The sequence below is a fragment of the Erwinia amylovora genome, assembly GCF_017161565.1.
GTDB classification, from domain to species: domain Bacteria; phylum Pseudomonadota; class Gammaproteobacteria; order Enterobacterales; family Enterobacteriaceae; genus Erwinia; species Erwinia amylovora.
The window spans coordinates 287,392-342,759 of the sequence record NZ_CP066796.1 but is presented as its reverse complement, the minus strand read 5'-3'; the positions used below and the strand labels follow the sequence as shown (position 1 = coordinate 342,759).

66 protein-coding genes, 2 tRNA genes, 4 rRNA genes and 1 pseudogene (1 of these 73 only partly in view) are annotated in these 55,368 nt (G+C 52.7%); 23 read left to right on the top strand and 50 right to left on the bottom strand.

Features of this window, described 5'->3' with window-relative positions; genetic code table 11:
- The 6 genes from rng to csrD form a co-directional block, all read right to left on the bottom strand.
- Window positions 1–246, bottom strand: the start of a protein-coding gene (gene rng, locus JGC47_RS01615; protein WP_004155048.1) for a ribonuclease G. Its footprint begins 1,224 nt before the window's first position; the window shows 246 of its 1,470 coding nt (coding positions 1–246); its start codon is at window positions 244–246; its stop codon lies off the left edge, out of view.
- A 1-nt stretch (window position 247) separates the two neighbouring features.
- On the bottom strand, window positions 248–829 hold the full coding sequence (locus tag JGC47_RS01610; protein WP_004155047.1) for a Maf family protein: 582 nt from the start codon (window positions 827–829) through the stop codon (window positions 248–250).
- 9 nt (window positions 830–838) lie between these two features.
- Entirely contained in the window at window positions 839–1,327 is a 489-nt protein-coding gene (gene mreD / locus JGC47_RS01605) for a rod shape-determining protein MreD (RefSeq protein ID WP_004155046.1), read from the bottom strand.
- Window positions 1,324–2,346, bottom strand: coding sequence for a rod shape-determining protein MreC (gene mreC / locus JGC47_RS01600; protein WP_004155045.1), 1,023 nt, complete (start codon window positions 2,344–2,346; stop codon window positions 1,324–1,326). The genes mreD and mreC overlap by 4 nt, the downstream gene beginning before the upstream one ends.
- Before the next feature lie 69 nt (window positions 2,347–2,415).
- A complete protein-coding gene (mreB, locus tag JGC47_RS01595; RefSeq protein WP_004155044.1) occupies window positions 2,416–3,459 on the bottom strand; it encodes a rod shape-determining protein MreB in 1,044 nt (347 codons plus the stop codon).
- Between the two features lie 314 nt (window positions 3,460–3,773).
- Window positions 3,774–5,723 (bottom strand): RNase E specificity factor CsrD, encoded by a 1,950-nt coding sequence (gene csrD, locus JGC47_RS01590; RefSeq protein ID WP_013036278.1) that lies wholly within the window; start codon window positions 5,721–5,723, stop codon window positions 3,774–3,776.
- Window positions 5,724–5,945: 222 nt separating this feature from the next.
- On the opposite strand from csrD, the gene acuI reads away from it, so the two are divergent.
- The 11 genes from acuI (at window position 5,946) to fis (ending at window position 15,371) form a co-directional block, all read left to right on the top strand.
- A complete protein-coding gene (gene acuI, locus JGC47_RS01585) occupies window positions 5,946–6,923 on the top strand; it encodes an acrylyl-CoA reductase (NADPH) (RefSeq protein WP_004155042.1) in 978 nt (325 codons plus the stop codon).
- Window positions 6,924–6,974: 51 nt separating this feature from the next.
- Window positions 6,975–7,979, top strand: coding sequence for a protein-methionine-sulfoxide reductase catalytic subunit MsrP (gene msrP, locus JGC47_RS01580; RefSeq protein WP_004155041.1), 1,005 nt, complete (start codon window positions 6,975–6,977; stop codon window positions 7,977–7,979).
- A 4-nt stretch (window positions 7,980–7,983) separates the two neighbouring features.
- Window positions 7,984–8,586 (top strand): protein-methionine-sulfoxide reductase heme-binding subunit MsrQ, encoded by a 603-nt coding sequence (gene msrQ / locus JGC47_RS01575; RefSeq protein WP_033477543.1) that lies wholly within the window; start codon window positions 7,984–7,986, stop codon window positions 8,584–8,586.
- A gap of 223 nt (window positions 8,587–8,809) precedes the next feature.
- Window positions 8,810–9,262: a type II 3-dehydroquinate dehydratase gene (gene aroQ, locus JGC47_RS01570; protein ID WP_004155039.1), complete on the top strand. Its 453-nt coding sequence runs from the start codon at window positions 8,810–8,812 to the stop codon at window positions 9,260–9,262.
- A 21-nt stretch (window positions 9,263–9,283) separates the two neighbouring features.
- On the top strand, window positions 9,284–9,754 hold the full coding sequence (gene accB / locus JGC47_RS01565; RefSeq protein WP_004155038.1) for an acetyl-CoA carboxylase biotin carboxyl carrier protein: 471 nt from the start codon (window positions 9,284–9,286) through the stop codon (window positions 9,752–9,754).
- Between the two features lie 11 nt (window positions 9,755–9,765).
- The gene (gene accC / locus JGC47_RS01560; RefSeq protein ID WP_004155036.1) at window positions 9,766–11,115 is read left to right on the top strand and encodes an acetyl-CoA carboxylase biotin carboxylase subunit; all 1,350 of its coding nucleotides are present in this window, start codon (window positions 9,766–9,768) and stop codon (window positions 11,113–11,115) included.
- An 82-nt stretch (window positions 11,116–11,197) separates the two neighbouring features.
- Entirely contained in the window at window positions 11,198–11,440 is a 243-nt protein-coding gene (locus JGC47_RS01555; protein WP_004155035.1) for a YhdT family protein, read from the top strand.
- A complete protein-coding gene (gene panF / locus JGC47_RS01550) occupies window positions 11,430–12,884 on the top strand; it encodes a sodium/pantothenate symporter (protein ID WP_004155032.1) in 1,455 nt (484 codons plus the stop codon). Before JGC47_RS01555 ends, panF begins: the two co-directional genes overlap by 11 nt.
- 11 nt (window positions 12,885–12,895) lie before the next feature.
- The gene (gene prmA / locus JGC47_RS01545; protein ID WP_004155031.1) at window positions 12,896–13,777 is read left to right on the top strand and encodes a 50S ribosomal protein L11 methyltransferase; all 882 of its coding nucleotides are present in this window, start codon (window positions 12,896–12,898) and stop codon (window positions 13,775–13,777) included.
- Window positions 13,778–14,083: 306 nt separating this feature from the next.
- Entirely contained in the window at window positions 14,084–15,049 is a 966-nt protein-coding gene (gene dusB, locus JGC47_RS01540; protein WP_004163801.1) for a tRNA dihydrouridine synthase DusB, read from the top strand.
- 25 nt (window positions 15,050–15,074) lie between these two features.
- The gene (fis, locus tag JGC47_RS01535; protein WP_000462905.1) at window positions 15,075–15,371 is read left to right on the top strand and encodes a DNA-binding transcriptional regulator Fis; all 297 of its coding nucleotides are present in this window, start codon (window positions 15,075–15,077) and stop codon (window positions 15,369–15,371) included.
- Window positions 15,372–15,830: 459 nt separating this feature from the next.
- Here the strand turns inward: fis and JGC47_RS01530 are convergent.
- Window positions 15,831–16,208 (bottom strand): annotated as a pseudogene (locus tag JGC47_RS01530) (STM2901 family protein); the annotation flags it as partial.
- A gap of 678 nt (window positions 16,209–16,886) precedes the next feature.
- Here JGC47_RS01530 and lpxP point away from each other — a divergent pair.
- The 5 genes from lpxP to JGC47_RS01505 all read left to right on the top strand — a co-directional run bounded on the left by lpxP (window position 16,887) and on the right by JGC47_RS01505 (window position 22,297).
- Complete coding sequence (gene lpxP, locus JGC47_RS01525; protein ID WP_004155025.1) at window positions 16,887–17,807, top strand: kdo(2)-lipid IV(A) palmitoleoyltransferase; 921 nt, start codon at window positions 16,887–16,889, stop codon at window positions 17,805–17,807.
- Between the two features lie 332 nt (window positions 17,808–18,139).
- A complete protein-coding gene (locus JGC47_RS01520; protein ID WP_004155024.1) occupies window positions 18,140–19,165 on the top strand; it encodes an amino acid ABC transporter substrate-binding protein in 1,026 nt (341 codons plus the stop codon).
- A 66-nt stretch (window positions 19,166–19,231) separates the two neighbouring features.
- Complete coding sequence (locus tag JGC47_RS01515; protein ID WP_004155023.1) at window positions 19,232–20,410, top strand: amino acid ABC transporter permease; 1,179 nt, start codon at window positions 19,232–19,234, stop codon at window positions 20,408–20,410.
- Between the two features lie 13 nt (window positions 20,411–20,423).
- Window positions 20,424–21,524 (top strand): amino acid ABC transporter permease, encoded by a 1,101-nt coding sequence (locus tag JGC47_RS01510; RefSeq protein WP_033477542.1) that lies wholly within the window; start codon window positions 20,424–20,426, stop codon window positions 21,522–21,524.
- Between the two features lie 11 nt (window positions 21,525–21,535).
- Window positions 21,536–22,297, top strand: a complete 762-nt coding sequence (locus JGC47_RS01505; protein ID WP_004155021.1) for an amino acid ABC transporter ATP-binding protein — start codon at window positions 21,536–21,538, stop codon at window positions 22,295–22,297.
- A 151-nt stretch (window positions 22,298–22,448) separates the two neighbouring features.
- On the opposite strand, the gene rrf (JGC47_RS01500) is transcribed toward JGC47_RS01505, so the two are convergent.
- From rrf (JGC47_RS01500) to JGC47_RS01475, 6 genes are all read right to left on the bottom strand, one after another.
- Window positions 22,449–22,564 (bottom strand): 5S ribosomal RNA (gene rrf, locus JGC47_RS01500).
- Between the two features lie 35 nt (window positions 22,565–22,599).
- Window positions 22,600–22,675, bottom strand: a tRNA-Thr gene (locus JGC47_RS01495).
- A gap of 48 nt (window positions 22,676–22,723) precedes the next feature.
- Window positions 22,724–22,839 (bottom strand): 5S ribosomal RNA (gene rrf, locus JGC47_RS01490).
- 209 nt (window positions 22,840–23,048) lie between these two features.
- Window positions 23,049–26,042: ribosomal RNA gene (locus tag JGC47_RS01485) — 23S ribosomal RNA — on the bottom strand.
- Window positions 26,043–26,402: 360 nt separating this feature from the next.
- A tRNA-Glu gene (locus tag JGC47_RS01480) sits at window positions 26,403–26,478 on the bottom strand.
- Window positions 26,479–26,550: 72 nt separating this feature from the next.
- Window positions 26,551–28,090 (bottom strand): 16S ribosomal RNA (locus JGC47_RS01475).
- Together the 16S, 23S and 5S rRNA genes with 2 tRNA genes alongside form the textbook arrangement of a ribosomal RNA operon.
- Window positions 28,091–28,607: 517 nt before the next feature.
- On the opposite strand from JGC47_RS01475, the gene JGC47_RS01470 reads away from it, so the two are divergent.
- Window positions 28,608–29,162, top strand: a complete 555-nt coding sequence (locus JGC47_RS01470) for a gamma carbonic anhydrase family protein (protein ID WP_004160528.1) — start codon at window positions 28,608–28,610, stop codon at window positions 29,160–29,162.
- Here JGC47_RS01470 and JGC47_RS01465 read toward each other — a convergent pair.
- Genes JGC47_RS01465 through dprA form a run of 6 tightly spaced genes read right to left on the bottom strand, consistent with a single transcriptional unit; the run spans window position 29,129 to window position 32,930 of the window.
- Window positions 29,129–29,389, bottom strand: coding sequence for a DUF1488 family protein (locus tag JGC47_RS01465; protein ID WP_004160531.1), 261 nt, complete (start codon window positions 29,387–29,389; stop codon window positions 29,129–29,131). The two genes, JGC47_RS01470 and JGC47_RS01465, sit on opposite strands and share 34 nt — an antisense overlap.
- A complete protein-coding gene (aroE, locus tag JGC47_RS01460) occupies window positions 29,386–30,204 on the bottom strand; it encodes a shikimate dehydrogenase (RefSeq protein WP_004160534.1) in 819 nt (272 codons plus the stop codon). The genes JGC47_RS01465 and aroE overlap by 4 nt, the downstream gene beginning before the upstream one ends.
- Window positions 30,205–30,215: 11 nt before the next feature.
- Window positions 30,216–30,788 carry an L-threonylcarbamoyladenylate synthase type 1 TsaC gene (tsaC, locus tag JGC47_RS01455; protein ID WP_004163400.1) on the bottom strand — a complete coding sequence of 191 codons (573 nt, stop codon included), beginning with the start codon at window positions 30,786–30,788 and terminating at the stop codon, window positions 30,216–30,218.
- Entirely contained in the window at window positions 30,772–31,380 is a 609-nt protein-coding gene (locus tag JGC47_RS01450) for a DNA topoisomerase family protein (RefSeq protein ID WP_004160544.1), read from the bottom strand. The genes tsaC and JGC47_RS01450 overlap by 17 nt, the downstream gene beginning before the upstream one ends.
- Window positions 31,361–31,834, bottom strand: a complete 474-nt coding sequence (gene smg, locus JGC47_RS01445; RefSeq protein WP_004160547.1) for a DUF494 family protein Smg — start codon at window positions 31,832–31,834, stop codon at window positions 31,361–31,363. Before smg ends, JGC47_RS01450 begins: the two co-directional genes overlap by 20 nt.
- Complete coding sequence (gene dprA, locus JGC47_RS01440; protein WP_004160548.1) at window positions 31,806–32,930, bottom strand: DNA-protecting protein DprA; 1,125 nt, start codon at window positions 32,928–32,930, stop codon at window positions 31,806–31,808. The genes smg and dprA overlap by 29 nt, the downstream gene beginning before the upstream one ends.
- Window positions 32,931–33,055: 125 nt before the next feature.
- Between dprA and def the strand changes: the two genes are divergently transcribed.
- From def to JGC47_RS01410, 6 genes are all read left to right on the top strand, one after another.
- A complete protein-coding gene (gene def, locus JGC47_RS01435) occupies window positions 33,056–33,565 on the top strand; it encodes a peptide deformylase (RefSeq protein ID WP_004160549.1) in 510 nt (169 codons plus the stop codon).
- A gap of 23 nt (window positions 33,566–33,588) precedes the next feature.
- Window positions 33,589–34,536, top strand: coding sequence for a methionyl-tRNA formyltransferase (gene fmt / locus JGC47_RS01430; RefSeq protein ID WP_004160550.1), 948 nt, complete (start codon window positions 33,589–33,591; stop codon window positions 34,534–34,536).
- Between the two features lie 50 nt (window positions 34,537–34,586).
- Entirely contained in the window at window positions 34,587–35,876 is a 1,290-nt protein-coding gene (gene rsmB / locus JGC47_RS01425; RefSeq protein ID WP_004163401.1) for a 16S rRNA (cytosine(967)-C(5))-methyltransferase RsmB, read from the top strand.
- Window positions 35,877–35,934: 58 nt separating this feature from the next.
- The gene (trkA, locus tag JGC47_RS01420; protein WP_004160552.1) at window positions 35,935–37,311 is read left to right on the top strand and encodes a Trk system potassium transporter TrkA; all 1,377 of its coding nucleotides are present in this window, start codon (window positions 35,935–35,937) and stop codon (window positions 37,309–37,311) included.
- 143 nt (window positions 37,312–37,454) lie between these two features.
- Window positions 37,455–37,868 carry a large-conductance mechanosensitive channel protein MscL gene (mscL, locus tag JGC47_RS01415; protein ID WP_004160553.1) on the top strand — a complete coding sequence of 138 codons (414 nt, stop codon included), beginning with the start codon at window positions 37,455–37,457 and terminating at the stop codon, window positions 37,866–37,868.
- Between the two features lie 476 nt (window positions 37,869–38,344).
- Entirely contained in the window at window positions 38,345–40,075 is a 1,731-nt protein-coding gene (locus JGC47_RS01410; RefSeq protein WP_004160555.1) for a hypothetical protein, read from the top strand.
- Between the two features lie 180 nt (window positions 40,076–40,255).
- Here JGC47_RS01410 and JGC47_RS01405 read toward each other — a convergent pair whose 3' ends face one another.
- From JGC47_RS01405 to rpsJ, 31 genes are all read right to left on the bottom strand, one after another.
- Window positions 40,256–40,480, bottom strand: a complete 225-nt coding sequence (locus JGC47_RS01405) for an alternative ribosome-rescue factor A (protein ID WP_004160556.1) — start codon at window positions 40,478–40,480, stop codon at window positions 40,256–40,258.
- A 74-nt stretch (window positions 40,481–40,554) separates the two neighbouring features.
- Window positions 40,555–40,968, bottom strand: coding sequence for a Zn(2+)-responsive transcriptional regulator (gene zntR / locus JGC47_RS01400; RefSeq protein WP_004160557.1), 414 nt, complete (start codon window positions 40,966–40,968; stop codon window positions 40,555–40,557).
- Complete coding sequence (locus tag JGC47_RS01395; protein WP_004160559.1) at window positions 40,968–41,339, bottom strand: DnaJ family domain-containing protein; 372 nt, start codon at window positions 41,337–41,339, stop codon at window positions 40,968–40,970. The genes zntR and JGC47_RS01395 overlap by 1 nt, the downstream gene beginning before the upstream one ends.
- A 118-nt stretch (window positions 41,340–41,457) precedes the next feature.
- A complete protein-coding gene (gene rplQ, locus JGC47_RS01390) occupies window positions 41,458–41,844 on the bottom strand; it encodes a 50S ribosomal protein L17 (protein ID WP_004160560.1) in 387 nt (128 codons plus the stop codon).
- 40 nt (window positions 41,845–41,884) lie between these two features.
- Window positions 41,885–42,874 carry a DNA-directed RNA polymerase subunit alpha gene (locus JGC47_RS01385; protein WP_002919219.1) on the bottom strand — a complete coding sequence of 330 codons (990 nt, stop codon included), beginning with the start codon at window positions 42,872–42,874 and terminating at the stop codon, window positions 41,885–41,887.
- Window positions 42,875–42,899: 25 nt separating this feature from the next.
- The gene (rpsD, locus tag JGC47_RS01380) at window positions 42,900–43,520 is read right to left on the bottom strand and encodes a 30S ribosomal protein S4 (RefSeq protein ID WP_004160561.1); all 621 of its coding nucleotides are present in this window, start codon (window positions 43,518–43,520) and stop codon (window positions 42,900–42,902) included.
- 33 nt (window positions 43,521–43,553) lie between these two features.
- Window positions 43,554–43,943, bottom strand: a complete 390-nt coding sequence (rpsK, locus tag JGC47_RS01375) for a 30S ribosomal protein S11 (protein ID WP_004160563.1) — start codon at window positions 43,941–43,943, stop codon at window positions 43,554–43,556.
- 16 nt (window positions 43,944–43,959) lie between these two features.
- The gene (gene rpsM, locus JGC47_RS01370) at window positions 43,960–44,316 is read right to left on the bottom strand and encodes a 30S ribosomal protein S13 (RefSeq protein ID WP_004160565.1); all 357 of its coding nucleotides are present in this window, start codon (window positions 44,314–44,316) and stop codon (window positions 43,960–43,962) included.
- A gap of 146 nt (window positions 44,317–44,462) precedes the next feature.
- Window positions 44,463–44,579, bottom strand: a complete 117-nt coding sequence (rpmJ, locus tag JGC47_RS01365) for a 50S ribosomal protein L36 (RefSeq protein WP_004160566.1) — start codon at window positions 44,577–44,579, stop codon at window positions 44,463–44,465.
- 32 nt (window positions 44,580–44,611) lie between these two features.
- Window positions 44,612–45,943 (bottom strand): preprotein translocase subunit SecY, encoded by a 1,332-nt coding sequence (gene secY / locus JGC47_RS01360; protein WP_004160567.1) that lies wholly within the window; start codon window positions 45,941–45,943, stop codon window positions 44,612–44,614.
- Window positions 45,944–45,950: 7 nt separating this feature from the next.
- Window positions 45,951–46,385, bottom strand: a complete 435-nt coding sequence (gene rplO, locus JGC47_RS01355; RefSeq protein WP_004160568.1) for a 50S ribosomal protein L15 — start codon at window positions 46,383–46,385, stop codon at window positions 45,951–45,953.
- 3 nt (window positions 46,386–46,388) lie between these two features.
- The gene (rpmD, locus tag JGC47_RS01350) at window positions 46,389–46,568 is read right to left on the bottom strand and encodes a 50S ribosomal protein L30 (RefSeq protein WP_004160569.1); all 180 of its coding nucleotides are present in this window, start codon (window positions 46,566–46,568) and stop codon (window positions 46,389–46,391) included.
- Between the two features lie 5 nt (window positions 46,569–46,573).
- Complete coding sequence (gene rpsE / locus JGC47_RS01345; RefSeq protein WP_004160571.1) at window positions 46,574–47,074, bottom strand: 30S ribosomal protein S5; 501 nt, start codon at window positions 47,072–47,074, stop codon at window positions 46,574–46,576.
- A 14-nt stretch (window positions 47,075–47,088) separates the two neighbouring features.
- On the bottom strand, window positions 47,089–47,442 hold the full coding sequence (gene rplR, locus JGC47_RS01340; RefSeq protein ID WP_004160572.1) for a 50S ribosomal protein L18: 354 nt from the start codon (window positions 47,440–47,442) through the stop codon (window positions 47,089–47,091).
- A 9-nt stretch (window positions 47,443–47,451) separates the two neighbouring features.
- Entirely contained in the window at window positions 47,452–47,985 is a 534-nt protein-coding gene (gene rplF, locus JGC47_RS01335; protein WP_004160574.1) for a 50S ribosomal protein L6, read from the bottom strand.
- 11 nt (window positions 47,986–47,996) lie between these two features.
- Window positions 47,997–48,389, bottom strand: coding sequence for a 30S ribosomal protein S8 (gene rpsH, locus JGC47_RS01330; RefSeq protein ID WP_004160576.1), 393 nt, complete (start codon window positions 48,387–48,389; stop codon window positions 47,997–47,999).
- 30 nt (window positions 48,390–48,419) lie between these two features.
- Complete coding sequence (rpsN, locus tag JGC47_RS01325; protein WP_004160578.1) at window positions 48,420–48,725, bottom strand: 30S ribosomal protein S14; 306 nt, start codon at window positions 48,723–48,725, stop codon at window positions 48,420–48,422.
- Between the two features lie 13 nt (window positions 48,726–48,738).
- On the bottom strand, window positions 48,739–49,278 hold the full coding sequence (rplE, locus tag JGC47_RS01320; RefSeq protein ID WP_004160580.1) for a 50S ribosomal protein L5: 540 nt from the start codon (window positions 49,276–49,278) through the stop codon (window positions 48,739–48,741).
- A gap of 14 nt (window positions 49,279–49,292) precedes the next feature.
- Window positions 49,293–49,607 (bottom strand): 50S ribosomal protein L24, encoded by a 315-nt coding sequence (gene rplX, locus JGC47_RS01315; RefSeq protein WP_004160582.1) that lies wholly within the window; start codon window positions 49,605–49,607, stop codon window positions 49,293–49,295.
- Between the two features lie 10 nt (window positions 49,608–49,617).
- Entirely contained in the window at window positions 49,618–49,989 is a 372-nt protein-coding gene (gene rplN, locus JGC47_RS01310) for a 50S ribosomal protein L14 (protein ID WP_004164855.1), read from the bottom strand.
- 166 nt (window positions 49,990–50,155) lie between these two features.
- The gene (gene rpsQ / locus JGC47_RS01305; RefSeq protein ID WP_004160584.1) at window positions 50,156–50,410 is read right to left on the bottom strand and encodes a 30S ribosomal protein S17; all 255 of its coding nucleotides are present in this window, start codon (window positions 50,408–50,410) and stop codon (window positions 50,156–50,158) included.
- On the bottom strand, window positions 50,410–50,601 hold the full coding sequence (rpmC, locus tag JGC47_RS01300) for a 50S ribosomal protein L29 (protein WP_004160585.1): 192 nt from the start codon (window positions 50,599–50,601) through the stop codon (window positions 50,410–50,412). The genes rpsQ and rpmC overlap by 1 nt, the downstream gene beginning before the upstream one ends.
- A complete protein-coding gene (gene rplP, locus JGC47_RS01295) occupies window positions 50,601–51,011 on the bottom strand; it encodes a 50S ribosomal protein L16 (protein ID WP_004160587.1) in 411 nt (136 codons plus the stop codon). The genes rpmC and rplP overlap by 1 nt, the downstream gene beginning before the upstream one ends.
- Window positions 51,012–51,023: 12 nt before the next feature.
- A complete protein-coding gene (gene rpsC, locus JGC47_RS01290) occupies window positions 51,024–51,722 on the bottom strand; it encodes a 30S ribosomal protein S3 (protein WP_002919766.1) in 699 nt (232 codons plus the stop codon).
- Window positions 51,723–51,739: 17 nt separating this feature from the next.
- Window positions 51,740–52,072, bottom strand: a complete 333-nt coding sequence (gene rplV, locus JGC47_RS01285; protein WP_000447532.1) for a 50S ribosomal protein L22 — start codon at window positions 52,070–52,072, stop codon at window positions 51,740–51,742.
- 14 nt (window positions 52,073–52,086) lie between these two features.
- Window positions 52,087–52,365: a 30S ribosomal protein S19 gene (gene rpsS, locus JGC47_RS01280; protein ID WP_004160590.1), complete on the bottom strand. Its 279-nt coding sequence runs from the start codon at window positions 52,363–52,365 to the stop codon at window positions 52,087–52,089.
- 16 nt (window positions 52,366–52,381) lie between these two features.
- Window positions 52,382–53,203: a 50S ribosomal protein L2 gene (gene rplB, locus JGC47_RS01275; protein WP_004160592.1), complete on the bottom strand. Its 822-nt coding sequence runs from the start codon at window positions 53,201–53,203 to the stop codon at window positions 52,382–52,384.
- A 17-nt stretch (window positions 53,204–53,220) separates the two neighbouring features.
- Window positions 53,221–53,523 carry a 50S ribosomal protein L23 gene (rplW, locus tag JGC47_RS01270; RefSeq protein WP_004160593.1) on the bottom strand — a complete coding sequence of 101 codons (303 nt, stop codon included), beginning with the start codon at window positions 53,521–53,523 and terminating at the stop codon, window positions 53,221–53,223.
- Window positions 53,520–54,125: a 50S ribosomal protein L4 gene (gene rplD / locus JGC47_RS01265; protein ID WP_004160594.1), complete on the bottom strand. Its 606-nt coding sequence runs from the start codon at window positions 54,123–54,125 to the stop codon at window positions 53,520–53,522. The genes rplW and rplD overlap by 4 nt, the downstream gene beginning before the upstream one ends.
- Window positions 54,126–54,135: 10 nt before the next feature.
- Window positions 54,136–54,765, bottom strand: coding sequence for a 50S ribosomal protein L3 (gene rplC / locus JGC47_RS01260; protein WP_004160595.1), 630 nt, complete (start codon window positions 54,763–54,765; stop codon window positions 54,136–54,138).
- Window positions 54,766–54,797: 32 nt separating this feature from the next.
- Window positions 54,798–55,109, bottom strand: a complete 312-nt coding sequence (gene rpsJ, locus JGC47_RS01255; protein ID WP_001181005.1) for a 30S ribosomal protein S10 — start codon at window positions 55,107–55,109, stop codon at window positions 54,798–54,800.
- Between the last annotated feature and the right edge of the window lie 259 nt (window positions 55,110–55,368).

The window sequence follows — 55,368 nt, the reverse complement described above, 5'->3', positions numbered from 1 at the left end:
ACCGGCCACGCACTCGGTATGCGGCATAATATCAGAGGCGTGCAGGAACGCGGCCTTTTCAAGACCGATATCCACAAACGCCGCCTGCATTCCCGGTAAAACGCGGCTGACACGCCCTTTATAAATATTACCGACGATGCCGCGACGCGCTTCGCGCTCAATATGAATTTCCTGCAGAATGCCACCGTCGATGTAGGCAACTCGCGTTTCCGACGGCGTAATATTGACCAGTAGCTCAGCTGTCATATCAACCCCTCACTTCACGCAACGCCTGAAAATGACGCCACAGCTCGGCCGTTTCCACTAAAGGCAACCCAACCACCGCGTGATAGCTGCCGTTGATTTTTCTGACAAAGTTGCCGCCAAAACCCTGAATACCGTAGCTGCCCGCTTTGTCCATCGGCTCTCCGCTGGCGATATAGTTGTCGATATCTTCAGCAGTGAGCAGGCGAAAAGTCACCTCGGTAACGACCAGACAATCCAGCATCTGGTGACGGTCGGCCAGCGCCACGGCCGTCATCACCTGGTGGGTCTGCCCGGATAGCTTTGCCAGCATGGCGGCGGCATCGGCAGCATCAGTGGGTTTCTCCAACACCTCATGATTCAGTACGACGAGGGTATCGGCTCCTAATACCGGTAAGTCGGTGGGGGCAACGGCTACGCCGGCCTGTGCCTTATCACGCGCCAGGCGCTTAACGTAGTGTTCTGCGGTTTCGCCTTCACATCGTAGTTCTGCAACGTCCAAAGTGAGACGTTCGAATGACAGGCCCAGTTGAGTCAGCAACTCGCGGCGGCGCGGAGAAGCAGAAGCCAGATACAGGGATAGCATATAAGTCCTTTATTGTACGGCGAACTGACGACGGATCTTTCTCATCAGCAAGAATAGCCACGGCCAGAGAACACCGTCGATAACGCTACTCCAGAAAATTTCCGGGCGGAAAGAAACGTTGATCACCAAGAATTCTGACCAGAAGACAATGACGTCCATCGCCAGCGACAGCACCATCACCAGCAACGCCTGTTGCCAGAGCGCCAGATTACGGAACAGCTGAAACTTAAAGGCGACCAGGTAGGCGATAATACTTAAAGCCAGCGCACGTACCCCGAGGGTTGAACCGGAGATGAGATCCATTATAGATCCCATCACAAACCCGGTCCCGACATTCACCCGATGCGGCAGCGCCAGCACCCAGTAAATGATGATCAGCAATAGCCACGATGGCCGAAACAACAGCAGCTGTTCTGGCCACGGCATGATTTGCAGCATCAGTGCGACGAGAAAAGAGAGCCAGATAACCCAGCGCCCGTGACTGCGGTAACGGCTCAAGGCTGGGCTCCTTGCACGGCTGGCGCACGCACCGTATTGGCCTCTGTTCCGTTGACTGCCGGTGAGTTGCCGATGGCATCAGGTGCCGGAGGTCCGGCCACTTCGCTGGCCTGAGGCAGCACCTGCGGCATCATCTGCATCAGGCGTTCATTCGCCACGCGATGCACTTCATTCGGCGCCATAGGCATGGTGCCGTTACGATCCGCTCCCCACAGCAGCAGCAGGTAGCGCAAACGTTGCAGGCCCGCCGTTGGGCGCGCCTGGATCACCGTATAGGCGCGCTGGGCATCGACTTTAACGGACGAAACGACCGCAACCGGATAGCCTTCAGGGAAGCGCCCACCCAAACCGGATGTCACCAGCACATCGCCCGCGCGAATATCGGTGTTACCCGGCAAATGCTCAAGCTGCAGCTCTTCAGTACAGCCATTCCCGGCGGCAATCACGCGGATATCATTACGTAAAACCTGGATCGGCAAGGCGTGGGACGCATCACAAATCAGCAGCACGCGGCTGGTTACTTTGCCCACCCCGACCACCTGGCCGACCACGCCTTTATCGCTGATCACCGGCTGTCCTTCATAAACGCCGTTCACGCTGCCTTTATCGATCACCACCTGGTCGGTGTAAGGATCGGTGCCGGTGGAGATCACCTGCGTCACCATTTTATGTTCGTCCTGACGCAGCGGTGAGCCCAGCAGCTCTCGCAGCCGGGCGTTTTCCTGCCTGAACTGGCCCATCAGCAGCAGTTCGCTGTTTTTCAGCATCAGTTCTCGTTGTAAGGCTTTGTTTTCCAGCGCAAGCTGCTGGCGGGAGGCCAATGTTTCAGAAACATTGTCTAAAATCTGACGGGGGCCGTTGGCCAGGAAATAGAACGGACTCACTGCCGTGTCCATGTAGGTGCGGATTTGGGAGAAAGCTCCCATGCGACTGTCGGCAATGATCACGCCCATTGCCACAATAATCGCTAAAAATAAGCGTAACTGCAGGGAAGGTCTCCTGCTGAACATCGGCTTCATAAAATCGGCGTTTTCCTCGACAACATGAAAAAGGAGCGCGGGCAGCGACCCGCTACTCCTTCAGGCAGATTATTCTTCGCTGAACAAATCGCCGCCGTGCATGTCGATCATTTCCAACGCTTTGCCGCCACCGCGTGCCACACAGGTCAGCGGATCTTCTGCCACGACGACGGGAATACCGGTCTCTTCCATCAGCAGGCGGTCAAGGTTGCGCAACAGTGCGCCGCCACCGGTGAGCACCATGCCACGTTCGGAGATATCAGACGCCAGTTCAGGAGGACACTGCTCAAGTGCAACCATTACGGCACTCACGATACCGGTTAATGGCTCCTGTAATGCTTCCAGAATCTCGTTAGAGTTCAGGGTGAAGCCACGCGGCACCCCTTCAGCCAGGTTACGACCGCGCACTTCGATCTCGCGCACTTCATCGCCCGGATAGGCGGAGCCAATGCCGTGTTTAATGCGTTCAGCGGTGGCTTCACCAATCAGAGAGCCATAATTACGGCGCACGTAGTTAATGATCGCTTCGTCGAAGCGGTCGCCACCGATACGCACAGAAGAAGAATAGACCACGCCGTTCAGCGAGATCACCGCCACTTCGGTGGTCCCCCCACCGATATCAACCACCATCGAACCGGTTGCCTCAGAAACCGGCAAACCCGCACCAATGGCCGCCGCCATGGGTTCTTCAATCAGGAACACTTCGCGTGCACCCGCGCCCTGGGCGGACTCACGGATGGCCCGGCGCTCTACCTGGGTGGCACCTACCGGCACACAGACCAGTACGCGTGGGCTTGGACGCATAAAGCTGTTGCTGTGCACCTGTTTAATGAAGTGCTGCAACATCTTCTCGGTCACAAAGAAATCGGCGATCACGCCGTCTTTCATCGGGCGAATCGCAGCGATGTTGCCAGGGGTGCGCCCCAGCATCTGCTTCGCATCATGGCCGACAGCCGCCACGCTCTTGGGAGAACCAGCACGATCCTGACGGATAGCAACGACGGAAGGCTCGTTAAGCACGATGCCCTGCCCTTTCACGTAAATCAGGGTATTGGCAGTACCCAAGTCGATGGACAAGTCGTTGGAAAACATGCCTCGGAATTTTTTAAACATACTAAAGGATAATCCTGCAAGCTGGGGGCGAAAAATAAAATCCGCTTACTCTACCAACCACGCGAAGCAGCGACAAGGCGCAAAAACGTCCTGCTCCGGTGAAAAATTGTGCTATTTCGTGCCGACAATACAACCTGTACGCTCTTTTGCGCAAATGAGGCCGTCATTACGGCATTCAGCCCTGGTTTCAAGACGGATTGACGGACACAACATACATAAAATTTAACATTTTAAGTTTTGTCTCGGCCGGCGATAACGCCGCTCTTGACCACGACCGCGCAAGTATTCTACGTGAAAACCGGGCGAACGTGAGACTAAACTCGATATCTTTGCGAATATTTTTTTACGCTGGTGTTAACCGATTGGGACGCGGCGAAAAAGTCCCCCTGCCCCCCGGTCACGCCCAGCTCTACCAGCGTTTGCCACTCTTCTTTCGAATGTACACCTGTAGCAAAAACCTGGGCGGCCGTTTGCTTACAACTCTCAAGAAGACTTTGTACGAACAGCTGATTTTCGGTTCGCCTGGCGATATTACGCACCAGTCCCGGATGCAGCTTAATCAGCCGAATCTGGCACTGCCTGATATAGGCGGTGCTCACTACCGTCAGGCCCGCCTGAGTCACCGCGACGCTACAGCCAAAACCGTAGAGTAACTTACAGACAGGTGCCAGCCGGGTGATGTGTTGACACACATCTGCTTCTGCAAGTTCAAACAAAATCCGTTTTCTTTGCGATTGCGTGCATTGCAACAGGGTATCCCGCAGCCAGCGTAAGAAAGATCGTTGCAACAGGGAGTCAAGAGTCAGTGGAATGGCCAACGTTTCTTCGGGCCACCATTCAGTCAGCGTAATGACTCGCTTTACCAGCAGGCGGTCATAACGTTCTGCCAGACCGAGTTGCTGCACCACAGGCAGATATTCAGCCGCCAGCAGCTCTTTTTCTCCGTCATAGATACGCGGCAAAATTTCACGATGATGGACTTCACCCAGGCCGTTAACGGCAGGCTTCTGGTACAGGCGCGGGCCGCCCTGATTGACGGTATTCTCCAGCAGAGTGCGCCATTTGACGCTACCGCGCGCCAGATCCTGCTGCCCGCCTTCACCGACTGACCAGTTATTCCCGCCCTGTAGCATGGCCTGGCGCGTTGCCAGTTCGGCGTTTTCCATCACCTGCTGCGTGGTTTGCCCGCTGTGCCAGCCGCTGATACCAATATGGATAATGTCATCACGGTCCACCATCCGCGTCGACGGCAGGCTGTCTACTGCGGTGATCAACTGTGAGGCGATGCTATCCGCGTCTTTTACGCTGCTATGCGGCAGCAGGACGGCGAAGTCGCTGCGGAAATAGCGCGCCAGTAACGCGCCAGGATAACGTAAAACGAATGTCGACAGCATATTGACCAGGGCAAACAGATATTCCTGTGCCTCGGCATGGCCCCAGCGTTCACGCAGAGTGTCAAAGTCCGGCAGGCGGATCATCATGACCATACCGTGCGTGCCTACCGCTTCCGGGTCTTCCAGCAGGGTGGTCAGTTGATTATCAAAAAACAGGCGGTTATTCAGGCCGGTACGCGCATCCTGCGCGGCGAAAGCACGGATTAGCGTGTCGATGCGGTTATGCTGTTCTCCCGCCTCTTTTAAATCTGACAGCAGCAAATCGATGGCGCTACTGGCCTTGGGCGGCCATTCATGTACCGAACCCGGCCTGACGTTAGCCCTGTCACCGTTGATCACCGCCCCGGCGCGCGCTTCCAGACGCTCCATTCCCTGTAACTGCCGGTAAAGCCAGCGATGTGCCTGCAACAGCAGCAACGTCATGATCACCACCACGCCAATAATCGCCGACAGACTGGAGGCGCCAATTAAAGAGGTAAACCAGGTACGGGTGGAATCGACCCACTGAACACGCAACGTCATATTCGCATGCCGGGTCAGCGCCAGCACGGTTTGCCGGTAACGATTAGGCTCATGCACTAACAGCGGTTGCTGGTGGCGTGTCACCTTAAGCAGCGACCTGTTATCCTGGGATAGCTCGATATGTTCAATCCGCAACGGATTCATCACCCGGTGCAGCCAGGATTCGATCTGTTCGGGCGTCTGAGCAAATAATGCGCTATCAACTTCATCAGCCATCAGCTGCACCCGATACTCTGCCCGCTGGTTGCTAAGATAGAAGAAGCTCAATACGCAGCCGATTAACATCAGCAGCATCGCCAGTGAACTTAGCAGGGTAATCATTGCAGAAAGCTTGGTGGTTAATCGCATTCTTATGCCAGTTAAATACCGTAGTGGTAATGTCATTAACTCAGCATCTTGAGCTGGTTGTTAACGATCGGAAACAACGGGATGCCAGACTGCAGCGTCAGAGGAAAATAACACATCGTGTTCTACGCATGCTGACCTGCAATCAGAAAATGTCCATTTTTTCGAGTATAGGCATGCACGACCGCTTTCCGATAATGAATATTCACTTTTCAGGAGATCCTCATGCAGGCACTGGTGCTTGAACAGTCAGCAGGTAAAACCACCGCAGCAATCAAACATCTGCCTGACGACACGCTGCCCCAGGGCGATGTCACGGTCGACATTGACTGGTCGGGCATTAATTATAAGGACGCGCTGGCGATAACCGGTCAGGGCAAAATTATTCGCCGGTTCCCGATGGTGCCCGGCATCGATTTCGCCGGTAAGGTGCGGCACAGCAGCGATGCGCGCTTTCACCACGGCCAGCCAGTGCTGCTGACCGGCTGGGGCGTTGGCGAAAACCATTGGGGAGGGCTGGCTGAACAGGCACGGGTTAACGCGGACTGGCTGGTGCCAATGCCGCAAGGCATGAATGGCCGTCAGGCCATGATCATCGGCACGGCAGGTTTCACCGCCATGCTGTGCGTGATGGCGCTGGAGGAAGGCGGCGTCATGCCAGACGGCGGTGACGTTCTGGTCACCGGTGCCAGCGGCGGGGTCGGCAGTACCGCCGTGGCGCTGCTTAGCGCGCTCGGCTATCGGGTGGTCGCCGTCAGCGGGCGCGAATCAACCCATGATTATCTGCATCAGCTGGGAGCCAGCGAGGTGCTGCCGCGCAGCGCATTCAGCGAACGATCTCGTCCGCTGGAGAAACAGCGCTGGGCCGGAGTAATAGATACCGCTGGCGGAGAGGTGCTGGCCAGCGTGCTGGCGCAAACCCACTATAATGGCGTGGTCGCCGCCTGCGGGCTGGCAGGGGGAACCGCTGTGCCCACCAGCGTCATGCCGTTTATTTTGCGCAACGTGCGCCTGCAGGGCATCGATTCGGTGATGACCCCGGCAGCATGCCGTCATCAGGCCTGGCAGCGCTTGCAGCAGGTGCTGCCCGCAGCGTTTTATCAACAGGCCGCTACCGAAGTGCCGTTGGCTCAGGCGGTCGATGCGGCGGAAAAACTGCTCAATAATCAGACAACCGGGCGCACGCTGGTGCGTATTCGTTAACCGTTTGCCGACGCAAAACACAATAATTCATTACCAGAGGCAGAGCCACAAATGAAAGCCGTTAACCAACTGACAGAAAATGACGTCACGCCGGAGAGCATATTTCATGCTCGTCGCCGCACCGTGTTGAAAATGCTCGGTTTGAGCGCTGCGGCGCTGTCCCAGCCCGGCGCGGCGCATGCCGATCTGCTTTCATGGTTCAAAGGCAGCGAGCGTCCGCGTGCCGCACCAGGCCGCCCCCTTGATTTCAGTAAGCCGCCACAGTTCCAGCCCAGCCTTCCACTGACGCCGGAAGATAAGGTGACGGGTTACAATAACTTCTATGAGTTCGGGTTGGATAAAGCTGACCCGGCTGCCCATGCCGGCACATTGAAAACGGCCGACTGGAAGATTGAAATAGAGGGTGAAGTGGCGAAACCGCTAACGCTAAGCATGGATGACATTTTTAAACGCTTTGCGCTTGAGCAACGGATTTACCGCATGCGCTGTGTGGAAGGCTGGTCGATGGTCGTTCCCTGGGTTGGCTTCGAGCTGGGCAAACTGCTGCAAGCCGCTGAACCGACCAGCAGCGCCCGCTTTGTTGCTTTCCATACGCTGTACGCGCCGGACCAGATGCCGGGCCAGCAGGACCGCTTTATTGGCGGCGGGTTGGATTACCCTTACGTGGAAGGTTTGCGGCTGGATGAAGCCATGCATCCTCTGACGATGTTGACCACCGGCGTTTATGGTAAAGCCCTGCCGCCGCAGAACGGCGCGCCGATCCGGCTGACCGTGCCGTGGAAATACGGTTTTAAGGGCATCAAATCCATCGTGAAAATCCGCCTGGTCAGGGAGATGCCGCCCACCACCTGGAACCTGTCAGCGCCGAATGAGTATGGCTTCTACGCTAACGTTAATCCCCATGTCGACCACCCGCGCTGGTCACAGGCGACAGAACGCTTTATCGGCTCCGGCGGTATTCTTGATGTGCAGCGCCAGCCGACGCTGCTGTTTAACGGTTACGCCGACCAGGTAGCTACCCTGTATCGCGGTCTCGACCTGCGGGAGCACTTCTGAGATGGTGCGCCTGACCTTAACCCAGATAACCCGGCTGAAGGTGCTGTTGCATCTGGCGGGTTTTCTGCCGCTGCTGTGGCTGTTGATCACTATCAATCAGGGCGGTTTCAGCGCCGATCCGGCGAAAGATATCCAGCATTTTACCGGCAGAATGGCGCTAAAGTTCCTGCTGGCCACGCTGGCGGTTACGCCGCTGGCGCGTTACGCCAAACAGCCGTTGCTGATCCGCGTGCGGCGTCTGCTTGGGCTTTGGTGTTTTGCCTGGGCTACGCTGCATCTGGTGAGCTATTCTCTGCTCGAACTCGGCATCAGTCATCTTGGCCTGCTGGGATCGGAACTGGTTTCGCGCCCTTATCTGACGCTGGGCATCATCAGCTGGGTGATATTGCTGTCACTGGCGGCGACCTCGTTTCAGCGGGCGCAGCGCAAACTTGGTCAACGCTGGCAAACGCTGCATAACGCTATCTACCTGGTAGCGATACTCGCTCCGGTTCACTTTCTGTGGTCGGTAAAAACGTATTCGCCCCAGCCGTGGATTTACGCGTTAATCGCGGCGATCCTGCTGGCATGGCGCTATAAAAAGCTGCGTCAATGGCTGGCGCGGTAGCAGTGAATCGGGCCTTATGCCAGGCTGCTGCCTGTCTGTTGCGGGTCATTGATAATCATCTTCGCTGATACGGCCGCGACTTACCGGCTAAATGCATTGATATGGTGACAATGCCCGCCTTTAACGTCCCCCCTTACGCCAATTTTCATATGAAAAGGTGACAAACTGGCTTCAGCCATGTATTTTGTGCGATGCCTAAATTATCGCGGGAGATGGCAGCAAAATGAGCGGCAAGTTGCATGTACTGCTTTTGAACGGCCCCAATCTGAATCTGCTGGGTACGCGTGAGCCGGAAAAGTACGGCCATACCTCGCTGGAAGAGATTGTCAGTGAGCTGACATTGCAGGCCAATGCGCTGGGCGTCACGCTCAGTCATCTCCAGTCCAATGCGGAACATGTGTTGATCGACCGCATTCATCAGGCGAAAGGCAACGTCGATTATATCGTCATTAATCCGGCGGCGTTCACGCATACCAGCGTGGCGCTGCGTGATGCGCTACTGGCCGTCAGCATTCCGTTTATCGAAGTTCATCTGTCAAATGTGCATGCTCGCGAGCCTTTCCGCCATCATTCGTATCTTTCTGATATTTCTACCGGCGTGATCTGTGGACTTGGCGTCGACGGTTATTCCTGGGCTTTACAGACGGCAGTTAAACGCCTGTCACCATCTAATTAAACAGAGTACGGAACCACACTCATGGATATTCGTAAGATTAAAAAACTGATCGAACTGGTTGAAGAATCAGGTATTGCTGAACTGGAAATCTCTGAAGGCGAAGAGTCCGTTCGTATCAGCCGTGCACCGGTCAATACCGGCTACCCAATGATGCAGCAGGCTTATGCCGCACCAATGATGCAGCAGCCTGCTCTGGCAACGGCCGTGGCTCCGGCTACCGCTCCGGCGATGGAAGCACCCGCAGCTGCTGAGATCGGTGGTCATATCGTGCGTTCTCCTATGGTCGGTACTTTTTACCGCACCCCAAGCCCTGACGCGAAGGCGTTTGTGGAAATCGGTCAGAAAGTCAACGCCGGTGACACTCTGTGCATCGTTGAAGCCATGAAAATGATGAACCAGATCGAAGCCGATAAGTCCGGCGTCGTGAAAGCGATTTTGGTCGAAAGCGGTCAGCCCGTTGAGTTTGACGAGCCGCTGGTCGTCATCGAATAACGAGGCCCACCATGCTGGATAAAATTGTAATTGCTAACCGTGGTGAAATTGCGCTGCGTATTCTGCGTGCCTGTAAAGAACTGGGCATTAAAACGGTTGCGGTGCACTCCACGGCGGACCGCGACCTGAAGCATGTGCTGCTGGCGGACGAAACCGTCTGCATTGGCCCACCGCCGTCAGTGAAAAGCTACCTGAATATCCCGGCGCTGATCTCTGCAGCCGAGATCACCGGCGCGGTGGCTATCCACCCGGGTTACGGCTTCCTCTCCGAAAATGCTGACTTCGCCGAGCAGGTTGAGCGCTCAGGCTTTATCTTTATCGGTCCGAAAGCGGACACCATCCGCCTGATGGGCGATAAAGTGTCGGCGATCACCGCGATGAAGAAAGCGGGCGTTCCTACGGTGCCAGGCTCAGACGGCCCACTGACCGAGGATATGGACAAGAACCGTGCCTTTGCGAAACGCATCGGCTACCCGGTGATTATCAAAGCCTCCGGCGGCGGCGGCGGTCGCGGCATGCGCGTGGTACGCAGCGACAAAGATCTGGAGCAGTCGATAAACATGACGAAAGCGGAAGCCAAAGCGGCTTTCAACAACGACATGGTTTATATGGAAAAGTACCTGGAAAACCCGCGCCATATCGAAATTCAGGTATTGGCAGACGGCCAGGGCAACGCCATTTATCTGGCCGAACGCGACTGCTCCATGCAGCGCCGTCACCAGAAAGTGGTGGAAGAAGCGCCAGCACCGGGCATCACTGAAGAGATGCGTCGCTACATCGGCGATCGCTGCTCAAAAGCCTGTATTGATATCGGCTATCGCGGCGCAGGCACCTTCGAGTTCCTGTATGAAAACGGCGAGTTCTACTTTATTGAAATGAATACCCGTATTCAGGTTGAGCATCCGGTTACCGAGATGATTACCGGCGTTGACCTGATCAAAGAGCAGCTGCGCATCGCTGCCGGTCAGCCGCTGTCGATCAAACAGGAAGAAGTCGTTATTCGTGGTCACGCGGTGGAATGCCGTATCAACGCCGAAGATGCGAATACCTTCCTGCCAAGCCCGGGCAAAATCACCCGCTTCCACGCGCCAGGGGGTTTTGGCGTGCGTTGGGAATCGCATATCTACGCCGGTTACAGCGTGCCGCCGTATTATGACTCGATGATTGGTAAACTGATTACCTTTGGCGAAAACCGTGATGTGGCGATTTCACGCATGAAAAATGCGCTGGCTGAGCTGATCATTGACGGCATCAAGACCAACGTCGAACTGCAGATGAAAATCATGTCGGACGAGAACTTCCAGCACGGTGGGACTAACATCCACTATCTGGAGAAAAAACTCGGTCTGCAAGAGAAGTAAATGCGCCAGATGCCCGCTTTAGCAGGCTGAAGTCGACAGTTGCAGGGGCCGATTAATCGGCCCCTTCTTATTGGGGAAGCGCATGGATAACCGTTTTTTACAGGCCCACCGTGAAGCGCGCTGGTCATTGGTGCTGGCGGTGGCTTATCTGGCCTGCTGGGCGCTGTCAGCCTGGCTATTGGATGACCAACAGGGGCTGACCGGTTTACCTCACTGGTTTGAAATGGCCTGCCTGCTGGTACCGCTGCTATTTATTTTTCTTTGCTGGTTAATGGTGCGCGTTATCTTCCGCAATATTCCTCTGGAGGATAAGGGTGAAGCTTGACATTATTCTGCCGCTGGCCGGCTACCTGCTGCTGGTCGCCGGCCTGTCAGTCTGGGCTATGCGCAAACGGCGCGAAGGGAATTTCCTCACTGAATACTTCCTCGGCAGCCGCTCAATGGGCGGCTTCGTGCTGGCGATGACCCTGACGACCACCTATATCAGCGCCAGTTCGTTTATCGGCGGCCCCGGTGCGGCTTATAAATACGGGCTGGGTTGGGTTTTGCTGTCGATGGTACAGGTGCCGGCGGTATGGCTTTCGCTGGGGGTACTCGGCAAGAAGTTCGCCATTCTGGCGCGGCGTTACAACGCCGTCACGCTCAACGATATGCTGTATGCCCGCTATCGCAGTACGCTGCTGGTGTGGCTGGCCAGCCTGAGTCTGCTGATCGCCTTTGTTGGCGCAATGACCGTGCAATTCGTTGGCGGCGCACGGCTGCTGGAAACGGCGGCCGGTATTCCCTACGACAGCGGACTGCTGATCTTTGGGAGCACCATCGCGCTGTATACCGCTTTTGGCGGTTTCCGCGCCAGCGTGCTCAACGACACCATGCAGGGGCTGGTGATGCTGGCTGGCACCGTCCTGCTGCTGGTTGCCGTGATACACGCGGCGGGCGGCTTGCATAACGCGGTGCACACCTTACAGCAGATCGATCCACAGCTGGTTTCCTCATCAGGCGTGGGCGATATTCTGACGCCGACCTTTCTTGCATCGTTTTCGGTTTTAGTCTGCTTTGGCGTGATTGGCCTGCCGCATACCGCGGTACGCTGCATCTCCTACAAAGACAGCAAGGCGGTCCATCTGGCCATCCTGCTTGGCACCGTGGTGGTGGTGGTGCTGATGTTGGGGATGCATCTGGCAGGCGCGCTAGGGCGAGCGGTGATCCCGGATTTGCAGATCCCTGATGCGGTGATCCCAACACTGATGATCGCCGTGCTGCCGCCGCTGGCAGCCGGGATCTTTCTGGCAGCACCGATGGCGGCAATCATGTCGACGATCAATGCCCAGCTGCTACAATCGTCAGCAACCATCGTTAAGGATCTCTATCTGCGGATTTACCCGCACCAGATAGATAATGAACCGCGGTTGAGACGACTCTCTTCGCTGGTCACCCTGGGGCTGGGCCTGCTGCTGCTGCTGGCGGCCTGGAACCCACCACAGATGATTATCTGGCTAAACCTGCTGGCCTTTGGCGGCCTGGAAGCGGTGTTCCTGTGGCCGCTGGTGCTTGGCCTGTACTGGGAGAAAGCCAATGCCGCTGGCGCGTTAAGCAGTATGGTTTGCGGCGCAGCCTGCTATACCTTGCTGGCCAGTCTGTCACTGCAACCCTGGGGATCCCACCCGATTGTGCCGGCGCTGCTGCTCAGCCTGCTGGCGTTTCTGATTGGCAACCGTTTTGGCCGTCCGGTGGCGGCCACAACGTCTGCCTCCACCCTGTTTGAATAAAGAGATGCGCTATGCCCTGGATACAGATGAAAATTAATACCCGCGGCGCTCAGGCTGAAGAGCTGGGCGACGCGCTGATTGAGAACGGTGCCGTGTCGGTCACCTTCCAGGACACCCACGATAACCCGGTCTTTGAACCGCTGCCGGGCGAGACGCGCCTGTGGGGCGATACCGACGTGATCGGCCTGTTTGACGCTGAAACGGAGATGAAAGACGTGATTGCCGGGCTGGAGCAGCACCCTCTGCTGGGCCACGGTTTCCACCACAAAATTGAGCAAATTGAAGATAAAGACTGGGAGCGCGAGTGGATGACAAACTTCCACCCGATGCGCTTCGGCCAGCGTCTGTGGATCTGCCCAAGCTGGCGCGACGTGCCAGACCCGGACGCGGTCAACGTCATGCTCGATCCGGGGTTGGCGTTTGGTACCGGAACCCACCCGACAACCGCCCTGTGCCTGACGTGGCTGGATGGCCTTGACCTGGCGGGTAAGACGATAATTGATTTTGGCTGTGGCTCCGGCATTCTGGCTATCGCCGCGCTGAAGCTGGGAGCCGCCGCGGCAATCGGTATTGATATCGATCCCCAGGCCATTCAGGCCAGCCGGGACAATGCTGAACGCAACGGGGTTGCGGACCGTCTCTCGCTTTATCTGCCGCATCAGCAGCCGGATAATCTGACTGCCGATGTGGTGGTCGCCAACATCCTGGCAGGACCGCTACGTGAGCTGGCGCCGTTGATTAGCGTACTGCCGAAACAGGGCGGGCATCTTGGCCTGTCCGGCGTGCTGTCCAGCCAGGCCCCTGCTGTCTGTGAAGCCTATGCCGGGCTCTTCACGCTTGATGCGCTAGCCGAGAAAGAAGAGTGGTGCCGCATCACCGGCGTGCGGCGTTAAACAAGATGCAGGCACAGGCGGAATACGCCGTGCCTGCATTGTCGTCACGTCACATGTTTCGTTTAAGGAGCAAATTGGCGTGATTTATATTGTTAACTTGCTCACAAGAAAAGAAAATTCCTTGTGGGCAATTTAATGATTTATTATTAACCCATTGTTATTTATAGATATATAATAAAATAACGCTACCACTTTGACATTCCCCTGACCTGTTCAGAGGTATTGTTCAAAGTTTGGCCTTTCATCTTCCTGAAAAAATGCGTAATATACGCCGCCTTGCGGGCAAACTGTGGTCACTTTTTTTTCATGCGCATAGGAAATTACCAGCTTCGTAATCGTTTGATTGCGGCACCAATGGCCGGGATCACTGACAGGCCATTCAGAACCCTCTGCTATGCGATGGGTGCTGGTATGACCGTCTCCGAGATGATGTCGTCAAACCCTGAAGTCTGGGCCAGCGATAAGTCCCGGTTACGTATGGTACACAGTGACGAACCGGGTGTTCGCACCGTGCAAATTGCCGGTTGTGACCCGCAAGAGATGGCAGAAGCCGCGCGCATTAATGCTGCATCAGGCGCGCAGGTGATCGACATCAACATGGGATGTCCGGCCAAAAAAGTGAATCGTAAGATGGCAGGTTCGGCGCTACTGCAACATCCCGAGCTGGTGAAGTCTATCCTCACCGCCGAGGTAAATGCCGTTGACGTGCCGGTCACCTTAAAGATTCGCACCGGCTGGGACAGCGACAACCGCAACTGCGTAGAGATTGCCCAATTGGCTGAACGCTGTGGTATTCAGGCCCTGACAATTCATGGACGCACACGCGCCTGTTTGTTCAACGGTGAAGCTGAATACGACAGCATTCGGACAGTTAAGCAGAACGTATCCATTCCGGTTATCGCGAATGGAGACATTACTGACCCGCATAAAGCCAGAGCGGTACTCGACTATACGGGGGCTGATGGCCTGATGATAGGACGGGCTGCTCAGGGAAGACCGTGGATCTTCCGGGAAATCCAGCATTATCTGGACACTGGGGAGCTGCTGGCACCGATGCCACTGGCTGAAGTCAAGCGCTTGCTCATCGGGCACTTACGGGAACTGCACGACTTTTATGGTCAGCGCAAGGGATACCGTATTGCCCGAAAGCACGTCTCCTGGTATCTGCAGGAGAACGCCCCAAACGACCAGTTTCGGCGCACATTCAACGCCATTGAGGATGCCAGCGAACAGCTGGAGGCGTTGGAGGCATACTTCGAAAATCTTGCGTAATTAGAAATAAAGAGCTGACAGAAATATGTTCGAACAACGCGTAAATTCTGACGTACTGACCGTATCAACCGTTAATTCACAGGATCAGGTGACCCAAAAGCCACTTCGTGATTCGGTCAAACAGGCACTGAAGAACTATTTTGCTCAACTGAATGGTCAGGATGTCAATGATCTGTATGAGCTGGTACTGGCTGAAGTTGAACAGCCTCTGTTAGACATGGTGATGCAATACACCCGTGGCAACCAGACCCGTGCCGCTCTGATGATGGGCATCAACCGCGGTACACTGCGTAAGAAACTGAAAAAATACGGCATGAACTGATAGTCTCTGACTATCATTCTGTTTTAAAAGCGCTTATCCCTTGGGGATAAGCGCTTTTTTATATTTTGCGTTCGAAAAAGGTTGCGCAATAAATAGTACTAAGATGAATAACTGTCATGGAATAGTTTGTTTTTAAATACAAAGGACTGGTCATGGATCCGCACTGCGATACTTGGGATTTAACCTGTTCTGCATCTTACAAACTATACTCGCCATCGCCTGGTCAATCGCTCAGCGGACGCTCCCTCCCTGGCTCTGTTTTGCAAATTAATTAATACACTCCAAATATACAAACGCCCACTACCCTAAATACCCTTGGACTTTGACTGGCGAGAATTAACACTGCCCAATCCTGTAAAACTGTGTCCAACTGGAGAGGTATTTTTTTAAGCCCCCATGTCACTGGTACTGACCACCCCTTTTGGAAAAATTCTAAAACATCATTTTCCGTTACCGTATTTAGTCGGCTCTTCTGGCAATGGAATGGTACTTAGTTACCGTATTGAATGTTATCTGAGACACCTATTTTGCCAGAATGACCCAACCCACGGCCGGGATCCCCCGGCCAATAAAATTACTCTCTTTTTGGGTCATAATTACCCTGAATTTATGAGGCGGATCACCACCAACTTTTGACGGTAATTCTCTACCCCAGGGAAATTTAGCGTTCCCAAAGATTTTTCGCGCACCGCGTGATGCACAGGATGTTCCGGGCGTAGCTCCGGCAAACTGACCTGTTGTTGATAAGATATTTAGCCCGGCAACAATCGCCATTATGGCTCCGAAATCATCAACACCAAGCTGATCTGCCGACTTCTGGCAGAAAATCATAAAAAGCTGAACCTATTTTAAAAAGCTTATTGGCAGCGGGACGCCGACAAGGTGGTGCAGGTCTATCGTGAATTTTGTCAAAACAGGAGTGAATACTACCCGGCCTCCTTCCCAACCTGTCCCGCTAAAGGATCCAGCAAGCCCACCGGCTCGGCTGGCGGTGATATGCGCCTGAACATTGAACCCGTTGCCTGGCCAAATATGCTGTGATTAACTTCTATTAATACGTTGATTTTGTAATGTATTTTTGTAAAACGTGTCAGCCTGTATCATGGTATTATGGCGTATTATATGGACTCGTGTCATTTCGGCTATTATGCTGTTTTAAAAGCGCTTATTCCTTCGGAATAGGCGCTTTTATTATCCTGTTCAGCGGCGAAAATCTGCCTGGTCAGTCAGCGTCAAACAGCCGGCATCATAAAACGCTGTTTTAGGAAAATACCTGTTAACCTGCTCCGCCAGAGTTGATATCTTATGTAAACTATCCCGTGATGGATATTTCTTCGCTGGGTCCTCACCTTTGCTACTACGCTGTGCGCATATCCCACGAGTGTAAAGTTTACGTCAATAGTAGAACGCGGCTAAACCATAGTCCTGAACGGGTGTCTGAGTCATTGTACCGCAACTGATCGGCTTCATGATGCGCTACAGGTTCTCTAACTCTTAACGTCTGAATGAGTATTTATGAAGCAGTCACAAAATTTCCACAGCGGCTTTCTGCGTCCGCGCTACTGGCTTACCTGGTTTGGCGTCGGCATTCTGTTCCTGCTGGTCCAGCTCCCCTACCCCCTGTTGCACAAGCTCGGTACCTGGATGGGGCGTACCTCAATGCGTTTTATGAAACGCCGCGTGTCCATCGCTCGCCGTAACCTGGAACTCTGTTTTCCGGAAATGGAAAAAGATCATCTGGAGCGGTGCATCATCGGTAATTTCGAATCGCTCGGCATGGGGTTGCTTGAAACCGGTATGGCTTGGTTCTGGTCCGATCGCCGCGTCAGGCGTTGGTTTAGCGTTAAAGGTCTGCACAACCTACAGGCCGCACAGGCGAATGGCCGGGGGGCGTTGATTATCGGCGTGCATTTTATGTCGCTTGAGCTGGGGGGTCGGACGATGGGCCTTTGCCAGCCCATGATGGCGATGTATCGCCCGCATAATAACAAGCTGATGGAATGGGTGCAGACTAAAGGGCGCATGCGTTCCAATAAGGCCATGATTAACCGGCGCGATCTGCGTGGCATGGTTCAGGCATTGAAGCAGGGTGAAGCCGTCTGGTTTGCCCCGGACCAGGATTATGGTCCAAAGGGGAGCGTGTTTGCTCCGCTGTTTGCCGTTCCCCAGGCTGCCACTACCAGCGGAACCTGGATGCTGGCACGGATGGCCAAACCCGCGCTGATTACCGTGGTATTGGTGCGCAAAGAAAACGGTAGCGGTTACGAGCTGGTGATCCAGCCAGAGCTGAAGGATTACCCGATTGAAGACGAGCAGCAGGCTGCAGAGTATATGAACCGGGTGATTGAGCGCGAAATTATGCGCGCGCCGGATCAGTACATGTGGCTGCATCGCCGCTTTAAAACTCGCCCGGCCGGTGCCAGCTCGTTATATTAACCCCCCTGCCCCTTCAGCGCCTGCGGGCGCTGAACCCGATGAAGCCCTCGATTTATCCTCATTCTTAGCGCCCTTTTATACTGTGCATCTATTAGCTGAAACGATTCGCACCGGTTAGGATCTTACCCCAATATTTTGCCCTTTTTTGGTGCAAGCCATCAGGGTAAACCCTGGGGCACCGCCGTTGAATGGCTTAATTTTCCAATAAACTCAGGGCAATGCAACTCTGGCATCCTCCTTGCAATGCTTTGCGTGGCTTCGGCTACAGACAGGCAAAGCGCATCAAAGCGTACGCCAAAAATCACAAGTGAATTCGCCACTCAGGACGCTTTATGAAAAAGATGATGCTCTCCACGCTGGTTACCGCCGCAGCGCTGTTCACCCTCGCCAACCAGGCACATGCCGGCACCACGCTGGATGCAATAAAGAAGAAAGGCTTTATCCAGTGCGGCATCAGTGACGGGCTGCCTGGTTTTTCTTATGCAGACGCCAACGGCAAATTCAGCGGTATCGATGTGGACGTGTGTCGTGCTGCGGCAGCGGCAGTGTTGGGGGATGCAGGGAAAGTGAAATATACCCCGCTAACGGCTAAAGAACGCTTCACTGCCTTACAGTCTGGCGAAGTGGACATCCTTTCACGTAATACTACCTGGACCTCTGCGCGTGATGGCGGTATGGGCTTTATTTTCGCTGGCGTAAACTACTATGACGGCATCGGTTTCCTGACTCATCAGAAGGCGGGGCTGAAAAGCGCGAAAGAGCTGGACGGAGCAACCGTCTGTATTCAGGCCGGTACCGATACCGAACTGAACGTAGCCGACTATTTCAAAGCCAATAAAATGCAATACACGCCGGTGACCTTCGACCGCTCCGACGAATCGGCTAAGGCGCTGGACAGCGGTCGCTGCGACACTCTGGCTTCCGATCAGTCCCAGCTGTATGCATTGCGTATCAAACTGGGCAAGCCTGACGACTTTATCGTGCTGCCGGAGGTGATTTCGAAAGAGCCACTGGGGCCGGTGGTGCGCCGTGATGATGATGACTGGTTTACCATTGTTAAATGGTCACTTTACGCCATGCTGAATGCCGAAGAGATGGGGATCACCTCGAAAAACGTCGACAGCATGTCGGCAAAACCGTCCAACCCGGATATGGCTCATCTGCTCGGCGCTGAAGGTGACTACGGTAAAGACCTGAAGCTGGGCAACAAATGGGCTTATAACATCATTAAGCAAGTGGGGAACTATCAGGAAGTCTTTGATCGCAATGTCGGAAAAGACAGTCAGCTGAAAATTGTCCGTGGCCAGAATGCGCTGTGGAACAATGGCGGTATTCAGTACGCGCCGCCAGTACGTTAACTCCTCCGATTAGCGGGCACCGGAGTTCCGGTGCCCAACTCTGAATTTCGTTACTGAGGTTTTATCATGTCTCCACGCCCAGCGGTAAAAAGGGATTTTTCCTTTAGTAATCCTGCGGTGCGCGCCTGGCTTTTCCAGATTATTGCTGTTGTCGCGGTGATTGTCGTTGCAGGATATCTGATCCACAACACCACCAATAATCTTGCCAGCCGTGGCATTACTTCCGGATTTAGCTTCCTTGAACGTAGCGCGGGTTTTGGCATTGTCCAGCATCTGATCGATTACTCGGAAGGGGATAGCTATGCGCGCGTCTTTCTGGTTGGGTTAACCAATACCCTGCTGGTCTCCGCGCTTTGTATCCTTTTCGCCTCATTGCTGGGTTTTTTCATTGGCCTTGCTCGCCTGTCTGGTAACTGGCTATTGCGTAAACTTTCCACTATTTATGTTGAGACGTTCCGTAATATCCCGCCGCTGTTGCAGATCTTTTTCTGGTACTTTGCAGTATTGCGCAACCTGCCGGGGCCGCGCCAGGCGCTGAACGCCTTTGATCTGGCCTTTGTCAGTAACCGTGGATTGTATATTCCGTGGCCTGAATATGCTGCGGGGACCGTACCGTTCCTTCTTGCCCTGCTGCTGGCGATGGCCATTTCTTCAGCCCTGTTCCGCTACAACAAACAGCGTCAGCTTAAAACCGGGCGGTTGCGCCGTACATGGCCTGCTGCGGTCGCCATGCTGGCCCTGTTTCCGTTGGCCACCATCATGCTGGCAGGCAGTCCGATGCACTGGGATATCCCACAGCTGCACGGCTTTAATTTTCGTGGCGGATTTGCCCTGATCCCGGAGCTGGCAGCTCTGACGCTGGCACTGTCTATCTACACCTCTACGTTTATTGCCGAGGTCATTCGTTCAGGAATTCAGTCGGTACCACTGGGTCAGCATGAAGCGGCATCCTCTCTGGGTCTGCCGCGTGCGGTAACCCTGCACCAGGTGATTATTCCGCAGGCGATGCGCGTCATCATTCCGCCGCTGACCAGCCAGTATCTGAATATCGTGAAGAACTCCTCGCTGGCAGCGGCAATCGGCTATCCCGATATGGTGTCGCTGTTTGCCGGTACGGTGCTTAACCAGACGGGACAGGCGATTGAAACCATCGCTATTACTATGGGGGTTTATCTCATCATCAGCCTGTCGATTTCGCTTTTAATGAATATTTATAACCGCAAAATCGCCCTGATTGAGCGCTAGAGACGAGATGATTATGACTGGTATCACTTATGAGACGCCAACAGCCACAACGCATGCGTTCTCACGTTCCGTCGCCTGGGCGAGAAAAAATCTTTTCTCAAGCGTCGGCAGTTCGTTGCTAACGCTGTTTTGCCTGTGGATCATGTGGGAAACGATCCCGCCCGCACTTAACTGGCTGATATTTAAGGCCAACTGGACAGGTGATACGCGCGCAGACTGCAGTAAAGAGGGAGCCTGTTGGGTATTTATTCATGCGCGCTTTGGTCAGCTGATGTATGGGCTTTATCCACATGAGCTGCGCTGGCGCATTAATCTGGCGCTGGTCATCGGCCTGCTGTCGGTCATTCCCATGTTCGTGAAAAGCCTGCCGCGTCGTGGCAGCTACATTGTTGGCTGGGCGGTGGTTTATCCACTGCTGGTATGGCTACTGATGTATGGCGGCTGGCTGGGGCTTGAGCGCGTGGAAACCCGCCAGTGGGGAGGTCTGACGTTAACGCTAATCATTGCTGCGGTCGGTATCGCCGGAGCACTGCCCACCGGCATCCTGTTGGCATTGGGCCGGCGCTCGCAAATGCCGGTTGTGCGTACCCTGTGCATATTGTTCATTGAGTTTTGGCGCGGGGTTCCACTGATCACCGTCCTGTTTATGTCCTCGGTGATGTTACCGCTGTTTATGGCGGAAGGCAGCTCTATCGATAAACTGATACGCGCGTTGGTCGGTGTGATCCTGTTCCAGTCGGCCTATGTCGCTGAGGTAGTGCGTGGCGGCCTGCAGGCGCTGCCGAAGGGCCAGTATGAAGCCGCCGAGTCGCTGGCGTTAGGCTACTGGAAAACGCAGGGATTGGTGATCCTTCCTCAGGCGTTAAAGCTGGTCATACCGGGGCTGGTGAACACCATTATTGCGCTGTTTAAAGATACCAGCCTGGTGATTATCATCGGCCTTTTCGATCTGTTCAGCAGCGTGCAGCAGGCCACGGTCGACCCCGCCTGGCTGGGGATGTCCACCGAAGGCTACGTGTTTGCTGCCCTTATCTATTGGATTTTCTGTTTCAGTATGTCGCGCTATAGCCAGCATCTGGAAAAGCGCTTTCACACCGGGCGTACACCGCACTAAGGTTGAATAATATGACGAAAATGATGAGCCAGACTGACAACGCGATGATGATAACGCTTGAGAACGTGAATAAATGGTACGGACAGTTTCATGTGCTGAAGAATATTAATCTGCAGGTCAAACCCCGCGAACGTATCGTACTCTGCGGGCCTTCCGGGTCCGGAAAATCGACGACAATACGCTGTATTAACCATCTGGAGGAGCATCAACAGGGGCGAATTGTGGTGGACGGAACCTTACTGAATGACGATCTGCGCAATATTGAACGCGTGCGAACAGAAGTCGGAATGGTATTTCAGCACTTTAATCTGTTCCCGCATCTGAGCGTATTACAGAACTGTACGCTTGCGCCTGTCTGGGTACGCAAAACGCCAAAAAAGGAAGCTGAAGAGTTGGCCATGCACTATCTGGAACGTGTGCGTATTGCCGAGCATGCGCATAAATTTCCGGGGCAGCTTTCGGGTGGCCAGCAGCAGCGCGTGGCGATAGCCCGTTCGCTGTGTATGAAGCCCAAAATCATGCTGTTTGATGAACCGACTTCCGCACTGGACCCGGAGATGGTGAAAGAAGTGCTGGATACCATGATCGGCCTGGCTGAAGACGGGATGACTATGCTGTGCGTTACCCATGAAATGGGCTTTGCTCGTACCGTTGCTGACCGGGTGATCTTTATGGATCGCGGTGAAATCGTTGAACAGGCTCCACCACAGAAGTTTTTTGCTAACCCTGAGTCTGAACGTACCCGTACTTTTCTGTCACAGGTTATTCACTGATTAGCCCGCTTTCACAACATACAAACTCTCGTCCAATAGTGGGCGAGAGTTTTATTTGTTGCCTGTCGTTTACTTCTCTAACAACAGCACAGCCACGAGCTTCAGAACGCAAAAAGGCCATCCCGCAGGATGGCCTTTTGCTTTATTTGATGCCTGGCAGTTCCCTACTCTCGCATGGGGAGACCCCACACTACCATCGGCGCTACGGCGTTTCACTTCTGAGTTCGGCATGGGGTCAGGTGGGACCACCGCGCTACAGCCGCCAGGCAAATTCTTTATTTACCGAACTCGTGCTGTTTTACTGGTGCTGATACCCAGAGTCGAACTGGGGACCTCACCCTTACCAAGGGTGCGCTCTACCAACTGAGCCATATCAGCACACTTTATTTTCAAGGACGAGAAAACCTTCGACCTTATTGATTTGATGCCTGGCAGTTCCCTACTCTCGCATGGGGAGACCCCACACTACCATCGGCGCTACGGCGTTTCACTTCTGAGTTCGGCATGGGGTCAGGTGGGACCACCGCGCTACAGCCGCCAGGCAAATTCTTTGTGCTCTGTCCTGTGTCTTTTGTGCTGATGCTGCGTTGGCCGCCCTGGCAACACATCAGTCACATACTGATGTATGCTTCTTCGTGCCGTCTCGGTTGCCGCCTTGCCTCAGCGCAAAATCCTTCGGACTTGATTCCGGTGAACAAGCTGAAAATCTCTTTTCGTCTCTCAATACAACCCAGAACGCTTCTGGCGTTGTAAGGTTAAGCCTCACGGGTCATTAGTACCGGTTAGCTCAACGCATCGCTGCGCTTACACACCCGGCCTATCAACGTCGTCGTCTTCAACGTCCCTTCAGGACTCTCAAGGAGTCAGGGAAGATTCATCTCGAGGCAAGTTTCGCGCTTAGATGCTTTCAGCGCTTATCTTTTCCGCACTTAGCTACCGGGCAATGCCATTGGCATGACAACCCGAACACCAGCGGTGCGTTCACTCCGGTCCTCTCGTACTAGGAGCAACCCCTCTCAATCTTCCAGCGCCCACGGCAGATAGGGACCGAACTGTCTCACGACGTTCTAAACCCAGCTCGCGTACCACTTTAAACGGCGAACAGCCGTACCCTTGGGACCTACTTCAGCCCCAGGATGTGATGAGCCGACATCGAGGTGCCAAACACCGCCGTCGATATGAACTCTTGGGCGGTATCAGCCTGTTATCCCCGGAGTACCTTTTATCCGTTGAGCGATGGCCCTTCCATTCAGAACCACCGGATCACTATGACCTGCTTTCGCACCTGCTCGAGCCGTCACTCTCGCAGTCAAGCCAGCTTATGCCATTGCACTAACCTCACGATGTCCGACCGTGATTAGCTGACCTTCGTGCTCCTCCGTTACTCTTTGGGAGGAGACCGCCCCAGTCAAACTACCCACCAGACACTGTCCCCACGCCGGGTAACGGCGCCAGGTTAGAACATCAAACGTTAAAGGGTGGTATTTCAAGGTTGGCTCCACGCAGACTGGCGTCCACGCTTCGAAGCCTCCCACCTATCCTACACATCAAGGCTCAATGTTCAGTGTCAAGCTGTAGTAAAGGTTCACGGGGTCTTTCCGTCTTGCCGCGGGTACACTGCATCTTCACAGCGAGTTCAATTTCACTGAGTCTCGGGTGGAGACAGCCTGGCCATCATTACGCCATTCGTGCAGGTCGGAACTTACCCGACAAGGAATTTCGCTACCTTAGGACCGTTATAGTTACGGCCGCCGTTTACCGGGGCTTCGATCAAGAGCTTCTCCTTGCGGATAACCCCATCAATTAACCTTCCGGCACCGGGCAGGCGTCACACCGTATACGTCCACTTTCGTGTTTGCACAGTGCTGTGTTTTTAATAAACAGTTGCAGCCAGCTGGTATCTTCGACTGGCTTCAGCTCCACGAGCAAGTCGCTTCACCTACGCGCCAGCGTGCCTTCTCCCGAAGTTACGGCACCATTTTGCCTAGTTCCTTCACCCGAGTTCTCTCAAGCGCCTTGGTATTCTCTACCTGACCACCTGTGTCGGTTTGGGGTACGATTGGATGTTACCTGATGCTTAGAGGCTTTTCCTGGAAGCAGGGCATTTGTTACTTCAGCACCGTGGTGCCTCGTCATCACGCCTCAGCCTTAAAGAGTTCCGGATTTGCCTGGAACTCAAGCCTGCACGCTTAAACCGGGACAACCGTCGCCCGGCTAACATAGCCTTCTCCGTCCCCCCTTCGCAGTAACACCCAGTACGGGAATATTAACCCGTTTCCCATCGACTACGCCTTTCGGCCTCGCCTTAGGGGTCGACTCACCCTGCCCCGATTAACGTTGGACAGGAACCCTTGGTCTTCCGGCGAGCGGGCTTTTCACCCGCTTTATCGTTACTTATGTCAGCATTCGCACTTCTGATACCTCCAGCATGCCTCACAGCACACCTTCGACGGCTTACAGAACGCTCCCCTACCCAACGGACGTATCCCGAAGCCGACTCGACTTTGATGGGCGCATTGACGTCGCTGCGCTCCGTCAATCGTTATCCACTTCAGTGAATCTGCTTGGGTGATACGTCCGCTGCCGCAGCTTCGGTGCATGGTTTAGCCCCGTTACATCTTCCGCGCAGGCCGACTCGACCAGTGAGCTATTACGCTTTCTTTAAATGATGGCTGCTTCTAAGCCAACATCCTGGCTGTCTGTGCCTTCCCACATCGTTTCCCACTTAACCATGACTTTGGGACCTTAGCTGGCGGTCTGGGTTGTTTCCCTCTTCACGACGGACGTTAGCACCCGCCGTGTGTCTCCCGTGATAACATTCTCCGGTATTCGCAGTTTGCATCGGGTTGGTAAGCCGGGATGGCCCCCTAGCCGAAACAGTGCTCTACCCCCGGAGATGAATTCACGAGGCGCTACCTAAATAGCTTTCGGGGAGAACCAGCTATCTCCCGGTTTGATTGGCCTTTCACCCCCAGCCACAGGTCATCCGCTAATTTTTCAACATTAGTCGGTTCGGTCCTCCAGTTAGTGTTACCCAACCTTCAACCTGCCCATGGCTAGATCACCGGGTTTCGGGTCTATACCCTGCAACTTAACGCCCAGTTAAGACTCGGTTTCCCTGCGGCTCCCCTATACGGTTAACCTTGCTACAGAATATAAGTCGCTGACCCATTATACAAAAGGTACGCAGTCACACCACGAAGGTGCTCCCACTGCTTGTACGTACACGGTTTCAGGTTCTGTTTCACTCCCCTCGCCGGGGTTCTTTTCGCCTTTCCCTCACGGTACTGGTTCACTATCGGTCAGTCAGGAGTATTTAGCCTTGGAGGATGGTCCCCCCATATTCAGACAGGATGTCACGTGTCCCGCCCTACTCATCGAACTCACAGCAAGTGCCTTTTTGTGTACGGGGCTGTCACCCTTTACTGCGCGACTTTCCAGACGCTTCCACTAAGGCACAAACTGATTCAGGTTCTGGGCTGTTCCCCGTTCGCTCGCCGCTACTGGGGGAATCTCGGTTGATTTCTTTTCCTCGGGGTACTTAGATGTTTCAGTTCCCCCGGTTCGCCTCATGCCACTATGTATTCATGACATGATAGTGCAACGGATTGCACTGGGTTTCCCCATTCGGGTATCGTCGGTTGTTGCGGTTCATATCACCTTACCGACGCTTATCGCAGATTAGCACGCCCTTCATCGCCTCTGACTGCCTGGGCATCCACCGTGTACGCTTAGTCGCTTAACCTCACAACCCACAAGCGTCCCTCTCCGGTTCACGTAATGGCTGCGCGTCGTGACGGCGGCGTTATGCAGTGCTCGCAATGCTCATGGACTCAAGTCCACTCCGCGTTGCTGCGCGCTGACGCCTTGCCTTCACTTAGCTCGCTCATTACTCAACCTGAGTAAGAGACCCTTTCGGGTGCAAGTATTTGAGAGACTCGAACATATCGTGGCTTCATTCTGATTACGGAGAATGAACACGACATGTCGTTTCAATTTTCAGCTTGTTCCGGATTGTTAAAGAGCAAATATCTCAAACGTGACTCGCTTTCGCGGAATCAGTTTTGAGATACGGGTGATAACCTCTTTCACTTCGTTACCGGTATGGCGTCCCCAAGGGGATTCGAACCCCTGTTACAGCCGTGAAAGGGCAGTGTCCTGGGCCTCTAGACGATGGGGACTCTGGTGTGACTTTGCTCGTTACTTTTTATCAGACAATCTGTGTGGACACTGCGCCGGAAGGTATCTTCAGGTAAGGAGGTGATCCAACCGCAGGTTCCCCTACGGTTACCTTGTTACGACTTCACCCCAGTCATGAATCACAAAGTGGTAAGCGCCCTCCCGAAGGTTAAGCTACCTACTTCTTTTGCAACCCACTCCCATGGTGTGACGGGCGGTGTGTACAAGGCCCGGGAACGTATTCACCGTAGCATTCTGATCTACGATTACTAGCGATTCCGACTTCACGGAGTCGAGTTGCAGACTCCGATCCGGACTACGACGCACTTTATGAGGTCCGCTTGCTCTCGCGAGGTCGCTTCTCTTTGTATGCGCCATTGTAGCACGTGTGTAGCCCTGGCCGTAAGGGCCATGATGACTTGACGTCATCCCCACCTTCCTCCGGTTTATCACCGGCAGTCTCCTTTGAGTTCCCGACCGAATCGCTGGCAACAAAGGATAAGGGTTGCGCTCGTTGCGGGACTTAACCCAACATTTCACAACACGAGCTGACGACAGCCATGCAGCACCTGTCTCACGGTTCCCGAAGGCACTTCCGCATCTCTGCAGAATTCCGTGGATGTCAAGGCCAGGTAAGGTTCTTCGCGTTGCATCGAATTAAACCACATGCTCCACCGCTTGTGCGGGCCCCCGTCAATTCATTTGAGTTTTAACCTTGCGGCCGTACTCCCCAGGCGGTCGACTTAACGCGTTAGCTCCGGAAGCCACTCCTCAAGGGAACAGCCTCCAAGTCGACATCGTTTACGGCGTGGACTACCAGGGTATCTAATCCTGTTTGCTCCCCACGCTTTCGCACCTGAGCGTCAGTCTTCGTCCAGGGGGCCGCCTTCGCCACCGGTATTCCTCCAGATCTCTACGCATTTCACCGCTACACCTGGAATTCTACCCCCCTCTACGAGACTCTAGCCTGCCAGTTTCGAATGCAGTTCCCAGGTTAAGCCCGGGGATTTCACATCCGACTTGACAGACCGCCTGCGTGCGCTTTACGCCCAGTAATTCCGATTAACGCTTGCACCCTCCGTATTACCGCGGCTGCTGGCACGGAGTTAGCCGGTGCTTCTTCTGCGGGTAACGTCAATGGAAAAGGTTATTAACCTCTTCCCCTTCCTCCCCGCTGAAAGTACTTTACAACCCGAAGGCCTTCTTCATACACGCGGCATGGCTGCATCAGGCTTGCGCCCATTGTGCAATATTCCCCACTGCTGCCTCCCGTAGGAGTCTGGACCGTGTCTCAGTTCCAGTGTGGCTGGTCATCCTCTCAGACCAGCTAGGGATCGTCGCCTAGGTGAGCCGTTACCCCACCTACCAGCTAATCCCATCTGGGCACATCCGATGGTGTGAGGCCCGAAGGTCCCCCACTTTGGTCCGTAGACGTTATGCGGTATTAGCTACCGTTTCCAGTAGTTATCCCCCTCCATCGGGCAGTTTCCCAGACATTACTCACCCGTCCGCCACTCGTCACCCAAGAGCAAGCTCTCTGTGCTACCGTTCGACTTGCATGTGTTAGGCCTGCCGCCAGCGTTCAATCTGAGCCATGATCAAACTCTTCAATTAAAAGTTCGATTTGCTGAAACCAGTCCAGCGATGCTCAATCGTAAAACGTCATAATGAATTTCATTATGTGTTCACTCTTAAGACTTGATATTTTTTTTGACGCCCGGAGGCGTCTGATATCAATCCTGCGAGTGCCCACACAGATTGTCTGATAAATTGTTAAAGAGCGGTGCGTACAGTGCCTTGGCATCCTGTCGCGAGGTGGCGTATATTACGCTTTCCTCCTCCGGAGTCAACCTCTTTTACAGAAGTTTTTCCCGGCGGTTCAGAACTTTCTGAACCTCTCAACACGCCGGCCGGTAAGCCGTTGTTCCGTGTCAGTGGAGGCGCATTATAGGGATCCGAATTTATTGCACAAGCCTTTTTTCGATCTTTATTTCCAACTGCTGGGTTTTCACGCTTTTTGCTGGGATCTCAGACGATACGCGCAATTTTAGCGCGCATTTCACCTGATAAATTGATCCTTGATTGCTTCCGGCGCTACGCTACAAGGATCGTCTATTACTGAGAGGTAGCTATGAGCCACAATATTCGTGCATATAAAGGAGTTCGTCCGCAGCTGGGTAACCGGGTGATGATTGATCCCACCAGCGTGGTGATTGGCAATGTCGCGCTGGCCGATGACGTCGGCATCTGGCCCCTGGTGGTGATCCGCGGCGACGTTAACCGGGTCACTATTGGTAAACGCACCAACATTCAGGATAGTAGCGTGCTGCATCTTACCCATAAATCTGCTGACAACCCTGAAGGTCACCCGCTGGTGATTGGCGACGATGTTACCGTAGGCCATCAAGCGATGTTGCACGGCTGCACGATCGGTAACAGGGTACTGATTGGGATGGGTTCGATTCTGCTTGATGGCGTAACAGTAGAAGATGATGTGATGATTGGTGCCGGTAGCCTGGTCTCACCGGGTAAGCGCCTGGAGCGTGGCTATCTCTATTTAGGCCGTCCGGCCAGGAAAGTACGTGCGCTGACGGAGGCAGAATTAAGCGGGCTGGTCTGTTCTGCCAATAACTATGTCCGCTGGAAAGATGACTACATCTCTGAGGAAAGCCAGACCCAGCCCTGAGCATCTTCCTGCTGATGCTGAATAGCTCGTTCCGCAAGCTCTTCCAACTCCCAGCGATTAAGGCGAAAACAGGTCAGAGCATCCCCTTCTGCATGAAAGCGGTGAAGCAATTCTTCGCCGTCTATCGCACAGGTCAACGGGAAACCGCTAACCTGTGCGCTAAAGCACACAGCCTGTCTCGCCTCATCCCACCATTCGCGCTCCGGGAAGTGTATGGCCTGATTCACGCACGCATCTCAGCTTTCAGTACATTAATGGCCGCCGTAATGTCCGGCATTACCCCGTGCCATAGCATAAACGAGTGTGCAGCCTGCCCCACCAGCATCCCCAGTCCATCGGCCATTTGAGAAGCTCCCTGCAGGCGGCACCATTGCAGGAACGGCGTGTCGCCGATCTGATAGAACATGTCATAGCAGCGGGTATGCTCGCTGACCAGGCAGCCTGGAAGATCGGGTATTGCTCCCTTTACTCCGCTAGAAGTGGCATTGATCACCAGATCAAACTGCCCCTCTGCCAGCTGCTGTTGCGACATTGAACGAATGCGCCCGCTGTGCTGGAAGAGCTGTACCAGTTCTTCTGCTTTTGCATGGGTGCGGTTGGTGACAGTCATTGAGCAGCCAAAGGATAGCAATGGAAGGATCACACCTCGTGCTGCACCACCAGCCCCTATCAACAGGATCCGATCGTCAGGTTTGATCAGATCCAGGCGTTCAAGATCGCTTAACAGACCGATGCCGTCGGTGTTATCGCCTGATAACCGTCCATCATCCAGCTTCTTCAGCGTGTTGACCGCACCGGACAGTGCCGCACGTTCGGTCAGTTCGCTGGCAAGCTCATAAGCCTGCTGTTTAAACGGCAAAGTGACATTGGCTCCCCGACCACCCCGGACAAAAAACGCACGCACCGCCTGCTCAAATCCATCAAGAGGTGCGCACAAACGTTCATAAGGATGCGCAATTCCGGTTTGCTCAGCAAACAGCTGATGAATACGCGGTGATTTACTGTGATTGATCGGATTACCGATGACGACGAAAGACGACATAGTTTTCTCTGTTATCCCTGACGAATTAATTCACCGCTTAACACATCGCGGATTTCCGATGGATTGAGGCGACCACCGGTTTCGCCCTTTAATACCGGGAAATCGCGGCCAAACTGCGCCAACACTTCAGCCGCGTGACGGCAGGGCGGTAGCCCGGACAAATTAGCGCTGGTTGAAACTAACGGCTTACCAAAAGCATTGCACAAAGCGATGACATCAGGATGGTCGCTAACCCGTACCGCCAGGGTAGTAAATCGCCCGGTTAACCAGCCCGGCGTGGTACTGCGCGCCGGCAATACCCATGTTACCGGGCCAGGCCAACGAGAGAACATGCGCGCCTTCTGTTCAGCTGAAAGCTGTTCGTCGGCAATCCAGGGCATCAGCTGCTGATAGTCAGCGGCGATCAGGATCAGCCCTTTCTCGACGGGGCGCTGCTTTAATGCCAGCAGCCGCATCACCGCTTCTTCGCTATCAGGATCGCAGCCTAAGCCAAACACCGCTTCGGTCGGATAAGCAATAACTTTCGACTGAGCCAACTGTTCAACACATTGCGCCAACGAATCAACCTCAGGGTTCATCTTCACTACGGTTTCCTGCTGTTACGGGTTTGCCACAGGCTTTACTGGCGCAGAATCGATTTGTTCCTCTGGCCGTTTTTTTCTCGATAAGCAGCGGAAACTGGCAAAACTCGCAGACACCTTCCGCCGGCGTGTCATTCACCGCAAACTGACAATCGGGATAACGGTCGCAGGCATGAAACGTTTTACCGTAGCGCGATCGGCGCTGAATCAGTCTACCGCTCTGGCATTGCGGACAGGCAAGCGAGGTTTCATCTGGCTTATCAATAGCTTCGGTGTGTTCACATTCAGGGTAGTGACCACAGGCGACAAACATGCCATAGCGCCCCTGACGTAACACAAGCTCACCGCCACATTGCGGGCAGAGCTGCCCATCAAGCACTTTAACGATATGCCCGTCAGCCTGAGCTTTAAGCGGTCGAATAAAGTTGCATGCGGGGTACTGAGAGCAACCGAGAAAAGCGCCCTGTTTCCCGGAGCGGATAACCAGTTCTGCCCCGCACTGGGGGCAGGGTTCATTTTTTCGCGCAGCGAAAAGCGCATTTTTATTCATCACATTGTTTACACGAAGGCAATCTTCAGTGCAGCATTCCTTCATTAGCTTCAAAAAGTAGTTCTTCCATTTGCTGATAGGCGTTTTCACATCCCGGGATGTTGAACAACACCATCAGCACCACCCATTTGAGATCGTCCAGATCAAACTCCACGGTATCAAGCGCCATGATACGTTCGATAACCATTTCACGCGTTTCCAGATTCAGCACCTGAATTTGCTCCAGGAACAGAATAAAGCCACGGCAGTTGGCATCCAAACGCTGACTCTCTTCCCCGGTGTAGATACGCACAGACAGCGGATCGGTTGTCAGCAGAACCGGAGCAACCAGCCCATCCTGGTAATCTGCTAACTTCTCTAACCAGTTCAACGCATTATAAATATCTTCACGATGAAAACCTGCATCGGTTAAATCATCAGTTAACTTATCCTGATCCACACGCATTTCTGCTTCATTGTGGATATACGTTTCAAATAAGTACATGAGTACGTCGAACATGGCTTGCCCTCCTCAATCGGACATAGCCGCCGGGTACAGCTGCGATCCACCCTGCTAACTCCAACTCAAGCAGCTTCGCTACGATGGCTGGCACAGGTTGGCCGGCACGTTCAGCGACAACGTCAACAGGTGTAACCTCATCTCCTACGTTAGCCAACACATCGGGAAATGGCAATGGAGGATTGTTGCCCGCGCCTGAATTGTTTGTGAGCGGCGTTATAACGGGTAGCCACGAGAAGCCACTGTGCATCTCTTCCAGAATATTATTAGGGTGCGCAACCAATAATGCCCCTTGTTGGATCAACCAGTGGGTTCCTTCACTGCCCGGGTTACCCAGCGCCCCGGGTAGCGCATACAGGTTACGGTTCTGTTCCAACGCCAGCTTTGCAGTCACCAGTGAACCACTGCGTAGCGTCGCTTCTACCACCAGTACCCCGCGACTCAGGCCGCTGATAATTCTGTTGCGCCGGGGAAAATGCGCGGGCAGAGGTTTCACCGATAGCGGAAACTCAGAGACCAGCGTTCCGCCGCTATTAACAATTTGCTGTGCCAGCAGCTGATGCTGTCGCGGGTAGATCGCTTCCAGTCCACTTCCCAGTACCGCGAGGGTTTTTCCCTGTACTTCCAGCACCGCACGGTGGGCGATACCGTCAATACCTAATGCCAGCCCGCTGGTGATAGTTAAACCACTTAATGCCAGCGCCTGACTGAACCAGCTTCCCCACTCGCGGCCATAGTGCGAGCAGTGGCGGCTACCCACTATCGCCAGCTGCGGTGATGCCAGTAAAGTCGGATCGCCCGCAACAAACAGCATCAGCGGAAAGTTACCGATCGCTTTAAGCTGCTCAGGGTAACAGGGGTCGCGTGGCGTCAAAAAATGATGCAGGGGGGATTCCAGCCAGCGAAAACTTTGCACGATGACATCGGCATCGTAGTCAAGGAATGCCCGTTGTTGCCTAGCCGACAGCCCCAATGTTGCAAGCTGGCGGGCAGCAGGGGTAGTGAAATCCAGTAGCTTGCTCATCATCTCCAGCCGCTGCGAACTGGATAAGCCGGGCACCGCTGAAAGCCTTAACGCACACTCGACCTGCGACATGATCTTCTCCCTGATTTGTCCCTTCTCCCTGAAGGTTAGCGTCTTGAATGCTGTCAATCGCCGCACGAAATGTCTACAATAAGAGAAATAAACCTTTCAACCCTTGAATACAGATCTGGAAATTTATGTCCGTTTTACAAGTATTACATTTTCCTGACGAGCGCCTGCGCATCGTTGCGAAACCCGTTAAAGAAGTGAATGCGAATATTCAGCGTATCGTCGATGATATGTTCGAAACCATGTACGCCGAAGAAGGCATTGGGCTGGCCGCCACCCAAGTCGATATCCATCAGCGCATCATCGTTATCGACGTCTCCGAGAGTCGCGATGAACGGCTGGTGTTAATCAACCCGGAGCTGCTGGAACAGAGCGGTGAAACAGGTATTGAAGAAGGCTGTTTGTCTATCCCTGAACAGCGTGCGCTGGTGCCTCGCGCCGAGAAAGTCAAAATCCGCGCGCTGGATCGTGACGGCAACAGTTTCGAGCTGGAAGCTGATGGTCTGCTGGCCATTTGTATTCAGCACGAGCTGGACCATCTGGTCGGCAAGCTGTTCATTGATTACCTGTCGCCGATGAAACGTCAGCGTATCCGTCAGAAGCTGGAAAAACTGCATCGCCAGAACACACGCGACTGAGTGCGTCGACTGAAGGGTAAAATGTGTCCGATTCATTAAATATCATTTTTGCCGGCACGCCTGACTTTGCAGCGCGTCATCTTGACGCGCTGTTGTCTTCCGGGCATCGGGTGGTTGGCGTTTTTACTCAACCTGACCGTCCTGCTGGCCGGGGTAACAAGCTCACCGCAAGTCCGGTAAAACAGCTGGCCGAGCAGCATCATATACCCGTCTTTCAACCTTCATCGCTGCGCCCTGAAGAAAATCAGCAGCGGGTTGCCGCTCTGAACGCCGACGTCATGGTGGTGGTGGCCTACGGGCTTATCCTGCCAAAAGCCGTGCTGGATATGCCGCGCCTCGGCTGCATAAACGTGCACGGCTCCCTGCTGCCCCGTTGGCGCGGTGCTGCACCAATCCAGCGCTCGCTGTGGGCGGGTGACGCCGAGACCGGGGTCACCATCATGCAGATGGATATCGGGCTGGATACCGGGGATATGCTGCATAAGCTGGCCTGCCCGATCGACGCTACTGATACCAGCGCCACGCTGTACGATAAATTAGCCGACCTCGGCCCGGCAGGTTTGATATCCACGCTGGCACAGCTGGCAGACGGTAGCGCTCAACCGCAAGTGCAGGATGAAGCGAAGGTCAGCTACGCGGACAAGCTCAGTAAAGAAGAGTCCCGCCTCGACTGGTCGCTTTCTGCCGCTCAGTTGGAACGTTGTATTCGTGCCTTTAATCCCTGGCCTGTGAGCTACTTTGTTATCGACGAGCAGCCGGTGAAGGTGTGGAAAGCTTCCGTTCTGCCTGCTGTCAGCGGCCGTCAGCCGGGCGAGGTCCTGCAAGCCGATAAGCAGGGTATTCAGGTAGTTACTGCCGATGGCGTGTTGAATATTGAAGAGTTACAGCCTGCAGGTAAAAAGGCGATGAAGGCTCAGGATCTGCTTAACTCGCGCCGTGAATGGTTTACCCCTGGCAATATAATTGCCTGATACGTTGCCCGGCCTTGATGCCGGGTCATCGTCAGAATTGTGAATCCTCAATGAAAAAAATGACTAATCTACGCTGCATCGCCGCCCGGACTATTGAACAGGTTGTCGAACAAGGGCAGTCGCTCAGTAACGTGCTGCCTGCCGCGCAAAAATGCGTTGACGACAAAGATGCTGCCCTGGTGCAGGAACTTTGCTATGGCGTATTGCGTACCTTGCCGCAGCTGGAGTGGGTTATCAGCAAGCTGATGTCGCGCCCGATGACCGGCAAACAGCGTGCGATCCACTTCCTGATCATGGTCGGGCTCTATCAGCTGATGTTCACGCGCATTCCGCCCCATGCGGCACTGGCCGAAACGGTGGAAGGTGCCGTAGCGCTGAAACGCCCGCAGCTGAAAGGGCTGATCAACGGCGTACTGCGCCAGTTCCAGCGCCAGCAGGACCAACTGATGCAGCAAATGAACGACGGTGACCAGCAGTATCTGCATCCGAAATGGTTGCTGGAACGCCTGAAGCGTGCCTGGCCGGAGCAGTGGCAGCAAATTGTGGCAGCGAATAATCAGCGCCCGCCGATGTGGCTGCGCGTCAACCGCCAGTACCACAGCCGGGATGCCTGGCTGGCGTTGCTGGAGGAGAGCGGTAAACAGGCTTTTTCCCATCCTCTGCACTGCGATGCGTTGCGGCTGGAGTCACCGTGCACCGTGCACCAGCTTCCAGGTTTCGACCAGGGCTGGGTGACCGTACAGGATGCTTCAGCCCAGGGATGCGTGGCGCTGCTCGCCCCACAAAACGGTGAGCAAATCCTTGATCTTTGTGCAGCCCCCGGGGGGAAAACCACGCATATTCTGGAAGCGGCACCTCAGGCAAACGTATTGGCAGTGGATGTTGACGCCCAACGCCTGACTAGAATTACTGAGAATTTACAACGCCTTAATATGCAGGCAGAGGTTAAGCTCGGCGATGGCCGTACGCCAGCGGCATGGTGTGGAGACACGCTATTCGATCGTATCCTGCTGGATGCTCCCTGTTCAGCAACCGGGGTGATCCGCCGTCATCCGGATATAAAATGGCTGCGCCGCGACCGCGATATCGCGGAGCTGGCAGCGCTGCAACAGCAAATACTGGATGCGGTGTGGCCACATCTGAAATCCGGAGGCACGATGCTTTATGCGACCTGCTCGGTGCTGCCCGAAGAGAACCATCTGCAGATAAGTCAGTTTTTGCAGCGCCATGCCAATGCCGCTTTGGTCGCGACTGGCGATCTGACTCAACCCGGGATTCAGGTCTTGCCACAAGTGGATGGCGGTGACGGTTTCTACTACGCGAAACTGGTAAAACAGTGACAGAGGTGGTACCGCTACACGGCCCCACCATCGGACGCAACCAACAGATTGAAGCACAATGAAAATTATCATTCTTGGTGCAGGACAGGTCGGCGGTACCCTCGCTGAAAACCTGGTCGGAGAAAACAACGATATCACCCTGGTCGATACCGATGCTCTGCGCCTGCGTCAGTTGCAGGACAAGTTCGATCTGCGCGTGGTTCAGGGGCACGGTTCTCACCCTCGGGTGCTGCGCGAAGCGGGTGCCGAAGATGCGGACATGCTGGTGGCAGTCACTAACTCTGACGAAACCAATATGGTGGCTTGCCAGGTTGCCTATTCGCTGTTTAACACGCCAAACCGCATTGCCCGCATCCGTGCGCCGGACTACATACGTGATGCCGATAAGCTATTTATTCCTGAAGCCGTGCCCATTGACCACCTTATCTCACCCGAACAGCTGGTCATTGACAGCATCTACCGCCTGATTGAATACCCGGGAGCACTGCAGGTGGTTAACTTCGCCGAAGGCAAAGTCAGCCTGGCAGTCGTTAAAGCCTACTACGGCGGCCCCCTGGTCGGTAATGCCCTGTCGGTAATGCGTGAACATATGCCGCATATTGATACCCGTGTTGCCGCCATTTTCCGTCAGGATCGTCCGATTCGTCCTCAGGGTTCAACCATCATCGAAGCGGGCGACGAAGTCTTCTTTATCGCCGCCAGCCAGCATATTCGCGCCGTGATGAGTGAGTACCAGCGGCTTGAAAAACCCTATAAGCGCATTATGATTGTCGGCGGCGGGAACATCGGTTTCGGTTTGGCCCAGCGGCTGGAAAAGCATTACAGCGTCAAGCTGATCGAACGCGATCAGCAGCGCGCTGCCGAACTGGCTGAGAATTTACAGAATACCATCGTCTTCTACGGTGACGCTTCCGATCAGGAACTGCTGGCTGAAGAGCATGTCGATCAGATCGATCTGTTTATCGCCATCACCAACGATGACGAAGCTAACATCATGTCCGCGATGCTGGCAAAGCGAATGGGGGCGAAAAAGGCAATGGTGTTAATCCAGCGCCGCGCCTACGTCGATCTGGTGCAGGGCAGCGTAATCGATATTGCGATTTCCCCGCAGCAGGCGACGATTTCCGCTCTGCTCGGCCACGTTCGTAAAGCCGATATCGTCGGCGTTTCGTCATTGCGCCGCGGTGTAGCAGAAGCAATCGAGGCCATCGCACACGGTGAAGAATCCACCTCGAAAGTCGTGGGCCGCCAGATTGATGATATCAAGCTGCCACCGGGAACCCTTATCGGGGCAGTGGTACGCGGCGACGATGTCATGATTGCCAACAACAATTTGCGCATCGAGCAGGGCGACCATGTGATCATGTTCCTGACCGATAAGAAATTTGTGCCCGATGTTGAAAGGCTCTTCCAGCCAAGCCCTTTCTTCCTTTAATCATATTGAGCGATGACTGAATACAGGCAGCAACCCGCCGGGAGAGCAGACTGGCCGCGATCACAGATTTAATCTGTGATCGTTATGGCAAAAGTACCCTCGTTTGTTAGACTTTAGAAATAACTTAAGGACAGGAGATAACAGTGAGTATATTCAAAGAGTTTCGCGATTTTGCTATGCGTGGCAACGTGGTGGACCTGGCGGTCGGTGTCATTATCGGCGCAGCTTTTGGTAAAATCGTCTCTTCACTGGTGGCAAACATCATCATGCCGCCGCTGGGATTACTGATTGGCGGCGTTGACTTCAAACAGTTCAACTGGGTATTAAAACCTGCTGATGGTGCTGCACCTGCGGTAATTATGGAATACGGTGTGTTTTTACAGACGGTGTTTGATTTCATCATCGTTGCATTTGCCATTTTTATGGCCATCAAGCTGATGAACAGGCTGTATACGAAGAAAGAAGTTGAGAAGCCTGCGCCAAAACCTTCTGCGGAAGAAAGTTTGCTGAGTGAGATCCGCGATTTGCTGAAAGAGCAAAACGGCAAAACTCAGTAATGCTCTGTCAGCCGGTAACGAGCGTTGTAACAAGATAAATTACCACAAACCTGTCAGCACTTTGCTGACAGGATTTTCCATTTTCCCCGTATTATGCCTGTGGCGTCAGACAAACTCTCCACGCGTATGCAGCGGATTAACCCATCTGCACGACGCGATATACCTGCCTGGGTGCTCAATTATCAGCGGTCGCTCGTCACCAGCTACCCACGGTCGTAGGGACGATGGGATCCTACGGTGGCAGAATCGGTCTTCAGTGCGCAGAGAAATGCGTTTGTCATAAAACGTGCCAAAAAAACCTGGCATCTGGCCCAGCCAGATTTCTTCCATTATATTAATAACTTCACAATTGACCCCGCCAACACAGCCGCGTCCACAGGCCTCAGTATTAAAGCCTCCGAACGGGCCACGCCATAATGAACAGGATTGTTGTCCACTGCTGACGATATGCATAGCGCAACCACAGGAGTAGTGTCATGCCCGTAAATGTTCGTCATGATTTGCCTCGAATGCCTCCCTTAACGACATTTGACAAGCATGACGTTAAAGATCCCTTTTACCACAATAATAAAGTTCCTCGTCCCCTTACTTATCAAATCGGAAAAGTTGATAACAGCAAAGAAGAAAGTTTCGCAACTGAAGGACGCAGTGATCTAAGCGGGATGCTGGCTGGCCCATGTCAGTCCCTGTGGTCACCGGGTCGAACTGCCGGGGAAGATGATGGCCCGGAGGTTATTTCACTGACTGAGATAATTTGTGAAGGTGAAGCATTGCGCTTGCAGGCAGAATCATTACACACATCCCGGAATAAACAATCCATTCCCGGCGGATGGAAAGGGGGACTTTTCAAACGTTTCCTGGTTGGGGCGGGCATACTGACAGGAGCCGGTGTTGTGGGGTATCAATGTTATGCAGGACCCGAGGATATCGACAGACAGGAAGTTAACCCGGCGCAACCTTACCCGGAGGGGCCGCCTGTTGATCCGATGATGCCAGATTGTGGCAGTGCCGCAATGCTGAATGACGCGTTCGGCAGTGACGGCCTGCGCGATAACAGCAAGTCTGATGGCGTCAGGCATAGTCGTCGGCAAGTTCCACAATCATCAGCGCCAAAGAAAAACTATTTAGCCGAACGACAATTGATGGAAAATCAATTTATAAAGAGAAAAAGTGATTTATTTATTTTTGAAATCATAGCGAGAGACCTTTCTACTCTGAAGGAAATCAATGAGCGTCATTTTGATTACCTTAAATTAGTTATAAGCAATACCGTAAAAATTGTCGATTCAGCTATAACATTACTTCTGAAATCGTCTAACAGAGATAACAATATTCGACCAGTTATGGATGACTACACCGGCATGGTGTTGCTTTCCCATCTATATGCTGATGTGGAAAACATGCATCCATCTGAACATAAAAACTTCTTGGAAGAAAATCATCTGTTTAAGGAACAAATTGAAGATGAGCTGGTGCAACCCTTCATAGTTGATATAAATCAAGACAGTGTTTTTATTAACAGGTTAATGGTGAATTTGGCAAAAATGCGGAATTACCTCGAAAGAGGTTGTGACCGGTATAATAATAACTGCCTGAACTTTATTTATGCCAATAAAAATAAAGATACGGAAATCTATGAAAAGGAAAATGCATTATCCCCTCTGATAGCAACAGTGGGCGATCAAATTCTTCCCAAGATTGGATATGATAAACTCAATATCATCCTTACAGAAGACTTCTTTAAGCTTTGCACCGTAGATGCTTCTAATATTATTATTCACGAATTAGCCCACTACTTTACCGATACTACAGATCTGTTTGAAATAAAGAGAGAACCGGTTTGCGAGCAGCTTCCAGCCACTGCCCTTAATCATTCATGCATTGTTGACCAACTGAGTTTTGCCGAAGATCGTTTATCCCATTTAAAAGATGATATTGAATTCTATATTTCAAATCGTTGGGAAAATATATCAATACAGATTAAAGATATCCTGGTACACATTCCAACTTATCCTGCTGAGGGAAACCAAACTGAACAAATTAATGTTTTTTTAGAATATTATCGCAACTATTCCAGGTTCAGAAAAAATATTAATTATCGTGCCACTGATTATTATTCCAACCTGATAATAGCTCTGGCCTCACAGCAATTCAAACATGATGGAGAGGTCACCTTGTCGGCGGTCGAAAACCTGAAAGATAGTTGATGGCGGCCATGGATCCACGAGCTCCGCCGGCGTGCGCGGTAGCTATGACAAGACAGCCCCTGATAACTCAATGTCGGTTTTTGATGATACGAAGGCCGGGATTAATTTTAAGAGCTCAATACGCTGCACGAAGGACGTATGCCACTGTACACAAAATTCCAATCCATTAAGTTCGGGTGACTAATATGCTTCAGCCAGGAGAAGCGGAAAGCCAGAGGTAAATACACTGATTGTTAACTTACCGCTGGCCTCCCAACCCGTTTTTTTTTCATGCTTTTCTTTACGCCGGTAGCTGCCTTTGCCTTTTTGATTGACTTCAAGCCGGGGTTTGAATAAAGGATCGCGCAGCAATGCTTCTATCGCATTATCGCGGATGATGCCCTTTTTATGTTGGTAGACAGTCATAGACTCTTCCTGTTAGATGATGACGGTTGAGAATATAGGCCCGCAATGGGAAAATTTCAATCATCCGCGTGAACTTAAGTTGTGGAGGCCCCCTTTTCTAAGGCATCCAGGATGGAACAATAAACGCTGCTATGCGCAGTCCCGCAACAGGCATCATTCAGTCTCTTCAACGATCGCTGCATATGTTTCAGCTCGTCGAGCATGGCTTCAACTTCGTCGAGCCTTTTCTGTACGATGGATTTTGACTGATGGCATGTGTGGTGTTCAGGATCGACACGGATCGATAACAGCTCTCGAATAGCCTCCAGTCTGAAACCCAGATGCCTGGCGTGACGGATGAACTTGAGACGCTGAAGATCGTTATCACTGTAGAGACGAAAACCGCCTTGCGTCCTGACTTCATGGTCCATCATCTGCTGTTTTTCATAAAAACGGATGGTATCTGGCGTGACGTTAGCCAGCTTCGCCAGTTGTCCAATTCGATACATTACTCCCCCTTACTAAAACGACGGTTAACCTGTCGACCGTAGTCTCCACGAAGAAAGTCAGTGCTGATGCCGGCCTGATTAAGTTTTAGCTCCAGAAGGCTCAGGCGTTTCAGTTGCTGGTGATACTCCTCGTCGCGCTCGGCTACACTTCGTAACAGCTGCTCAAGCTCCAGCGCTTCTCGTCTCAATGCAAGTTCAGGAGGGAGATAGCCAGAATTTTTCAGGATCCGGTAGCTGGCACGCAGCTCCTGGGGTACATGCGAGTCATCATCCAGTTGCAGTGTATGCCCTGTACCGGGCAAGTTATCAAGATCGCCCTGACGCAGGGCAGCAAGAATATGCTTTTCAGCCAGTTGATCAATCAATGACATGACGGCCTCGCAGCACGATGAGTTTTAAACATAAACAATTATAGAATGGCAGCTGTGGAGGAGAAATTTCAGATATAAAAAAACCCCGCAAGCGGGGTTCTTTTAATGTTGCAACAGATTACTCTGCTACAGCTTCTGCTTGAGCTTCTGGACGATCAACCAGCTCGATGTAAGCCATCGGAGCGTTGTCACCAGCGCGGAAGCCACACTTCAGAATACGAGTGTAACCACCGGCACGGCTCGCAAAGCGCGGGCCCAGCTCGTTAAACAGTTTTGCCACGATCTCGTTATCACGAGTACGGGCGAATGCCAGACGACGATTAGCTACGCTGTCGGTCTTGGCAAGAGTAATCAGCGGCTCAACTACGCGACGCAGCTCTTTCGCTTTTGGCAGGGTCGTCTTGATGATCTCATGACGAACCAAAGAGCCAGCCATGTTGCGGAACATAGCCTGACGATGGCTGCTGTTACGGTTCAGTTGACGACCACTCTTACGATGGCGCATGACCTTATCCTTCTCAGTGAAACCTTAACCTGTGATCGGGTTATTCATCAGCAATGCTAGCTGGCGGCCAGTTTTCCAGGCGCATGCCCAGAGAAAGACCACGAGAAGCCAGCACATCTTTAATCTCAGTAAGAGATTTTTTGCCAAGGTTAGGCGTTTTAAGCAGCTCAACCTCGGTACGCTGTACCAGATCACCGATGTAGTGGATAGCTTCTGCCTTAAGGCAGTTAGCAGAGCGGACAGTCAATTCCAGATCGTCAACAGGGCGCAGCAAGATCGGATCGAATTCTGGTTTCTCTTCTTTCACTTCCGGCTGACGTACATCACGTAGGTCGACGAAAGCTTCCAGTTGTTCTGCCAGGATGGTAGCCGCACGGCGGATCGCTTCTTCAGGATCGATAGTGCCGTTGGTTTCCATTTCGATGACCAGCTTGTCCAGGTCGGTACGCTGTTCCACACGCGCTGCTTCAACATTGTAGGCAATACGCTCTACAGGGCTGTAGCAGGCGTCGACTAACAGACGACCGATTGGGCGCTCATCTTCTTCCGAATGAATTCGGGCAGAAGCCGGCACATAACCACGACCACGCTGAACTTTGATACGCATGCTGATAGCCGCGTTTTCGTCGGTCAGATGGCAGATCACATGCTGCGGCTTGACGATTTCGACATCACCATCATGGGTGATATCGGCTGCAGTCACAGGGCCAATGCCAGATTTATTCAGAGTAAGAATAACTTCATCTTTGCCCTGAACTCTTACCGCTAAACCTTTCAGGTTGAGCAGGATTTCCAGGATATCTTCCTGTACGCCCTCTTTGGTGCTGTACTCATGTAGTACACCATCAATTTCAACCTCGGTCACCGCGCAACCCGGCATTGATGAAAGCAGAATACGGCGCAGCGCGTTACCGAGAGTATGGCCAAAGCCACGCTCTAAAGGCTCAAGGGTCACCTTGGCGTGCGTCGAACTCACTTGCTCGATATCTACCAGGCGTGGTTTTAGAAACTCTGTCACAGAACCCTGCATTGTGTCCTCTCTTTGGTACTAAGCCTTACTTGGAGTAAAGCTCGACGATCAGGTGTTCGTTAATGTCCGCAGACAGATCGGTACGTTCAGGAATACGCTTGAACACACCTTCCATCTTAGTCGCATCAACTTCCAGCCAGGTTGGCTTTTCACGCTGTTCAGCCAGCTCCAGAGCGGCTTTCACGCGAGACTGCTTTTTGGCTTTCTCACGGATGCTAACAACGTCATTCGGAGTTACCTGATAAGAAGCGATGCTGACAACGCGGCCGTTTACCATGATAGATTTGTGGCTAACCAGCTGACGTGCTTCTGCACGAGTGGCACCAAAGCCCATACGGTAAACTACGTTATCCAGACGACCTTCAAGCAGAGCTAACAGGTTTTCACCCGTATTGCCTTTCAGACGAGCTGCTTCTTTATAATAGTTACGGAACTGACGCTCCAGCACGCCGTAGATACGACGAACTTTCTGCTTTTCACGCAACTGCACGCCATAATCAGACAGACGTGGCTTACGCGCACCGTGCTGACCAGGAGCTTGTTCAATCTTACACTTGGTATCAATCGCGCGAACGCCAGACTTGAGGAACAGGTCTGTGCCTTCACGACGGCTCAGCTTGAGCTTAGGACCCAAATATCTTGCCATTTTCTTTCTCCAACATTCCTAAAAAACGGGGCGTTATACGCGACGTTTTTTCGGCGGACGACAACCGTTGTGAGGGATCGGAGTCACATCAGTAATATTAGTGATGCGGAAACCAGCAGCGTTCAGAGCACGAATCGTTGATTCGCGGCCTGGACCAGGACCCTTAACCATAACTTCCAAGTTCTTAATACCGTAATCTTTCACGGCCTCTGCGCAACGCTCTGCAGCAACCTGCGCAGCGAACGGCGTAGACTTACGAGAACCACGGAAGCCGGAACCACCGGCTGTTGCCCAACCCAACGCATTACCCTGACGGTCGGTAATAGTAACGATGGTGTTGTTAAAAGACGCATGGACATGAGCCACGCCATCAGAGACTTGCTTTCTTACACGCTTGCGTGCACGAACTGGTGCCTTTGCCATTATTCAATCACCCCGATTATTTCTTGATCGGTTTACGCGGACCCTTACGGGTACGTGCGTTGGTCTTGGTACGCTGACCGCGCACTGGAAGACCACGACGATGACGCAAACCACGATAGCAACCAAGGTCCATAAGACGCTTGATGCTCAGGGTGACTTCACGACGCAGATCGCCTTCAACAACAAATTTCGCCACTGCTTCACGCAGAATGTCGATTTGCTCTTCAGACAGCTCACTGATCTTAACATTTTCGGCAATGCCCGTAGATGCACAGATGGACTGTGAACGGGTTTTACCGATACCGAAAATTGCAGTTAATGCGATAACGGTATGTTTATGATCAGGAATGTTAATGCCTGCTATACGGGCCACTATGCACTCCTATTTAATTACTTATGCGTCCCATGCCGAAAAGCCCGTTTTCAGGATACTCAAATGGAAACGCACAGACATACAAAAGATTGGCTGGCTAATCTAGCCAGCTCAACCCGACTTTGCAAGAAAAATATGCGATTAAATCAGCCTTGGCGCTGTTTATGCTTTGGCTCGGCACTACAAATCACACGCACAACACCGTCGCGACGAATGATTTTGCAGTTACGACATAATTTCTTGACGGAAGCACGAACTTTCATTTTTACTCTCCGTAACTTCTCAAGCGCCTGAATTAACGGCCATAGCCTTTCAGGTTTGCTTTCTTCAATGCAGACTCATACTGACTAGACATCATCAGAGTTTGCACTTGAGCCATAAAGTCCATGATGACAACCACTACGATCAGCAGGGATGTCCCGCCGAAGTAGAATGGAACTTTCATCGCATCACGCATGAACTCCGGGATCAGGCAGATAAAGGTAATGTACAGCGCACCGATTAAGGTCAGGCGAGTCATTACTTTATCGATATACTTCGCCGTCTGTTCTCCCGGACGAATACCTGGTACAAATGCACCAGACTTCTTCAGGTTATCTGCTGTTTCACGCGGGTTGAAAACCAACGCCGTGTAGAAGAAACAGAAGAAGATGATTGCAGTCGCATAGAGTAGCACATAAAGCGGCTGGCCAGGCTGTAATGACATAGAAATCGTCGTCAGCCAGTTCCAACCGGTACCGCCCCCGAACCAGGAAGCAATCGTTGCCGGGAACAGGATAATGCTGGAAGCAAAGATAGCAGGAATAACGCCGGCCATGTTCACTTTCAACGGTAAATGTGTACTCTGTGCAGCATAGACGCGACGGCCTTGCTGACGTTTCGCATAGTTCACCACAATGCGGCGTTGACCACGCTCAACGAAAACAACGAAGAAGGTCACTGCAAATACGAGAACTGCAACCAACAGTAACAGGAGGAAGTGCAGGTCGCCTTGCCGCGCTTGCTCGATGGTATGGCCAATGGCCGGCGGCAGACCCGCAACAATACCAGCAAAGATAATGATCGAGATGCCGTTGCCGATACCTCGTTCAGTAATCTGCTCGCCCAGCCACATCAGGAACATCGTCCCGGTAACCAGACTGACAACAGCGGTAAAGTAGAAAGCAAAGCCGGGATTTAACACCAGGCCCTGCATTCCAGGCATATTCGGCAGACCGGTAGCAATACCTACCGCCTGGAAAATACCTAATACCAGAGTACCGTAACGGGTGTACTGGCTAATCTTACGACGGCCAGCCTCCCCTTCTTTCTTAATTTCAGCTAACGCGGGATGAACCACCGTCAGCAGCTGGATAATAATAGAAGCCGAGATATACGGCATAATACCCAGAGCAAAGATAGAAGCACGGCTAAGAGCACCACCAGAGAACATGTTAAACATTTCAATGATGGTGCCGCGCTGTTGCTCAAGCAGTTTGGCAAGTACAGTGGCATCAATACCAGGAATTGGAATAAAAGAACCAATGCGGAAGACAATCAGCGCACCAATCACAAACAGAAGTCTGCGTTTTAGTTCACCAAAACCGCCTTTGGCACTTTGAAAATCTAATCCCGGTTGCTTAGCCATCTGCTACTTATTCCTCAATTTTACCGCCAGCAGCTTCGATTGCAGCACGAGCGCCTTTAGTGACACGCAGACCACGAATCGTTACCGGTGCAGCAACTTCGCCAGACAGGATCACTTTCGCGAACTCAATCTGAATACCGATAATATTAGCCGCTTTCAGCGTGTTCAGGTCGACGATACCGCTTTCAACTTTCGCCAGGTCAGACAGACGAACTTCTGCAGTGACCATTGCTTTGCGAGAGGTGAAACCGAATTTCGGCAGACGACGGTACAGCGGCATCTGGCCGCCTTCAAAACCACGACGTACGCCACCGCCAGAACGTGAGTTCTGACCTTTGTGACCGCGACCGCCGGTTTTGCCGAGACCAGAACCAATACCACGACCCAGACGTTTAGGCGCGTGTTTGGAGCCGTCGGCCGGAGACAGAGTATTTAAACGCATCTGTTACTCCTCCACTTTAACCATGTAGGAAATCGCGTTAACCATACCGCGTACAGCTGGCGTGTCTTCACGCTCTACGGTGTGGTTAATACGACGCAGACCCAGGCCAAGCAGTGTTGCCTTATGTTTAGGCAAACGACCGATCGAGCTGCGGGTTTGAGTAATCTTAATAGTCTTAGCCATGGTCATTACCCCAGAATGTCTTCAACGGATTTGCCACGCTTGGCAGCGACCATTTCTGGGGAATTCATGTTGGCCAGGCCATCCAGAGTTGCACGAACCACGTTGATCGGGTTGGTGGAACCGTAGGCTTTAGCCAGAACGTTATGAACCCCAGCAACTTCCAGAACGGCGCGCATTGCACCACCGGCGATAATACCGGTACCTTCTGAAGCTGGCTGCATGAACACGCGAGATCCTGTGTGCACGCCTTTAACCGGGTGCTGCAGGGTGCCGTTGTTCAGCGCGACATTGATCATATTGCGACGAGCTTTTTCCATCGCTTTCTGGATCGCTGCTGGAACTTCACGCGCTTTACCGTAACCAAAACCGATGCGACCATTACCATCACCAACAACAGTCAGAGCTGTGAAGGAGAAAATACGACCACCTTTTACGGTTTTAGATACGCGATTAACCGCGATCAGCTTTTCCTGCAGTTCGCCAGCTTGTTTTTCGATGTGTGCCATCTTACACCTCTACCTTAGAACTGTAGGCCAGCTTCACGGGCAGCATCTGCCAGTGCCTGGACACGACCATGATATTGGAAACCAGAACGGTCGAAAGAAACACCAGTGATGCCTTTTTCGATTGCGCGTTCAGCAACTGCTTTACCAACAGCAGCGGCAGCGTCTTTGTTTCCAGTGTACTTCAGTTGCTCACTGATTGCTTTTTCTACAGTAGAAGCGGCAACCAGGACTTCAGAACCGTTAGGTGCGATTACCTGTGCGTAAATATGACGCGGGGTACGATGTACCACCAGGCGAGTAGCACCCAGCTCCTTGAGCTTGCGACGTGCGCGGGTCGCACGACGGATACGAGCAGATTTCTTATCCATAGTGTTACCTTACTTCTTCTTAGCCTCTTTGGTACGCACGACTTCGTCGGCGTAACGAACACCCTTGCCTTTATAAGGCTCAGGACGACGGTAGGCGCGTAGATCGGCTGCTACCTGACCAATCAGCTGTTTATCAGCGCCTTTCAGCACGATTTCAGTCTGGGTTGGACATTCAGCAGTGATGCCCGCTGGCAGCGCGTGTTCAACGGGGTGAGAGAAGCCAAGAGCTAAACTCACTGCGTTGCCTTTCACGGCCGCACGATAACCTACACCAACCAGCTGCAGCTTCTTGGTGAAGCCTTCGGTAACACCGATAACCATAGCGTTCAGCAGAGCGCGAGAAGTACCTGCCTGCGCCCAACCATCCGCAAAACCTTCGCGCGGGGCGAAAGTCAGGGCGTTGTCAGCATGCTTAACTTCTACGGCATTGTTGAGCGTACGAGTCAGCTCGCCGTTTTTACCTTTAATCGAAATAACCTGACCGTTGAGTTTTACCTCTACGCCGGCAGGAATGACGACAGGTGCTTTAGCAACACGAGACATTTTTCCTCCGATTAAGCTACGTAGCAGATAATTTCGCCGCCAAGACCAGCCTGGCGCGCTGCACGATCGGTCATAACACCTTTGGAGGTAGAAACAACAGCGATACCCAGTCCAGCCATTACTTTTGGCAGTTCGTCTTTGCGTTTATAGATACGCAGACCTGGACGGCTTACACGCTGAATGCTTTCTACCACAGCCTTACCCTGGAAATACTTAAGAGTCAGTTCCAGTTCTGGCTTGGTGTCGCCTTCGACTTTAAATTCTTCAATATAGCCTTCTTCCTTCAGCACGTTGGCAATCGCCAATTTCAGCTTGGAGGAAGGCATGGTGACCGCTACTTTATTCGCGGATTGACCGTTACGGATACGGGTCAGCATATCCGCGATCGGATCTTGCATGCTCATCTGTCTTTACTCCCGTGATTCAATTGGTAATTACCAGCTAGCCTTTTTCAAGCCAGGTACTTCACCGCGCATGGCGGCTTCACGCAACTTGATACGGCTCAACCCGAATTTGCCCACATAACCATGTGGACGGCCAGTTTGGCGGCAGCGCTTGCGCTGACGGGACGGGCTGGAATCACGCGGCAGAGTTTGCAGCTTGAGAACGGCATTCCAACGATCTTCGTCGGACGAGTTCACGCTAGAAATGATCGCTTTCAGTTCCTCGCGTTTAGCGCGGTACTTATCAGCCAGTTTCACACGAACGACTTCGCGTGCTTTCATCGATTGCTTAGCCATCAGTAACCCTGCCTTACTTGCGGAACGGGAAGTTAAAAGCAGCCAACAGTGCGCGGCCTTCATCATCAGATTTCGCAGTAGTGGTGATGGTAATATCCATACCACGAACGCGGTCGACCTTGTCATAGTCGATTTCTGGGAAGATGATCTGCTCACGAACGCCCATGCTGTAGTTGCCACGGCCATCAAATGACTTAGCGGACAGGCCACGGAAGTCACGGATACGTGGAACAGCAATAGAAATCAGACGCTCAAAGAACTCCCACATGCGTTCGCCACGCAGAGTTACTTTACAGCCGATCGGATAGCCCTGACGGATTTTGAAGCCTGCAACTGACTTGCGTGCTTTGGTGATAAACGGCTTTTGACCGGAGATTGCTGCCAAATCGGCTGCTGCGTTATCCAGCAGTTTCTTGTCAGCGATCGCTTCACCCACACCCATATTCAGGGTGATCTTCTCGACCCGAGGGACTTGCATGACAGAATTGTAGCTAAACTCAGTCATGAGTTTTTTAACTACTTCGTCTTTGTAGTAATCATGCAGTTTCGCCATCGTACTACTCCAAATTACTTGATAGTTTCGCTGTTAGACTTGAAGAAACGGACTTTTTTGCCGTCTTCGAATCTAAAGCCTACACGGTCAGCCTTACCGGTTGCCGAGTTGAAGAGTGCAACGTTAGAAACCTGAATAGCCGCTTCTTTTTCAACGATGCCGCCTGGTTGGTTCAGGGCCGGAACCGGCTTCTGATGTTTTTTAACCAGGTTGATACCTTCAACAATGACCTTGCCAGAAGACAGGACATTTTTTACTTTACCGCGCTTACCTTTATCTTTGCCGGTCAGCACGATAACTTCGTCATCGCGACGGATTTTAGCTGCCATTTTTCGCTCCTTAGAGTACTTCTGGTGCCAGTGAGATAATTTTCATGAACTTTTCAGTACGAAGTTCACGAGTTACCGGCCCAAAAATACGCGTTCCGATAGGCTGCTCACTGTTATTGTTTAAAATAACGCATGCATTACCATCGAAGCGAATGACAGAACCGTCCGGGCGACGAACACCCTTCCTGGTGCGCACCACTACCGCCTTCAGCACATCACCCTTCTTAACCTTACCGCGAGGAATTGCTTCCTTGATGGTAATCTTGATGATGTCGCCTACGCCTGCGTAGCAACGGTGCGAGCCACCCAGAACCTTGATACACATTACGCGACGTGCACCGGAGTTGTCGGCGACGTTCAGCATAGTCTGTTCTTGGATCATTTTAGTGCTCCGCTAATGTCAACTACTACTTCGGGACCTGATTCAGGTCGTTTAATAGCCCCATAATTGAGGGCGCAGCATTATAACACTGCTTATCGACTATGGGTAGAAAAAATAAACGGCTCAGACGAGCCGTTTATCTTATTTTTTAGAGAAGCGGATTCTATTACAGAATCGCTTTCTCTACAACGCGAACCAGCGTCCAGGACTTCGTCTTGGACAGTGGGCGGCATTCGCGGATGATCACCACGTCGCCGATTCCACATTCGTTGTTCTCGTCGTGTACGTGCAATTTGGTCGTACGCTTGATGAACTTCCCGTAAATTGGGTGCTTCACGAAACGTTCGATAGCCACAACAATGGATTTCTCCATTTTGTCACTAGTCACGCGACCTTGCAGAGTACGGATTTTATCGGTCATTACGCACCCGCCTTCTCAGTCAGTAAAGTCTTAACGCGTGCAACATCACGACGCACCTGCTTCAACACATGAGTCTGTTGAAGCTGGCCGGATGCCGCCTGCATGCGCAGATTGAACTGCTCACGCAGCAGGTTAAGTAGCTCAGTGTTCAGCTCTTCAACGCTTTTTTCACGCAGCTCTGTTGCTTTCATTACATCACCGTCTTAGTTACAAAGGTGGTTTTGATAGGCAGTTTTGCTGCTGCCAGCTTGAATGCTTCACGGGCCAGCTCTTCCGTAACACCGTCCATTTCATACAGGACTTTACCTGGCTGGATCAAGGCAACCCAATACTCCACGTTACCTTTACCTTTACCCATACGCACTTCCAGCGGCTTCTCGGTAATTGGTTTGTCCGGGAATACTCGGATCCAAATTTTACCTTGACGCTTAACTGCACGGGTCATAGCACGACGTGCTGCTTCGATCTGACGAGCGGTCAGACGACCACGGCCAACAGCTTTCAGACCGAAAGTACCGAAGCTAACATCCGTACCCTGCGCGAGACCACGGTTGCGGCCTTTGTGCACTTTACGGAATTTTGTACGCTTTGGTTGTAACATCAGCGACTCTCCTTACTTACGGCCTTTACGCTGCTGCTTTTTAGGTTGAGCAGCCGGTTCCGGTTGTTCAACAGCAGCCATACCACCCAGGATCTCACCTTTGAAGATCCATACCTTAACGCCGATGACACCATAAGTGGTGTGCGCTTCAGAGGTGTTGTAGTCAATGTCTGCACGCAGAGTGTGCAATGGCACGCGGCCTTCACGGTACCATTCGGTACGCGCGATTTCTGCACCGCCCAGACGGCCACTAACTTCAACTTTGATCCCTTTCGCGCCCAGACGCATTGCGTTCTGTACCGCACGCTTCATAGCACGACGGAACATCACACGACGCTCCAGCTGTGAAGTGATGCTGTCAGCAACCAATTTAGCGTCCAGTTCCGGTTTACGGACTTCGGCGATATTGATCTGTGCAGGAACGCCAGCGATATCCGCGACGACCTTGCGCAGTTTTTCTACATCTTCACCTTTCTTACCGATCACGATGCCAGGACGAGCGGTGTGAATGGTCACACGGATGCTCTTAGCCGGACGCTCGATAACGATACGAGAAACGGATGCTTTAGCCAGTTCTTTAGTCAGGAACTGACGAACTTTAAAGTCGCTGTCCAGGTTGTCAGCGAATTCTTTGGTATTGGCGAACCAGGTAGAGTTCCAGGGTTTAACAATACCCAGGCGAATACCATTAGGATGTACTTTCTGACCCATTGCTAGTCTCCAGAGTCTCAGCGATCGGACACAACCACAGTAATGTGGCTGGTGCGCTTCAGGATGCGATCTGCACGACCTTTTGCACGCGGCATAATGCGCTTCATGCTTGGGCCTTCGTCTACGAAAATCTTCGTGACTTTCAGATCATCAATGTCAGCGCCATCGTTGTGTTCGGCGTTAGCAATGGCAGATTCCAGAACCTTCTTGACCAGTACAGCCGCTTTCTTATTGGTGTAGGTCAGAATGTCCAGAGCCTGCGACACTTTCTTACCGCGTACAAGATCCGCTACCAGGCGAACCTTCTGTGCAGAAGAACGAGCGTGGCGATGTTTAGCGATAGTTTCCATCTCTTCCTCCTGCCTTAGCGTTTCTTGGCTTTTTTATCAGCCGCGTGGCCGCGATAAGTACGAGTCGGAGCAAATTCACCCAGTTTGTGACCGACCATTTCGTCGGAAACAAAGACAGGAACGTGCTGACGACCATTATGGACAGCGATGGTCAAACCGATCATGTTAGGGAAGATCGTTGAACGACGGGACCAGGTGCGCAGTGGCTTCTTGTCTCCGCTTTCCAAAGCTTTCTCTACCTTCTTCAGCAAGTGCAGGTCAATAAAAGGACCTTTCTTGAGAGAACGTGGCATGGCTTATCCTCTAAAATTATTTGCTACGGCGACGTACGATAAACTTATCAGTACGCTTGTTGCTACGGGTCTTCTTACCTTTGGTCTGGAGGCCCCACGGGGATACCGGGTGCTTACCAAAGTTACGACCTTCACCACCACCGTGCGGGTGATCGACTGGGTTCATCGCAGTACCGCGAACGGTAGGACGAACACCACGCCAACGAGCGGCACCGGCTTTACCCAGAACGCGCAGCATGTGCTCTGCGTTACCGACTTCGCCCAGGGTTGCGCGGCAGTCAGATTCGACTTTGCGCATTTCACCTGAACGCAGACGCAAGGTGACGTAAGAACCTTCACGCGCCACGATCTGCACGTAAGTACCGGCTGAGCGAGCAATCTGACCGCCTTTGCCTGGTTTCATTTCTACGTTGTGCACGGTAGAACCGACTGGGATGTTACGCATCGGCAGGGTGTTACCCGCTTTGATCGCAGCATCAACGCCAGACTGAATCTGGTCGCCAGCTTTCAGGCCTTTAGGGGCCAGGATGTAACGGCGTTCACCGTCTTTGTACAGAACCAGTGCGATGTTCGCAGAGCGGTTCGGATCGTACTCAAGACGTTCAACGGTCGCTGGGATACCATCTTTGTTGCGTTTGAAGTCAACAATACGGTAAGCCTGCTTGTGACCACCACCGATATGACGGGTAGTGATACGACCATTGTTGTTACGGCCGCCAGATTTGCTGTTTTTTTCTACCAGCGGGGCAAATGGTTTGCCCTTGTGCAGCTCTGGGTTCACCACTTTAACTACGTGACGACGACCCGGAGATGTCGGTTTACATTTAACAATTGCCATTGTTCTTCTCCTCCGACTTACTCAGCGCCGCCTGCGAAGTCCAGATTCTGGCCTTCCTTCAGGGTGACGTAAGCTTTTTTCCAGTCGCTACGACGACCAATACGCTGTCCTTGACGCTTAGACTTGCCTTTAACCAGCAAAGTGTTCACGACTTCGACTTCCACTTCGAAAAGTTTCTGTACAGCGGCTTTGATTTCTGCTTTGGTCGCATCTTTCGCAACTTTGAGAACGATGGTGTTGGTTTTTTCCATCGCAGCAGATGCTTTTTCAGATACGTGCGGCGCGCGCAGTACTTTCAGCAGACGTTCTTCACGGATCATGCCAGCATCTCCTCAACTTGCTTAACTGCATCAGCAGTCATAACGACTTTGTCGAAGGCGATCAGGCTAACTGGGTCGATACCCGCTGCATCACGTACGTCAACCTTGTACAGGTTACGCGCGGCCAGGAACAGATTCTCTTGCAGTTCGCCGGTGATGATCAGCACGTCTTCCAGAGCCATGTCTTTCAGTTTCTCTACCAGCAGCTTAGTTTTAGGTGCTTCCAGAGAGAACTGCTCGACAACGATCAGACGATCTTGACGTACCAGTTCGGACAGGATGCTTTTCAGCGCGCCGCGGTACATCTTTTTGTTCACTTTTTGACTGTGGTCCTGAGGCTTCGCAGCGAAGGTTACACCACCTGAACGCCAGATTGGGCTCTTTGCAGAACCTGCACGCGCACGGCCGGTACCTTTCTGGCGCCAAGGCTTTTTGCCTGAACCAGTGACTTCAGCACGCGTCTTCTGAGCACGGGTACCCTGACGGGCACCTGCTGCATAAGCAACAACAACCTGGTGTACCAGCGCTTCGTTGAAATCACGACCGAAGGTAGTTTCGGAAACAGTCAGCGCGCTTTGCGCGTCTTTCAATACTAATTCCATTGCTATCCCCTTACGCCTTCACAGCTGGTTTAACGATAAGGTCGCTACCGGTAGCACCGGGAACTGCACCTTTAACCAGCAGCAGGTTGCGCTCAGCGTCAACGCGTACCACGTCCAGGCTCTGAACGGTGACACGTTCGTTACCCAGCTGGCCTGCCATTTTCTTGCCTTTGAACACTTTGCCCGGAGTCTGGTTCTGACCGATAGAACCCGGAACGCGGTGAGACAAGGAGTTACCGTGAGTCGCATCCTGAGTACGGAAATTCCAGCGCTTAACAGTACCGGCAAAACCTTTACCTTTAGATGTTCCAGTCACGTCAACTTTTTTCACGTCAGCGAAAATGTCAACATTAATGCTCTGACCTACGGTGAACTCTGCGCCTTCAGCAGTGCGGAATTCCCACAGACCACGGCCAGCTTCAACGCCAGCTTTAGCAAAGTGTCCTGCTGCAGGCTTAGTTACACGGTTAGCTTTTTTAGCACCGGTAGTTACCTGAATAGCAGTGTAACCGTCGTTTTCCAGGCCTTTGACCTGAGTAACGCGGTTTGCTTCAATTTCGATCACGGTTACCGGGATAGAGACGCCATCTTCTGTGAAGATACGGGTCATACCCACTTTTTTACCGACTAAACCAATCATTGTTTCAACCTCTCAATCGCTCAATGACCTGATTAACCCAGGCTGATCTGCACGTCTACACCGGCAGCCAGATCCAGACGCATCAGAGCATCAACCGTTTTTTCAGTTGGCTCAACGATGTCAACCAGACGCTTGTGAGTGCGAATTTCATACTGATCGCGCGCATCTTTGTTGACGTGCGGGGAGATCAGAACGGTAAAGCGCTCTTTACGGGTCGGCAGCGGGATAGGACCACGTACCTGCGCACCAGTGCGCTTGGCAGTCTCTACGATTTCCGCAGTTGATTGATCGATCAGACGATGATCAAACGCTTTAAGACGGATACGGATTCTTTGGTTCTGCATGAGACCAGAGCTCCAATTATTTATAAACGAAAATAATTACTACCCACACCCATTACGATTGATGGGGGAGTGTAATCGTTGAGCACATAACCCGCATATCGCGAGTATTGTAGACAAGCACTTGCGCACCAGTCTGCAACTCATATCAAGTTGCGCCATACCCTATTGGCAGGCCCGCGTATTATACGTACATTCTTAGACAAAGCAACGGTAATATTGCTTTTCTGTGTATGCCCCACTGCGTCCTGAAATGCGTGCA

Coding starts and splice junctions, on each gene's coding strand:
- JGC47_RS01610 (WP_004155047.1), bottom strand. CDS start 829: ATGCTATCCCTGTATCTGGCTTCTGCTTCTCCGCGCCGCCGCGAGTTG.
- mreC (WP_004155045.1), bottom strand. CDS start 2,346: ATGAAGCCGATGTTCAGCAGGAGACCTTCCCTGCAGTTACGCTTATTT.
- mreB (WP_004155044.1), bottom strand. CDS start 3,459: ATGTTTAAAAAATTCCGAGGCATGTTTTCCAACGACTTGTCCATCGAC.
- csrD (WP_013036278.1), bottom strand. CDS start 5,723: ATGCGATTAACCACCAAGCTTTCTGCAATGATTACCCTGCTAAGTTCA.
- acuI (WP_004155042.1), top strand. CDS start 5,946: ATGCAGGCACTGGTGCTTGAACAGTCAGCAGGTAAAACCACCGCAGCA.
- msrP (WP_004155041.1), top strand. CDS start 6,975: ATGAAAGCCGTTAACCAACTGACAGAAAATGACGTCACGCCGGAGAGC.
- aroQ (WP_004155039.1), top strand. CDS start 8,810: ATGAGCGGCAAGTTGCATGTACTGCTTTTGAACGGCCCCAATCTGAAT.
- accB (WP_004155038.1), top strand. CDS start 9,284: ATGGATATTCGTAAGATTAAAAAACTGATCGAACTGGTTGAAGAATCA.
- accC (WP_004155036.1), top strand. CDS start 9,766: ATGCTGGATAAAATTGTAATTGCTAACCGTGGTGAAATTGCGCTGCGT.
- JGC47_RS01555 (WP_004155035.1), top strand. CDS start 11,198: ATGGATAACCGTTTTTTACAGGCCCACCGTGAAGCGCGCTGGTCATTG.
- prmA (WP_004155031.1), top strand. CDS start 12,896: ATGCCCTGGATACAGATGAAAATTAATACCCGCGGCGCTCAGGCTGAA.
- dusB (WP_004163801.1), top strand. CDS start 14,084: ATGCGCATAGGAAATTACCAGCTTCGTAATCGTTTGATTGCGGCACCA.
- fis (WP_000462905.1), top strand. CDS start 15,075: ATGTTCGAACAACGCGTAAATTCTGACGTACTGACCGTATCAACCGTT.
- lpxP (WP_004155025.1), top strand. CDS start 16,887: ATGAAGCAGTCACAAAATTTCCACAGCGGCTTTCTGCGTCCGCGCTAC.
- JGC47_RS01520 (WP_004155024.1), top strand. CDS start 18,140: ATGAAAAAGATGATGCTCTCCACGCTGGTTACCGCCGCAGCGCTGTTC.
- JGC47_RS01515 (WP_004155023.1), top strand. CDS start 19,232: ATGTCTCCACGCCCAGCGGTAAAAAGGGATTTTTCCTTTAGTAATCCT.
- JGC47_RS01510 (WP_033477542.1), top strand. CDS start 20,424: ATGACTGGTATCACTTATGAGACGCCAACAGCCACAACGCATGCGTTC.
- JGC47_RS01505 (WP_004155021.1), top strand. CDS start 21,536: ATGACGAAAATGATGAGCCAGACTGACAACGCGATGATGATAACGCTT.
- JGC47_RS01470 (WP_004160528.1), top strand. CDS start 28,608: ATGAGCCACAATATTCGTGCATATAAAGGAGTTCGTCCGCAGCTGGGT.
- aroE (WP_004160534.1), bottom strand. CDS start 30,204: ATGTCGTCTTTCGTCGTCATCGGTAATCCGATCAATCACAGTAAATCA.
- JGC47_RS01450 (WP_004160544.1), bottom strand. CDS start 31,380: ATGAAGGAATGCTGCACTGAAGATTGCCTTCGTGTAAACAATGTGATG.
- smg (WP_004160547.1), bottom strand. CDS start 31,834: ATGTTCGACGTACTCATGTACTTATTTGAAACGTATATCCACAATGAA.
- dprA (WP_004160548.1), bottom strand. CDS start 32,930: ATGTCGCAGGTCGAGTGTGCGTTAAGGCTTTCAGCGGTGCCCGGCTTA.
- def (WP_004160549.1), top strand. CDS start 33,056: ATGTCCGTTTTACAAGTATTACATTTTCCTGACGAGCGCCTGCGCATC.
- rsmB (WP_004163401.1), top strand. CDS start 34,587: ATGAAAAAAATGACTAATCTACGCTGCATCGCCGCCCGGACTATTGAA.
- trkA (WP_004160552.1), top strand. CDS start 35,935: ATGAAAATTATCATTCTTGGTGCAGGACAGGTCGGCGGTACCCTCGCT.
- JGC47_RS01410 (WP_004160555.1), top strand. CDS start 38,345: ATGCCCGTAAATGTTCGTCATGATTTGCCTCGAATGCCTCCCTTAACG.
- JGC47_RS01405 (WP_004160556.1), bottom strand. CDS start 40,480: ATGACTGTCTACCAACATAAAAAGGGCATCATCCGCGATAATGCGATA.
- zntR (WP_004160557.1), bottom strand. CDS start 40,968: ATGTATCGAATTGGACAACTGGCGAAGCTGGCTAACGTCACGCCAGAT.
- JGC47_RS01395 (WP_004160559.1), bottom strand. CDS start 41,339: ATGTCATTGATTGATCAACTGGCTGAAAAGCATATTCTTGCTGCCCTG.
- rplQ (WP_004160560.1), bottom strand. CDS start 41,844: ATGCGCCATCGTAAGAGTGGTCGTCAACTGAACCGTAACAGCAGCCAT.
- JGC47_RS01385 (WP_002919219.1), bottom strand. CDS start 42,874: ATGCAGGGTTCTGTGACAGAGTTTCTAAAACCACGCCTGGTAGATATC.
- rpsD (WP_004160561.1), bottom strand. CDS start 43,520: ATGGCAAGATATTTGGGTCCTAAGCTCAAGCTGAGCCGTCGTGAAGGC.
- rpsK (WP_004160563.1), bottom strand. CDS start 43,943: ATGGCAAAGGCACCAGTTCGTGCACGCAAGCGTGTAAGAAAGCAAGTC.
- rpmJ (WP_004160566.1), bottom strand. CDS start 44,579: ATGAAAGTTCGTGCTTCCGTCAAGAAATTATGTCGTAACTGCAAAATC.
- secY (WP_004160567.1), bottom strand. CDS start 45,943: ATGGCTAAGCAACCGGGATTAGATTTTCAAAGTGCCAAAGGCGGTTTT.
- rplO (WP_004160568.1), bottom strand. CDS start 46,385: ATGCGTTTAAATACTCTGTCTCCGGCCGACGGCTCCAAACACGCGCCT.
- rpmD (WP_004160569.1), bottom strand. CDS start 46,568: ATGGCTAAGACTATTAAGATTACTCAAACCCGCAGCTCGATCGGTCGT.
- rpsE (WP_004160571.1), bottom strand. CDS start 47,074: ATGGCACACATCGAAAAACAAGCTGGCGAACTGCAGGAAAAGCTGATC.
- rplR (WP_004160572.1), bottom strand. CDS start 47,442: ATGGATAAGAAATCTGCTCGTATCCGTCGTGCGACCCGCGCACGTCGC.
- rplF (WP_004160574.1), bottom strand. CDS start 47,985: ATGTCTCGTGTTGCTAAAGCACCTGTCGTCATTCCTGCCGGCGTAGAG.
- rpsH (WP_004160576.1), bottom strand. CDS start 48,389: ATGAGCATGCAAGATCCGATCGCGGATATGCTGACCCGTATCCGTAAC.
- rpsN (WP_004160578.1), bottom strand. CDS start 48,725: ATGGCTAAGCAATCGATGAAAGCACGCGAAGTCGTTCGTGTGAAACTG.
- rplE (WP_004160580.1), bottom strand. CDS start 49,278: ATGGCGAAACTGCATGATTACTACAAAGACGAAGTAGTTAAAAAACTC.
- rplX (WP_004160582.1), bottom strand. CDS start 49,607: ATGGCAGCTAAAATCCGTCGCGATGACGAAGTTATCGTGCTGACCGGC.
- rplN (WP_004164855.1), bottom strand. CDS start 49,989: ATGATCCAAGAACAGACTATGCTGAACGTCGCCGACAACTCCGGTGCA.
- rpsQ (WP_004160584.1), bottom strand. CDS start 50,410: ATGACCGATAAAATCCGTACTCTGCAAGGTCGCGTGACTAGTGACAAA.
- rpmC (WP_004160585.1), bottom strand. CDS start 50,601: ATGAAAGCAACAGAGCTGCGTGAAAAAAGCGTTGAAGAGCTGAACACT.
- rplP (WP_004160587.1), bottom strand. CDS start 51,011: ATGTTACAACCAAAGCGTACAAAATTCCGTAAAGTGCACAAAGGCCGC.
- rpsC (WP_002919766.1), bottom strand. CDS start 51,722: ATGGGTCAGAAAGTACATCCTAATGGTATTCGCCTGGGTATTGTTAAA.
- rplV (WP_000447532.1), bottom strand. CDS start 52,072: ATGGAAACTATCGCTAAACATCGCCACGCTCGTTCTTCTGCACAGAAG.
- rpsS (WP_004160590.1), bottom strand. CDS start 52,365: ATGCCACGTTCTCTCAAGAAAGGTCCTTTTATTGACCTGCACTTGCTG.
- rplB (WP_004160592.1), bottom strand. CDS start 53,203: ATGGCAATTGTTAAATGTAAACCGACATCTCCGGGTCGTCGTCACGTA.
- rplW (WP_004160593.1), bottom strand. CDS start 53,523: ATGATCCGTGAAGAACGTCTGCTGAAAGTACTGCGCGCGCCGCACGTA.
- rplD (WP_004160594.1), bottom strand. CDS start 54,125: ATGGAATTAGTATTGAAAGACGCGCAAAGCGCGCTGACTGTTTCCGAA.
- rplC (WP_004160595.1), bottom strand. CDS start 54,765: ATGATTGGTTTAGTCGGTAAAAAAGTGGGTATGACCCGTATCTTCACA.
- rpsJ (WP_001181005.1), bottom strand. CDS start 55,109: ATGCAGAACCAAAGAATCCGTATCCGTCTTAAAGCGTTTGATCATCGT.